The 56,962-nt window shown below is 64.1% G+C and carries 52 protein-coding genes (2 of these 52 only partly in view); 37 read left to right on the forward strand and 15 right to left on the reverse strand.

All coding sequences use genetic code 11. The annotated features are described in order from the left end of the window. Both BC1002_RS25315 and tdh read left to right on the forward strand, forming a co-directional pair. Positions 1–1,014, forward strand: partial view of a glycine C-acetyltransferase gene (locus tag BC1002_RS25315; RefSeq protein WP_013092847.1) — the 3' portion only. The gene continues 192 nt to the left of window position 1, outside the view; the window shows 1,014 of its 1,206 coding nt (coding positions 193–1,206); its start codon lies off the left edge, out of view; the stop codon is at positions 1,012–1,014. Between the two features lie 28 nt (positions 1,015–1,042). Beyond that, entirely contained in the window at positions 1,043–2,074 is a 1,032-nt protein-coding gene (gene tdh / locus BC1002_RS25320; RefSeq protein ID WP_013092848.1) for an L-threonine 3-dehydrogenase, read from the forward strand. A gap of 41 nt (positions 2,075–2,115) precedes the next feature. Here tdh and BC1002_RS25325 read toward each other — a convergent pair whose 3' ends face one another. Beyond that, positions 2,116–2,766 (reverse strand): YceI family protein, encoded by a 651-nt coding sequence (locus BC1002_RS25325; protein WP_013092849.1) that lies wholly within the window; start codon positions 2,764–2,766, stop codon positions 2,116–2,118. Between the two features lie 122 nt (positions 2,767–2,888). Here BC1002_RS25325 and BC1002_RS25330 point away from each other — a divergent pair, with 122 nt between their 5' ends. The 6 genes from BC1002_RS25330 to BC1002_RS25355 all read left to right on the forward strand — a co-directional run bounded on the left by BC1002_RS25330 (position 2,889) and on the right by BC1002_RS25355 (position 9,344). Then, complete coding sequence (locus BC1002_RS25330) at positions 2,889–3,560, forward strand: TetR/AcrR family transcriptional regulator (RefSeq protein ID WP_013092850.1); 672 nt, start codon at positions 2,889–2,891, stop codon at positions 3,558–3,560. A gap of 9 nt (positions 3,561–3,569) precedes the next feature. After that, a complete protein-coding gene (locus tag BC1002_RS25335; RefSeq protein WP_013092851.1) occupies positions 3,570–4,049 on the forward strand; it encodes a nuclear transport factor 2 family protein in 480 nt (159 codons plus the stop codon). Between the two features lie 249 nt (positions 4,050–4,298). Continuing rightward, positions 4,299–4,814, forward strand: coding sequence for a hypothetical protein (locus tag BC1002_RS25340; protein WP_013092852.1), 516 nt, complete (start codon positions 4,299–4,301; stop codon positions 4,812–4,814). A 656-nt stretch (positions 4,815–5,470) separates the two neighbouring features. Then, positions 5,471–6,778, forward strand: coding sequence for an MFS transporter (locus BC1002_RS25345; RefSeq protein WP_013092853.1), 1,308 nt, complete (start codon positions 5,471–5,473; stop codon positions 6,776–6,778). Positions 6,779–6,870: 92 nt separating this feature from the next. Next, on the forward strand, positions 6,871–8,304 hold the full coding sequence (locus tag BC1002_RS25350; RefSeq protein WP_013092854.1) for a spinster family MFS transporter: 1,434 nt from the start codon (positions 6,871–6,873) through the stop codon (positions 8,302–8,304). Between the two features lie 71 nt (positions 8,305–8,375). Continuing rightward, a complete protein-coding gene (locus BC1002_RS25355; protein WP_013092855.1) occupies positions 8,376–9,344 on the forward strand; it encodes a PDR/VanB family oxidoreductase in 969 nt (322 codons plus the stop codon). 15 nt (positions 9,345–9,359) lie between these two features. Here BC1002_RS25355 and BC1002_RS25360 read toward each other — a convergent pair whose 3' ends face one another. Continuing rightward, the gene (locus BC1002_RS25360) at positions 9,360–10,280 is read right to left on the reverse strand and encodes a LysR family transcriptional regulator (RefSeq protein ID WP_013092856.1); all 921 of its coding nucleotides are present in this window, start codon (positions 10,278–10,280) and stop codon (positions 9,360–9,362) included. 146 nt (positions 10,281–10,426) lie between these two features. Here BC1002_RS25360 and BC1002_RS25365 point away from each other — a divergent pair, with 146 nt between their 5' ends. Genes BC1002_RS25365 through BC1002_RS25375 form a run of 3 tightly spaced genes read left to right on the forward strand, consistent with a single transcriptional unit; the run spans position 10,427 to position 12,408 of the window. After that, positions 10,427–11,710, forward strand: coding sequence for an aromatic ring-hydroxylating oxygenase subunit alpha (locus BC1002_RS25365; protein ID WP_013092857.1), 1,284 nt, complete (start codon positions 10,427–10,429; stop codon positions 11,708–11,710). Then, entirely contained in the window at positions 11,707–12,207 is a 501-nt protein-coding gene (locus BC1002_RS25370) for an aromatic-ring-hydroxylating dioxygenase subunit beta (RefSeq protein WP_013092858.1), read from the forward strand. Before BC1002_RS25365 ends, BC1002_RS25370 begins: the two co-directional genes overlap by 4 nt. A gap of 9 nt (positions 12,208–12,216) precedes the next feature. Next, the gene (locus BC1002_RS25375) at positions 12,217–12,408 is read left to right on the forward strand and encodes a tautomerase family protein (protein WP_013092859.1); all 192 of its coding nucleotides are present in this window, start codon (positions 12,217–12,219) and stop codon (positions 12,406–12,408) included. 13 nt (positions 12,409–12,421) lie between these two features. Here BC1002_RS25375 and BC1002_RS25380 read toward each other — a convergent pair whose 3' ends face one another. Beyond that, entirely contained in the window at positions 12,422–13,897 is a 1,476-nt protein-coding gene (locus tag BC1002_RS25380) for a PAS domain-containing sensor histidine kinase (RefSeq protein WP_013092860.1), read from the reverse strand. 265 nt (positions 13,898–14,162) lie between these two features. Here BC1002_RS25380 and BC1002_RS25385 point away from each other — a divergent pair, with 265 nt between their 5' ends. Genes BC1002_RS25385 through BC1002_RS25405 form a run of 5 tightly spaced genes read left to right on the forward strand, consistent with a single transcriptional unit; the run spans position 14,163 to position 18,137 of the window. Further along, positions 14,163–15,284, forward strand: a complete 1,122-nt coding sequence (locus tag BC1002_RS25385) for an acyl-CoA dehydrogenase family protein (RefSeq protein WP_238538024.1) — start codon at positions 14,163–14,165, stop codon at positions 15,282–15,284. A gap of 35 nt (positions 15,285–15,319) precedes the next feature. Next, on the forward strand, positions 15,320–15,697 hold the full coding sequence (locus BC1002_RS25390; RefSeq protein ID WP_013092862.1) for a hypothetical protein: 378 nt from the start codon (positions 15,320–15,322) through the stop codon (positions 15,695–15,697). Between the two features lie 4 nt (positions 15,698–15,701). Next, positions 15,702–16,232 (forward strand): nuclear transport factor 2 family protein, encoded by a 531-nt coding sequence (locus BC1002_RS25395; protein ID WP_041735414.1) that lies wholly within the window; start codon positions 15,702–15,704, stop codon positions 16,230–16,232. Next, the gene (locus tag BC1002_RS25400) at positions 16,229–17,371 is read left to right on the forward strand and encodes an amidase (protein WP_013092864.1); all 1,143 of its coding nucleotides are present in this window, start codon (positions 16,229–16,231) and stop codon (positions 17,369–17,371) included. Before BC1002_RS25395 ends, BC1002_RS25400 begins: the two co-directional genes overlap by 4 nt. Before the next feature lie 22 nt (positions 17,372–17,393). Then, on the forward strand, positions 17,394–18,137 hold the full coding sequence (locus BC1002_RS25405) for an SDR family NAD(P)-dependent oxidoreductase (protein ID WP_013092865.1): 744 nt from the start codon (positions 17,394–17,396) through the stop codon (positions 18,135–18,137). 28 nt (positions 18,138–18,165) lie between these two features. Here the strand turns inward: BC1002_RS25405 and BC1002_RS25410 are convergent, their stop codons facing one another. Continuing rightward, complete coding sequence (locus tag BC1002_RS25410) at positions 18,166–18,822, reverse strand: response regulator transcription factor (protein ID WP_013092866.1); 657 nt, start codon at positions 18,820–18,822, stop codon at positions 18,166–18,168. 150 nt (positions 18,823–18,972) lie between these two features. Between BC1002_RS25410 and hpaC the strand changes: the two genes are divergently transcribed. Further along, entirely contained in the window at positions 18,973–19,509 is a 537-nt protein-coding gene (gene hpaC, locus BC1002_RS25415; RefSeq protein WP_013092867.1) for a 4-hydroxyphenylacetate 3-monooxygenase, reductase component, read from the forward strand. A 119-nt stretch (positions 19,510–19,628) separates the two neighbouring features. On the opposite strand, the gene BC1002_RS25420 is transcribed toward hpaC, so the two are convergent. The 5 genes from BC1002_RS25420 to BC1002_RS25435 form a co-directional block, all read right to left on the reverse strand. Continuing rightward, positions 19,629–21,275 (reverse strand): NRAMP family divalent metal transporter, encoded by a 1,647-nt coding sequence (locus tag BC1002_RS25420; protein ID WP_013092868.1) that lies wholly within the window; start codon positions 21,273–21,275, stop codon positions 19,629–19,631. Positions 21,276–21,321: 46 nt separating this feature from the next. Beyond that, complete coding sequence (locus tag BC1002_RS38505; RefSeq protein ID WP_013092869.1) at positions 21,322–21,462, reverse strand: hypothetical protein; 141 nt, start codon at positions 21,460–21,462, stop codon at positions 21,322–21,324. A gap of 718 nt (positions 21,463–22,180) precedes the next feature. Next, a complete protein-coding gene (locus tag BC1002_RS25425; protein ID WP_013092870.1) occupies positions 22,181–22,561 on the reverse strand; it encodes a BON domain-containing protein in 381 nt (126 codons plus the stop codon). 910 nt (positions 22,562–23,471) lie between these two features. Further along, on the reverse strand, positions 23,472–24,230 hold the full coding sequence (locus BC1002_RS25430) for an SDR family oxidoreductase (RefSeq protein WP_013092872.1): 759 nt from the start codon (positions 24,228–24,230) through the stop codon (positions 23,472–23,474). A gap of 54 nt (positions 24,231–24,284) precedes the next feature. Beyond that, positions 24,285–25,247, reverse strand: a complete 963-nt coding sequence (locus tag BC1002_RS25435) for a GlxA family transcriptional regulator (RefSeq protein ID WP_013092873.1) — start codon at positions 25,245–25,247, stop codon at positions 24,285–24,287. Between the two features lie 256 nt (positions 25,248–25,503). Here BC1002_RS25435 and BC1002_RS25440 point away from each other — a divergent pair, with 256 nt between their 5' ends. From BC1002_RS25440 to BC1002_RS25460, 5 genes are all read left to right on the forward strand, one after another. Continuing rightward, positions 25,504–26,145, forward strand: a complete 642-nt coding sequence (locus BC1002_RS25440; RefSeq protein ID WP_013092874.1) for an HD domain-containing protein — start codon at positions 25,504–25,506, stop codon at positions 26,143–26,145. 89 nt (positions 26,146–26,234) lie between these two features. Continuing rightward, positions 26,235–27,224: a LysR family transcriptional regulator gene (locus tag BC1002_RS25445; protein WP_013092875.1), complete on the forward strand. Its 990-nt coding sequence runs from the start codon at positions 26,235–26,237 to the stop codon at positions 27,222–27,224. 103 nt (positions 27,225–27,327) lie between these two features. After that, a complete protein-coding gene (locus BC1002_RS25450; RefSeq protein WP_013092876.1) occupies positions 27,328–28,521 on the forward strand; it encodes a CaiB/BaiF CoA transferase family protein in 1,194 nt (397 codons plus the stop codon). Then, positions 28,518–29,483 (forward strand): hydroxymethylglutaryl-CoA lyase, encoded by a 966-nt coding sequence (locus BC1002_RS25455; protein WP_013092877.1) that lies wholly within the window; start codon positions 28,518–28,520, stop codon positions 29,481–29,483. The genes BC1002_RS25450 and BC1002_RS25455 overlap by 4 nt, the downstream gene beginning before the upstream one ends. Before the next feature lie 75 nt (positions 29,484–29,558). Further along, complete coding sequence (locus BC1002_RS25460; protein ID WP_013092878.1) at positions 29,559–30,890, forward strand: MFS transporter; 1,332 nt, start codon at positions 29,559–29,561, stop codon at positions 30,888–30,890. Between the two features lie 327 nt (positions 30,891–31,217). Here the strand turns inward: BC1002_RS25460 and BC1002_RS25465 are convergent, their stop codons facing one another. Continuing rightward, positions 31,218–31,967, reverse strand: coding sequence for a GntR family transcriptional regulator (locus BC1002_RS25465; protein ID WP_013092879.1), 750 nt, complete (start codon positions 31,965–31,967; stop codon positions 31,218–31,220). Between the two features lie 170 nt (positions 31,968–32,137). Between BC1002_RS25465 and BC1002_RS25470 the strand changes: the two genes are divergently transcribed. From BC1002_RS25470 to BC1002_RS25485, 4 genes are all read left to right on the forward strand, one after another. After that, entirely contained in the window at positions 32,138–33,358 is a 1,221-nt protein-coding gene (locus tag BC1002_RS25470) for a pyridoxal-phosphate-dependent aminotransferase family protein (RefSeq protein WP_013092880.1), read from the forward strand. A gap of 174 nt (positions 33,359–33,532) precedes the next feature. Beyond that, positions 33,533–34,819, forward strand: coding sequence for an MFS transporter (locus BC1002_RS25475; RefSeq protein WP_013092881.1), 1,287 nt, complete (start codon positions 33,533–33,535; stop codon positions 34,817–34,819). Between the two features lie 3 nt (positions 34,820–34,822). Beyond that, the gene (locus BC1002_RS25480; protein WP_013092882.1) at positions 34,823–35,572 is read left to right on the forward strand and encodes a 2-keto-4-pentenoate hydratase; all 750 of its coding nucleotides are present in this window, start codon (positions 34,823–34,825) and stop codon (positions 35,570–35,572) included. A gap of 47 nt (positions 35,573–35,619) precedes the next feature. Continuing rightward, positions 35,620–38,652, forward strand: coding sequence for an FAD-binding and (Fe-S)-binding domain-containing protein (locus BC1002_RS25485; RefSeq protein WP_013092883.1), 3,033 nt, complete (start codon positions 35,620–35,622; stop codon positions 38,650–38,652). 7 nt (positions 38,653–38,659) lie between these two features. Here the strand turns inward: BC1002_RS25485 and BC1002_RS25490 are convergent, their stop codons facing one another. Then, a complete protein-coding gene (locus tag BC1002_RS25490) occupies positions 38,660–39,595 on the reverse strand; it encodes a helix-turn-helix domain-containing protein (protein ID WP_013092884.1) in 936 nt (311 codons plus the stop codon). A 192-nt stretch (positions 39,596–39,787) separates the two neighbouring features. Here BC1002_RS25490 and BC1002_RS25495 point away from each other — a divergent pair, with 192 nt between their 5' ends. The 4 genes from BC1002_RS25495 to BC1002_RS25510 all read left to right on the forward strand — a co-directional run bounded on the left by BC1002_RS25495 (position 39,788) and on the right by BC1002_RS25510 (position 44,200). Next, positions 39,788–40,684, forward strand: coding sequence for a DMT family transporter (locus tag BC1002_RS25495; protein ID WP_013092885.1), 897 nt, complete (start codon positions 39,788–39,790; stop codon positions 40,682–40,684). 269 nt (positions 40,685–40,953) lie between these two features. Further along, positions 40,954–43,137, forward strand: a complete 2,184-nt coding sequence (locus tag BC1002_RS25500; protein ID WP_013092886.1) for an NHL repeat-containing protein — start codon at positions 40,954–40,956, stop codon at positions 43,135–43,137. A gap of 94 nt (positions 43,138–43,231) precedes the next feature. Continuing rightward, positions 43,232–43,489 carry a hypothetical protein gene (locus tag BC1002_RS25505; RefSeq protein ID WP_013092887.1) on the forward strand — a complete coding sequence of 86 codons (258 nt, stop codon included), beginning with the start codon at positions 43,232–43,234 and terminating at the stop codon, positions 43,487–43,489. Positions 43,490–43,600: 111 nt separating this feature from the next. Beyond that, positions 43,601–44,200, forward strand: a complete 600-nt coding sequence (locus BC1002_RS25510; protein WP_013092888.1) for a LysE family translocator — start codon at positions 43,601–43,603, stop codon at positions 44,198–44,200. A gap of 30 nt (positions 44,201–44,230) precedes the next feature. On the opposite strand, the gene BC1002_RS25515 is transcribed toward BC1002_RS25510, so the two are convergent. The 4 genes from BC1002_RS25515 to BC1002_RS25530 form a co-directional block, all read right to left on the reverse strand. Next, positions 44,231–45,961 (reverse strand): FAD-dependent oxidoreductase, encoded by a 1,731-nt coding sequence (locus BC1002_RS25515; RefSeq protein ID WP_013092889.1) that lies wholly within the window; start codon positions 45,959–45,961, stop codon positions 44,231–44,233. A 118-nt stretch (positions 45,962–46,079) separates the two neighbouring features. Beyond that, the gene (locus tag BC1002_RS25520) at positions 46,080–47,072 is read right to left on the reverse strand and encodes a DedA family protein/thiosulfate sulfurtransferase GlpE (RefSeq protein ID WP_013092890.1); all 993 of its coding nucleotides are present in this window, start codon (positions 47,070–47,072) and stop codon (positions 46,080–46,082) included. 409 nt (positions 47,073–47,481) lie between these two features. Next, entirely contained in the window at positions 47,482–47,733 is a 252-nt protein-coding gene (locus BC1002_RS25525; RefSeq protein ID WP_008921056.1) for a hypothetical protein, read from the reverse strand. 521 nt (positions 47,734–48,254) lie between these two features. After that, entirely contained in the window at positions 48,255–49,655 is a 1,401-nt protein-coding gene (locus BC1002_RS25530) for a GntP family permease (protein ID WP_013092891.1), read from the reverse strand. Positions 49,656–49,982: 327 nt separating this feature from the next. Here BC1002_RS25530 and BC1002_RS25535 point away from each other — a divergent pair, with 327 nt between their 5' ends. The 7 genes from BC1002_RS25535 to BC1002_RS25570 all read left to right on the forward strand — a co-directional run. After that, positions 49,983–51,449 (forward strand): sigma-54 interaction domain-containing protein, encoded by a 1,467-nt coding sequence (locus tag BC1002_RS25535; protein WP_013092892.1) that lies wholly within the window; start codon positions 49,983–49,985, stop codon positions 51,447–51,449. A 99-nt stretch (positions 51,450–51,548) separates the two neighbouring features. Continuing rightward, positions 51,549–51,812: a hypothetical protein gene (locus BC1002_RS25540; protein WP_013092893.1), complete on the forward strand. Its 264-nt coding sequence runs from the start codon at positions 51,549–51,551 to the stop codon at positions 51,810–51,812. A gap of 520 nt (positions 51,813–52,332) precedes the next feature. Continuing rightward, positions 52,333–52,536 (forward strand): hypothetical protein, encoded by a 204-nt coding sequence (locus tag BC1002_RS25545; RefSeq protein ID WP_013092894.1) that lies wholly within the window; start codon positions 52,333–52,335, stop codon positions 52,534–52,536. A 143-nt stretch (positions 52,537–52,679) separates the two neighbouring features. Then, positions 52,680–53,879: a serine hydrolase domain-containing protein gene (locus BC1002_RS25550; protein ID WP_013092895.1), complete on the forward strand. Its 1,200-nt coding sequence runs from the start codon at positions 52,680–52,682 to the stop codon at positions 53,877–53,879. 124 nt (positions 53,880–54,003) lie between these two features. Then, positions 54,004–54,303, forward strand: a complete 300-nt coding sequence (locus tag BC1002_RS25555) for an H-NS histone family protein (RefSeq protein ID WP_013092896.1) — start codon at positions 54,004–54,006, stop codon at positions 54,301–54,303. A gap of 755 nt (positions 54,304–55,058) precedes the next feature. Next, a complete protein-coding gene (locus BC1002_RS25565; RefSeq protein ID WP_013092897.1) occupies positions 55,059–56,660 on the forward strand; it encodes a peptide chain release factor 3 in 1,602 nt (533 codons plus the stop codon). Positions 56,661–56,830: 170 nt separating this feature from the next. Further along, positions 56,831–56,962: the 5' portion of a bifunctional acetate--CoA ligase family protein/GNAT family N-acetyltransferase gene (locus BC1002_RS25570; RefSeq protein ID WP_013092898.1), read on the forward strand. 2,334 nt of this gene lie beyond the right edge of the window; the window shows 132 of its 2,466 coding nt (coding positions 1–132); it begins with the start codon at positions 56,831–56,833; its stop codon lies beyond the right edge, outside the window.

The following is a 56,962-nucleotide window of genomic DNA, read 5'->3' on the forward strand; positions in this document are numbered from 1 at the left end:
GCCAAGCAGGGCCTCGATAACGACGGTTTCGGCATGGCGTCGGTGCGCTTCATCTGCGGCACGCAAACCGTGCACAAGCAACTCGAGGCGGCGCTCGCCGCGTTCCTGCAAACCGATGACTGCATTCTCTACTCGAGCTGCTTCGACGCGAACGGCGGCCTGTTCGAAACGCTGCTCGATGAAAACGACGCGATCATCAGCGACGAACTGAATCACGCGAGCATCATCGACGGCGTGCGGCTGTCGAAGGCGAAGCGCTTTCGCTACAAGAACAACGACCTCGCCGATCTCGAAGCGCGTCTGCAGGAAGCCGATGCGGCTGGCGCGCGCTTCAAACTGATCGCGACTGACGGCGTGTTCTCGATGGACGGCATCATCGCGAACCTCGCCGGCATCTGCGACCTGGCCGACCGGTACGGCGCACTGGTGATGGTCGACGATTCGCACGCGGTCGGCTTCATCGGCGAACACGGCCGCGGCACGCCCGAGCATTGCGGGGTGCTGGCGCGCATCGACATCATTACCGGCACGCTCGGCAAGGCGCTCGGCGGCGCATCGGGCGGCTATGTCGCAGCGCGCAAGGAGATCGTCGAGCTGTTGCGTCAGCGCTCGCGCCCATACCTGTTTTCTAACACGCTGACGCCGAGCATCGCCGCTGCGTCACTCAAGGTACTCGAATTGCTCGCCAGTGATGAAGGCGCGCAGCTGCGCGCACGCGTGCGCGAAAACGGCGCGCATTTCCGCCGTGCGATGAGCGCGCTCGGCTTCACGCTCGTGCCGGGCGAACATCCGATCATTCCGGTGATGCTAGGCGATGCGCAACTCGCGGGAAAAATGGCCGATGCGCTGCTCAAGCAAGGCGTCTACGTGATCGGTTTTTCGTTTCCGGTGGTGCCGCGAGGCCGCGCGCGCATCCGCACGCAGATGAGCGCCGCGCATACGCCGGAGCAGATCGATCGCGCCGTCGACGCATTCGCGCGCGTCGGCCGCGAACTCGGCGTGATCCAGGCATAGTCGCCGCGTGATTGGAACGGAGAAGCAGATGAAAGCATTGGCAAAACTCGAACGGGGGCCGGGTCTCACGCTGACCGACGTGAAGAAGCCGGAAGTCGGCCATAACGACGTGATGATCCGCATCACGCGCACCGCGATCTGCGGCACCGACATTCATATCTGGAAGTGGGACGACTGGGCGCAAAAGACGATTCCGGTGCCGATGCATGTGGGCCATGAATACGTCGGCGAAATCGTCGAGATGGGGCAGGAAGTGCGCGGCTTTGCGATCGGCGATCGCGTGTCGGGCGAAGGACACATCACCTGCGGCTTCTGCCGCAACTGCCGCGCGGGCCGCCGGCATTTGTGCCGCAATACGATCGGCGTCGGGGTGAATCGCGAGGGCGCGTTCGCCGAATACCTGGTGATTCCGGCCTTCAACGCGTTCAAGATTCCGCCCGAAATCTCCGACGATCTGGCCGCGATCTTCGATCCGTTCGGCAACGCGACGCATACGGCGCTGTCGTTCAACCTCGTCGGCGAGGACGTGCTGATTACGGGCGCGGGGCCGATCGGCATCATGGCGGTCGCGATCGCGAAGCACGTCGGCGCGCGCAACGTCGTGATCACCGACGTCAACGACTATCGCCTCGACCTCGCGCGCAAGATGGGCGCGACGCGCGCGGTGAATGTGTCGCGCGATTCGTTGCGCGACGTGATGCACGATCTGCACATGGCAGAGGGCTTCGACGTCGGCCTCGAAATGTCGGGCGTGCCGAGCGCGTTTACCGGCATGCTAGAAGCGATGAACCACGGTGGCAAGATTGCGCTGCTCGGCATTCCGCCCGCGCAGACCGCGATCGACTGGACTCAGGTGATCTTCAAGGGGCTCGAAATCAAGGGCATTTATGGGCGCGAGATGTTCGAGACCTGGTACAAGATGGTCGCAATGTTGCAAAGCGGCCTCGATCTGTCGCCGATCCTCACGCACCATTTCAAGGTCGGCGACTATCAGGAAGCCTTCGCGACGATGCTCTCCGGCGAGAGCGGCAAGGTGATTCTCGACTGGACCGCTGCCTGAGTCGGCAGCTCACCGTCTGAACGCCGACGCCCGCAGCGCGCTTACGCGCCTGCGGGCGTTTTCACGAACTCGGCCTGGATGCGCACGTGGATATCGTCGCCGACGGCCGGATACCAGGTCGTCAGACCGAACTTCGCGCGGCTGAAATGACCATCGGCGGAAAAACCGAGCGTGTCTTTCTTCGTCAGCGGATCTGGCGCAAAGCCGTTGAACGTGACGTCGAGCGTGACAGGCTGCGTGACGCCGCGGATCGTCAGCTCGCCGCTCAGCGTGCCGCGCGCTTCGCCGGTGCGCTCGAAACGCGTGCTCGCGAAGCGGATCTGCGGATAACGCGCGACATCGAGCATGCTGTCGCTTTTCACCATCTTGTCGAGCAGCGGCACGTTCGTGTCGATGCTCGCCGCGTCGATCGCGACTGACGCCGTACTGCGGTCGAGGCCGCCGTCGTTCCAGTCGAGTTCCCCCTGCTTGCGATTGAAACGCATCGTAAAGCGCGTGTATTTGAAGTGATCGATATCGAACGTGATGCTCGTATGGTCCTGATCGATGTCGTAGCGCCCGGGCGGCACGCGCGCCTCGTTCTGACTGACCGAATGCGTGAGCACCTGGATCGGCGTGCAAGCCATCGCGCCCAGCAGCGCTGCGCCGAGCAGCACGCGTAGCCATGCAGTGCGAACGGAAGATGATTTCATCGAAGCGATTCCGGTTGAGCGGTGGTCAAGCGATCTCCATCAAGATAGCAGCAAGCGCACCCATCGCGCGGAAGCTCGAAGAAAAACTTGACGAGGGAGAATGATCGTTCTACCTTTTGTCGATGACACGCGATACGAATCCGACCGCGCAAAACGACGCGGCCCAGCCCGGCACGGCTCGCGAGCGGCTGCTCGATGCCGCCGAGGCGCTGATTTACGCCGGCGGCATCCATGCAACCGGCGTCGATGCGATCGTGCGGCAGTCCGGCACCGCGCGCAAAAGCTTCTACACGCATTTCGAATCGAAAGACGCGCTGATCGCGGCCGCGCTCGAACGGCGCGACGAGCGCTGGATGAACTGGTTTATCGCCGGCACGCAACGGCGCGGCAAGGGTGCGCGCAAACGCCTGCTCGGCATGTTCGACGTGCTGCGCGAGTGGTTCGCATCGGCTGACTTTCATGGCTGCGCGTTTCTGAACGCGGCCGGCGAAATCGAATCCGCCGACGATCCGATCCGCGTCGTCGCGCGCAAACACAAGGAACGTCTGCTCGATTTCGTGCGCGCCGAATGCGAAGAGTTCGCGGCGCAAGCGCAAATCGATGCGCGTCGCGCGGCGCCGCTCGCGCGGCAATGGCTCGTGCTGCTCGACGGCGCGATCGCGGTGGCGCTCGTCAGCGGCGAAGCCGCTGCGGCGCTCGACGCGCAGACGGTCGGCAGGACCTTGCTCGATGGGGCGGCGAAACCCGCCGCCATCAAACGGCCGCCATCCCGGCGCACCGCACAACCTGACTGAGGAACCATCATGGCTGATACGATCGAAACCCGCCCGCCGCTGCCGCCATTCACGCGCGAAACCGCGATCCAGAAAGTGCGCGCCGCGGAAGACGCGTGGAACACGCGCGAACCCGAGCGTGTCTCGCTCGCGTACACGACGGATAGCGTGTGGCGCAACCGCGCCGAATTCGTGCATGGACGCGCGGAGATCGTCGCCTTTCTGCGCCGCAAGTGGGCGAAGGAACTCGACTATCGGCTGATCAAGGAGCTGTGGGCGTTCACCGACAACCGCATCGCGGTGCGCTTCGCGTACGAATGGCACGACGATTCGAACAACTGGTTCCGCTCGCACGGCAACGAGAACTGGGAGTTCAACGAGCATGGTCTGATGGCGCGTCGTCACGCAAGCATCAATGACCTGCCGATCCGCGAAGCCGACCGCTTGTATCGCTGGCCGCTCGGCCGGCGGCCCGACGATCATCCCAGCCTGTCCGATCTCGGTCTGTAGACGGTCCCACCACGTTCATCGCCGCCGGCGCGCCCGCTGCGCGCCGCGAACTTCTTCACGCTTGTTCATCAGGACGCCATCGGTTCTCCGTTATCCTGGCGGTTCGCGCTGCGGGGGCACGTCGCGTGCCCGGCCAGGCCGAGCGAGTCCTCAACATCGCCCGCGCGGCTTCAGGTACAGTGCGCGTCGGGCGGCACGCGGATCGCCAGAACACCATGACACCGGCGCTCGACCGGTGACGGAGAAGAAATGCACTTCAGGCAGATGAACAAGAATATCCGGCGCGCCGCGGTGGCGCTTTTCGCAAGCTTCGCGGCGGTCTCCTCGGCACACGCGAGCTGGTGTGACGGCGGTGTATGGGTCGACGCGATGCTCGGCTCGTATCACATCAATCCCGATCCCGATACGCACTTCGAGCAGTTCAACCCCGGGCTTGGCGTCGAATGCTGGTTGAACAACCAGTGGGCGCTGACGGCCGGCGGCTTTCGCAACTCGCTGCGTCGGCCGTCCTACTATGGCGGCGCCGTGTGGGCGCCGGAGTTCGCGCATTGGGGCATCGTGCGGATCGCGGCGATCGGCGGGATCATCTCCGGCTATAACTACGGCAATTGGGGGCTCGGCAGCAATCACACGATCGGCCCGGTGGTCGCGCCGATCGTGATGCTCGAATACAAGCGCGTCGGCGCGAACTTCATCGTCGTTCCGCCGATTCCCTCGGATAATCTGCCCTTTACGATTGGTTTTCAGGTGAAGGTGAAGTTCTGACGGAGTCAGAAGAAATGAGGGCGATGGCCATAAGGTGAGGTTTTTCGGGAGCCCAAGGCTCCCGTTTCACCCGGATAGAGCAATTGCCGCGAGCATGAAGCCTCGAATGCGGGGTCGATCTCCTGGAATTCCTCACCTTTGCGGACCCGCGTCGTTCTCCTGACTCCTGGAAATCCTCACCATCCTGGAAGATCTCACCTTCACAGGATCGCTTCGACTTTTAGCCCTGCATTCCAGCGCACTTTTCTCGAACCGGACACCGACGCGCTCCGTGCTAGCTGCTCCGAACGGCGTTATTGACCACGACGTTGAAACCAGCGAAGCACGTCGTGCGCGCTTCGACGCGCCTCCTCCCCATCGCCGTTCCGACGCACACCGCGTGAGCTGTCGCACATCCCGCCGCCGCTCCCGTAAATCCTCACCGTAGCGCCACCTCCTGGAATTCCTCACCGTTCGCGCGACCGCATTTATTGCCGCTCGAATCGTGCAGCCATATCGTCCGGTCGTGATGCCGGGTACGCCGAGCATATTAGCTGCACTGATACCTGCCCTGCTTTTCGGCTAATTTGACGCGACTATCTGCCGCCTTGACACTGCATATCGTGCGAAGCCTTTTCCGAAAGGCCGCAATCCCCCAAATTCAGATGCGAGCAGACATGTCTTCCGTTCAATCCCCGATCGCGGCCGGGCGCGCCATGGCAGAGTCGGATCGCGCACTCAGGAAAATCATCATTGCGTCGGTGGCCGGCAACGCGATGGAGTGGTACGACTTTTTCGTGTACGGCACCGCGGCCGCGCTCGTACTCGGGCAACTGTTCTTTCCCGCCCACGCGGACCCGCTGATCGGCACGATCGGCGCGTTTGCCGCGTTTGCGATCGGCTTCGTCGCGCGTCCGCTGGGCGGTATCGTGTTCGGGCATATCGGCGACCGCTATGGACGCCGCGCGTCGCTGGTCTGGACGCTGCTGATCATGGGCTTTGCGACCTTCGGCATCGGGCTGCTGCCGACCTATGAGCACATCGGTCTGGCCGCCCCAGCGGCGCTCGCGGGATTGCGCTTGCTGCAAGGCATTGCATCGGGTGGCGAATGGGGCGGCGGGGTGCTGATGATCAGCGAGAATGCTCCGCCCGAAAAACGCGGCTATTTCGCGGCGTGGAGCCAACTCGGCGTGGGCGGCGGCTTCGTGATGTCGGCGGGCGCGTTCCTCGCGGCGCAAGCGCTGCCGCACGATCAGTTCATGTCGTGGGGATGGCGTCTGCCGTTTCTCGCGAGCATCGTGATCTTCGCGCTCGGCGTGTACATCCGCCACAACCTGCCGGAGAGCCGCGACTTCGAGAATGCGGAGAAAGCCGGCAAGACCGCGCATATGCCGGTGCTCGAAGCGATCAAGCGTCATCCGAAAGAGATCCTGATGGCGATGGGTCTGCGGGTCGCCGAGAACGGGGGTGCCTATATCTTTCTCGCGTTCTCGCTGGTGTACGGCAAGTTCGTCGGCATTTCGAATTCGGTGATGCTGACGGGCGTGATGCTCGCGATGGTCGTCGAAATGGGCGCGATGCTCGCATGGGGCAAGCTGTCGGACCGCCTCGGGCGCAAGCCGGTGTACATGATCGGCGCGGTATCGCTCGCGGTGATGGCGTTTCCGTTCTTCTGGCTGCTCAACACGCAGTCCACGCCGCTGATCTGGCTCGCGCTGGTGCTCGGCACGGCGGTCTGCCACGGCGCGATGATCGGCACGCTGCCGGCGCTCGTAGGCGAACTGTTCAGCACCGAAGTCCGCTATTCCGGCGTGGCGCTCGGTCACGAAGTCGCGTCGATCTTCGCGGGCGGCCTGTCGCCGCTGATCGCGACGGCGCTGCTTGCGCACTATCAGGCCTACTGGCCGGTTGCCGTGTTCCTGATCGTGCTCGGCCTCATCACTGTCGTGGCGCTGAAGTTCACGCACGAAACGCGTCAACGGTAACCGCAACGCGTTTTTCCCCCGCTATACCCAAAAGCATTCGCGCAGCGCGCGCTCGCGCGAATGCTTTCCTACGCCCTGACCGGAGACACGCGATGACCGCGCCGAGCATCAATCCAACACGAAATAAGCGCTATACCTATGAATGGTATGTCGTCGTAATCTGCATGCTCGCTTACATTTTTTCGTTTGTCGATCGACAGGTGATTGCGCTGATGATCGAACCGATCAAGCGCGATCTGCATCTGACCGATACGCAGTTCAGCCTGCTGCAAGGCTTCGCTTTTTCGCTGTTTTATGCGGTGATGGGCATGCCGCTCGCGTATCTTGCAGACCGCTTTCCGCGGCCGCGCATCATCGCCGGCGGCATCGCGTTGTGGAGCGTTGCGACAGCCGCGTGCGGGGCAAGCCAGAATTTCATGCAGATGTTTTTTGCGCGGATGAGCGTCGGCGTCGGCGAAGCGGCGCTGTCGCCCGGAACCTATTCGATGCTCGCCGACCTGTTTCCGAAGTCGCGGCTGGGCCGCGCGGTAGGCGTCTATTCGATGGGCTCGTTCATCGGCGGCGGTGTGGCGTTTCTGCTGGGCGGTTATGTGATCGCACTGCTCAAGCATGCGAGCGTATTCACATTGCCCGTCATCGGCGATGTGCGCGCGTGGCAGATCACGTTTCTGATCGTCGGCCTGCCGGGTCTGCTGATCGCGCTGCTGTTCCGGCTGACGGTACGCGACCCCGCGCGCAAAGGTCTCGCGCAGGATCGCAGCGGCCACGTCAAACGCGTGTCGATGGCGGATTCGCTGCGCTTCGTCGGCGCGCATCGCAAGACGTTCTTCTGCCACTACATCGGCTTCTCGTTCTACGCGATGACGCTGTACTGCCTGATGAGCTGGAGTCCCGCGTTCTATATGCGTCACTTCGGGCTGTCGCCGGTCGAAGCCGGCTACACGCTCGGAGCGGTGCTGCTCGTCGCCAATACGGCGGGGGTCTTCGGCGGCGGCTGGCTGAGCGACTGGCTGCTGCATCGCGGCCATGCCGATGGGCCGTTGCGTGCCGCGTGCATTGGCGCGGCATGCATGTTCGTGCCGGCGGTCGCGTTCGCGCACAGCACGAGCCTCGGTTTATCTCTTGCGTGGCTCGTCGTCGCGATGTTTTTTGCGTCGTTCCCGCTTGCGACGTCCGCGGCCGCGATGCAGTCGCTCGCGCCGAATCAGATGCGCGCGCAGATTTCCGCGATGTTTCTGCTCGTGTCGAACCTGATCGGGCTGGGCCTGGGCACGACCTTGGTCGCGCTGATCACGGACAAAGTGTTCGGCTCGCCGCTCGCCGTCGGTCATTCGATGACCGTCGTCAATGCGATCGCAACCGTGCTGACGGTGGCGCTGCTGTTCGTCGGCTGCAGGCACTATCGCGCGAGCCTCGAGCGCGAGGCGCTGCAGACGCGTATGAACGGGCAAACGCAAGCAACGGCGGAAGCCGCAACGCCGCTCGCCGGTAATATCAATTCAATTGATGCGAGAAAGGCTTTTTAATCTATTTTGCTTATTCGATGGGCGACGCTAATCTCGGCATATCGTCCCCAGCACCACATCGGAAGGCAATCATGCAAGCTTCAACCCTGAAAGTCCGCGTCGACGCTTTGCGCGAAGAAGCGCACGGCGTCCGCTCGTTCAGCATTTCGCGGCTCGATGGGCTGCCGTTCGAACGTTACGAACCCGGCGCCCATATCGACGTCACGAGTCCTTCGGGCGTCACGCGGCAATATTCGCTATGCGGCGATCCGGAGCGTCTCGACTCGCAAATTTTTGCGGTGAAGAAGGAAGAGCAATCGCGCGGCGGCTCGCGTTCACTTCACGAAGAAGTGAGCGTCGGCACCGAGCTATCGGTCGGCGCGCCGCGCAACCTTTTTCGCCTCGAAGAAAACGCGGACGAGCACATTCTGATCGGCGCGGGCATCGGCATTACGCCGTTGCTGTCGATGGCTTATCGGCTCGCCGCGCGGCAGGCGCGCTTCACGCTGCACTACTTCGCCCGCAGCGAAGCGCACGCGGCGTTCATGACGCTGCTCACGCGCGAGCCGTTCGCACAGCACGTGAAGCTGCATTTCGGCGTAGAGTCCGACGAACTGAAACCTGCGCTCGATGCTTGTCTGCGCGATGCAGGCGCGAACGCGCATGTCTACACCTGCGGTCCATCGCCGTTCATGGATCTGGTCGTCGCCAGCGCTCAGCAATGCTTGCCCGCGGACGCGATTCATCTCGAACGCTTCAAGGCGGAGCCGGCGCCCGCGGTCGAAGCGTCGCTCGACAGCTTCGACGTGCAGCTTGCGAGCAGCGGTCAGACGGTGCGCGTCGATGCGAACACGTCGATCGTCGACGCGCTCGCGTCGATCGGTATCGAAGTGGACACGTCGTGCGGCGAAGGCGTATGCGGTACCTGCATGGTCGATGTGGTCAGCGGCGAGCCCGAGCATCGCGATCACTGCCTGAGCAAGGCCGAGCGCGCGAGCAATAGCGTGATCTGCTGCTGCGTATCGCGCTCGCGAACCCCGGTGCTCGTGCTTGACCTCTGATTCACCTGAGCGCAATCACATCTTCTCGAAGCCAGCGAGGATTTCGGTGATCAGGCCACGCATCCACGCGATGCCTTCGTCTTCGTGGAAGTGCTCGTGCCAGTGCATCGTCACGGCGGCCTTCGGCAGCGGCACGGGCAGCGCGTAGATCCGGAACGCGTCGCCGCGGTTGAGGATATGCGCGAGCCTCTCGGGCAGCGTCGCGAACAGATCCGTCGCGGCCAGCACGCCAGGCACCGCGACGAAGTGCGGCAACGCGAACGCGATATTGCGGCCGACGCCTTGCGCGCGCAGCGCATCGTCGAGCGCATGGTGGCTATGTTCGAGCGAGCGCACCTGGATGTGCGACGCGGCGAGAAACCGGTCGAGCTTCAGCGTGTCGCCGCTCGGCAGGTCTCGGCGTTTGCGCGTCATGCACACATACGATTCCTCGAACAACAGGCTATGCCGCGTGCGCGGCAGCAGCGACGGCAGATTGCCTATCGCGAAGTCGAGCCGGCTCGAACGCAGCGCCTCCTCGATTTCTTCCACCGGCAACGGCTCGACGACCAGCTTCACGCGCGGCGCGGATTTCTGCAGCGCCGCGCACAGCGCGGGCAGATAGGCCATTTCCCCCGCATCCGATAGCGACAGACGAAACGTGCGCGTGCTCGTCGTCGGATCGAACCGTTCCGCGTAACGCAGCGCCTGACGCACGGTGTCGAGCGCGTGGCCGACGATTTCCGCGAGTTCGAGCGCGACGGGGGTTGGCTGCATGCCCGCGCGCGTGCGGATGAAGAGCGGGTCGTCGAACATCGTGCGCAGACGGCCGAGCGAGTAGCTGACCGCGGGCTGCGATAGCGCGAGGCGTTCGCCCGCTTTCGTCAGACTGCGCTCTTCGACGATCGCCTGAAACACTCTCAGCAGATTGAGATCGACGTGGTCGATGGATGTCATGTGGGCTCTTGTGATATCAGCTGGATTTATCCGACAACCTGTTTTTAATCGATTTGACGCATGATCGTCGCAAAGGGAGACTGATGTCAACGAGAGGATGCGCTGATGTGCGTCTTCATTCCACCACGCCACTGTCCCCGCATACGATGAGTACGCCGACCTATCAAACCATCGACACCAGCGCTTTAGCCAAGCGCGCCGAGGCCGATCGCATCGCGCCTTCGCTCTACTACGATCCCGATCTGTTCGAAGTCGAACTCGAGCGCATTTTCTACAAGACGTGGATCTGGGTCGCGCATGACAGCGAGTTGCCGAAGCCCGGCGATTTCATCACGACGACGATCGGCCGTCAGCCGGTCATCGTCGTGCGCGACAAGAGCGGCGCGGTCAACGTGCTGCAAAACCGCTGCCGTCATCGCGGCGCGACCGTGTGCGAAGAGCACAAGGGCAATGCGAAGGGCTTCACGTGCCCGTATCACAGCTGGTCCTATGCGCTCGACGGCACGCTGCGCGCGCTGCCGTACGGCGACGGTTACGAAGGCGTATGCGAGAAGGGTGACCTGCCGCTGAAGAAGCTGCGCGTGGGCGTCTATCAAGGCCTGATCTTCGCGAGCTTCAACGAAACGATCGAACCGCTCGAAGACTTCCTCGGTGGCGCGAAGCCGTGGATCGATCTGTTCATGAAGCAGGGCGCGGGCTATCCGATCAAGGCGAACGGTGAGCACAAGTTCAAGTTCAAGGGCAACTGGAAGATCCAGCTCGAGAACACGACGGACCTGTACCACTTCCCGGTCGTGCACAAGTCGTGGATGAAGTCGATCGACGACGAGACCGCCGCCGCGATCACCAGCTTCATGACGAGCGACCAGGCGTTCTGCCGCTCGCTCGGCAACGGTCACAGCCTCGCGGTGCTGATGCCCGAGATCGTCGATCTCGACAAGGACGATGGCGCGCCGCTGCCCGAGCGGTTTAGCGAGCTCGCCGCGCAGCTCGCGCAAAAACATACGCCGGAAGAGGTGCGCCGCATCGTGCGCTCGCTGATGGGTGTCGGCTTCAACCTGAACCTGTTCCCGAATCTCGCGCTGTCGATGGCGTTCTTCCGCGTACTGCGGCCGATTTCCGCCGAGGAAACGGAGATTCGCCACGTCGCGCTCGCGATGGACGGCGGTCCCGAAGAAGCGAACCGTGTGCGCCTGCGTATTCACGAGCACTTCCAGGGCCCGTTCGGCTTCGGCAGCCCCGACGACGCCGAAGCGTGGGAGCGCGTGCAGCGCGGCTCGCATGCGGGACCGGATGTACCGATCCTCGTCAATCGCGGCCTGAATCGCGAAACGACCGCCGCGAACGGCGAAAAGACCGCACACGCAACCGATGAAACCGGCATGCGCGAAGCCTATAAGCAGTGGCGCGCAATGATGGAGCAGGCATGATGGACGATAGAAACGCACTCTTTTCCCACCAGACCTTTGCACGCGCGATCGAATTCATCTGGCGCGAAGCCGAATTGCTCGATCGGCGCGACTACCGCGAGTGGCTCGAACTGTGGGACCCGGCCGGCTACTACGTGGTGCCGATCGATCCGAACACGACCGACTACGCAGCCACACTGAACTACGCGTACGACGATCAGCACATGCGCGAACTGCGCGTGCAGCGTATGACGTCCGGCTATTCGGCGTCCGCATCGGATGCGGCGCGCACGGTGCGCACCGTGTCGCGCTTCACGCTCGCGAGCGACGCCGCGGACGTGGTCGAAGTGAAGTCGTCGCAGATCATCATCGCGTACAAGCGCGGCACGCCGACGATCTTCGCGGCCGATCTCACGCACAAGATCAGCATGGCGAGCGGCGAGCCGCGTCTCGTCGAGAAGGTGATCCGCCTGATCGATTCGACCGATGCGCTGAGCGCGATCGGCTTCCTGCTCTGACGGGTCATCATGCCGACACTCGAAGTCTATCTGTCGCAAGGCTATGCCGATGAACGCAAGGCGAGACTGATCGAGGGCTTGACCGATGCGACCGTTCAGGCGATCGGGGCGCCCGCGGAGTCGGTGCGTATTCTGTTGCCGGAATTGGCGGCGGCGAACACCGGTCTCGGCGGCAAGACCGCGCGGTCGCTGGGCCGCTAGCTTCACGATGCGCTCAGGCTTGCGACAGCAGCGGCAACGCAAAGCGGCAGTCGAGGCCGCCCGTTGCCGCGCGCTGCGCCCAGATGCGCCCGTCATGGCGGGAAACGATGTTCTTGCACAAGGACAAGCCGATGCCGTTGCCGGCCGCTTTGGACGAAGCAAAGCCTTCGAACAGGCGGGCGAGCACGTCGTCGGACACGCCTGGGCCGTTGTCGATCACGTGAAGCTCGGCCATGTCGTGGCTTCGCGACGTGGCCAGCGTGATCACACGGCCGGCCTGTTTCGTTTCCGTCAGCGCTTCCACCGCATTGAACGCCAGATTCAGAATCACTTGCCCGATCAGCACGCGTTCGCAACGGATCGGCAGCGGCTGCGCCGATTGTTCGAGGTTGACGCTCACCCCTTCAACGCGCGCGCGCAGTTGAATGAAGTACGCGACGTCCGCGAGCACGTCGCGCAGATCCACTTCGGTCGCAACCGGGTCGCGCTTGCCGACGAATTCACGCACGCTTTTGATGATCAGCGCCGCATGCTCCGCTTGCCGGTCCGCGGCGCGCAGTCCCCACACCGCGCTGTCGATCGCATCCGGTTGATTCAGACGCTGGATCGCGCCTTCGATGAAATTGCGCACCGCCGCGAGCGGTTGACTCAGCTCGTGCGCGATCGCGGTCGCCATTTCGCCCATTGCGTTATAGCGCCCCGCGTATTCGAGCATGCGCGCTTCGGTGCGGCGCGTTTCTTCAAGCGCTATTTCTTCGCTGACGTCGCGAAAGTGTACGAGCACGCCGTTGAGTTCACCGTCGATATCGACGCGCCGGCACGTGATGCGCAGCCAGCGTTCGGCTCCATCTCGCCGCTTGATCCGGTAACGCTGCGCGCCAGTCGAATGCTGACGCGGCGCGTCGCGCAACTGGCTCGCGAGGCGGTCGCGGTCTTCGCGCGTGCAATAGTCGAGCGCGACACCGAGCGGCGCATCGGGCGCCACGCCGAGCACCCGCCGTCCGGACTCGCTCAGATAAGCGACCTTGCCGCGCGGTGTCATCAGCGCAACGCCTTCGTCGAGATCCTGCATGTACTCGCGCAAACGCGTTTCGTAGCTGCGCAGCTTCTGACGCATCGCCTCTTCTTCGCTGATGTCGCGAAACTGCACCATGACGACCGGCCGTCCGCTCAGCGGCACATACGTCGCGATTGCTTCGGACAACATGTCGACACCCGTGCGCGACCGATAGCACCACTCATATGCTTGCGGCCCCTGTGCGACCGAGCGGTCCATCGCATCGACGGCGATTTGGCGCCGATAGCGCGCGTCGTTGCGCGTCATGTCGTGCGCCTTAAGCGGCAGCAGTTCTTCGAGCGTAAAGCCGAGCGCGACGCAGGCGGCGCGATTCGCCCACACGATCGCTTTGGTCTCGGCGTCGTGCAGCAGCACGCACTGGTTGAGCGCATCGAGCAGCACGCGGAAATCATGTTCGGTAGGCGAGGTCATGGGAAGCCGTTCAATGCGGAAATGCCGACGGCGTCAACCATACCACCGGTTTTACGACGCATCGCTAAAGAAATCCTTAGCTGCATCGGGAGATTTGCCTAAGCCGCGTCATCTCTTCCCAATTGTTCGTGTTTTTTTGCGTTTCTAGACTGGCTTCACCGTGTGCAAGCGGCACACGTCCACTCACTAATCGATGTCACAGGATACGGAGACGTCCATGTCGCTCGCCGCCACTGTCAACATGCAGGACTACCTCGCCCCATCCATGGAACAGGCACTGGATGACGCGATCGCCGCAATCGCGAAGAGACGCGAAGAGTTCGAACGCCTGTCGCACGTGCCGCGCGATGTGATCGACATGCTCAAGCGCGCGGGCATCTATCGGGCGGCCACGCCGAAGCGCTTCGGCGGCGATGCGCGCGCGCCCGGAGAGTTTCTCGCGCTGATCGAACGCATCGCGACGGTGGACGGTTCGGCGGCGTGGGTCGCGAGCTTCGGCTCGGCCAACCTGTATCTCGCGGCATTGCCGCTCGCGACGCAGGCTGAGATTTACGCAAGCGGTCCCGACCAGGTGTTCGCGGGCGGTCTCTTTCCGGTGCAAAACGCGACGCCCGAGCCGAACGGCTTTCGCGTCAACGGTACGTGGAAATTCGCGAGCGGCTGCAAGGGCGCGGACTGGCTCGGCGTCGGCATTGGCACGGGCAAGGCGGGCGAGGCGCCGGGCAAGCCACGCACGGCAGTCTTCCGGCCCGAGCAGGTCGAGATCGTCGAGAACTGGAACGTGGTCGGCATGCAAGGCACCGGCAGTCACGACCTGCGCGTGACCGACCGGTTCGTCACGGAAGACTGGACGTTCGTGCGCGGCGGCACGCCGACGGTCGATGAGCCGCTGTATCGCTATCCGACCATCGCGTACGCGGCGCAAGTGCTGGCGGTCGTCAATCTTGGTCTCGCGCGCGCCGCGCTCGATGTCGCCAACACGATGTCCGGCGGCCGCAAGACGACGACCGGCGCGCCGCAACTCGCGGACCGTGCGTACTACCGCATCGAACTCGCGAAAGCCGAGGCGCAACTGCGTTCGGCGCGCGCGTTCTTCTACGAAGCGACCGACAGCGTCTGGCAGTCGATCCTCGCGGGCAACGACGTGGCGCCCGATCAGGTCAGTCTGTTGCGCCTGTCGGCCACGCAGATCGCGCACCAGGGCGCCGACGTCGTGAACCGGGCGTATCGGCTGGGCGGCACGATGGCGATCTATCGCAACCATCCGCTGCAACGTCTCGCGCGCGACGCGATGGTCGTCACCCAACACGCGTTCCTCGGCGAAGGCAATTACGACGGAGCCGGCGCCGTGTTCGTCGGCGTGCAGCCGATTCCCGGCTATCTGTGAGCTCTCTTCAATCAATCGAACCAAGGAACGTACCCATGAGCGACAACCGAAACCTGCCTTTGCGCGTGCTGTTCTGCTGCGGCGTCTCACAGAACTTCTTCGACTTGCCGCGCGAACAGATCGGCGAAGTGTGGCAAGCGTACGGCAAGATGCTGAACGCGATCGAAGCGATGGAAGACGTGCGCGTGCTCGGCGTGATGGACGACGACCGGCTCGTGGTCGGCAATGCCGATGGCGCGCCGTGGACGTTCTACATCATGGCCGACGTCGCCGACTTCGACACCGCAGTGGCCGTGTGCAATCTGTATCGGACGACGCCCGTCGGCGACTACAACCTGTGGCGCTACGGCAAGATCGAGGCGCGGGTCGGCCGTGCGCTGACGGTGCCGCCGGCGGCCGCAAACAATGCGTGACGCGATGACAGATGCGATAAGCGCAGCGGCTATCGACGCGCTGCTCGCGCGCGTCAAAGCGCTCGAAGCGCAGAACGCGGTGCGCAAGACGATCGCGCGCTATATGGCGTTGTGCGATGTGCCGGTGCACGCGCTCGAAGGCGAGGCGCTCGCCGCGCTGTTCGCCGAAGACGCGATCTGGGAAGGCATCGGCCCGCAATACGCGAACAAGTTCGGGCGTCTGGAGGGGCCCGCGCAGATCGTCGCGATGCTGCAGCGTTATCTGCCGCCTACGCCGCACTTCGCGACCAACGTGCACTTTCTGACTGCGGAACACATCGAGGTGAGCGGCGACACGGCGAAGGGTCGCTGGATCATGTTGCAGGCTTCGGGTTATGTCGATGCGAAAGCCGAACTGATCGCGGCGCGCCTCGAAGTCGACTTCGTGCCCGCCGATGACGATGCGGGCGCGACATGGCTGATCCGCCATTTCCGTACCGAGCGTCTTTTCGATGCACCGTGGCAAGTCAACCCGGTCCAGGGAGTTTCGGTATGAGCGCATTTCTGCAGACATTCAATCTGAGTGCGACGGACAACGCCGACGCGCCGACGATCGCGATCAAGGACAGCATCGACATCGCCGGCTACGCGACGACGGCGGCAAGCCGCGCGCTTGCCGACGCACCGCCTGCAGCGGAGCATGCGGCGGTCGTGCAGCGTTTGCTCGACGCAGGCTGGCGCATCGTCGGCAAAACCAACATGCACGAGCTCGCGTTCGGCATGACCGGCATCAACGATTTTTCCGGCACGCCGGTCAATCCGCAGGACGCGACACGCATTCCGGGCGGATCGTCGAGCGGGTCGGCGTCGGCGGTTGGACAGAAGCTCGTGGACGCCGCGCTCGGCACCGACACCGGCGGCTCGGTCCGCGGTCCGGCCGCATGCTGCGGCGTGATCGGCCTGAAGCCGACGTTCGGCCGGGTTTCGCGGCACGGCGTGGCGCCGCGCGTCACGACACTCGACTGCGTAGGCCCATTCACGCGCGAGATGGACACGCTGGTTCGCGTGATGACGGCGATCGATCCGTCGTTTCGCACGGACGATGCGCGTCGCGACGTTTCGCAGCTGCGTGTCGGCGTCGTCGCAGTCGATGCTGATGACGACATCACCAAAGCAATCGCCGCAGCTGTCGCGCAAGCCGGACTCGCCTCGCAACCGGTCGAACTCGCGTCGTTCAAAGACGCATTCACGGCCGGCCTCGCTGTAATCAACGCAGAGACGGCACGCGCATTCGGCCATCTGGTGGAAAGCGGCAAACTCGGCGCCGACATCGACGCGCGTCTGCGTGCGGCCGCGACGACGAGCGCCGCCGATCTCGACGCGGCCGAACGCGTGCGGCAAGTGTTCACCGACGAAGTGGACCGCGCGCTCGATCACGTCGACGTACTCGTGCTGCCGACGATGCCCTCGTTGCCGATCACGCTCGAAGCAGCACGCGCCGGCACGTCGGTGATCGGCATGTCGTCGCTGATCCGGCCGTTCAACCTGAGCGGGCATCCGGCGTTGACGCTGCCCGTGCCGATCGAACGCTCGACGCTGAACGCAGGCTTGCAGATCATCGGTCGCAAGAACGACGACGAAACGGTGTGCGCGGTCGCCGCATATATCGAAGCGCGCGTCGCGCAATCCGCCTGAACGCAATCAAGGAGTCAGCAACATGTCGAACAGAATCGCGCTCGTGACGGGCGCCGCGCGCGGACTTGGCGCCGTTGTCGCGCGTCGTTTTCACGAGGCAGGCTACAAGGTCGCGCTCGCCGATATCGCGATCGAACCCGCGCAAGCGCTCGCGCATGAACTGAGCAGCGACGGCTCGAGCGCCTTCGCAATCCGGCTTGACGTCACACGCAAGGCGGACTTCGAGGCGGCGCGCGACGCGCTGCTCGAACGGTGGGGCGGGGTCGATGCGCTCGTCAACAATGCAGGCGCCTCGAAGGTCGTGCCCGTGATGGACATCACCGCCGAGCAGTTCGATCAGGTGATCAACGTGAATCTGCGCAGCGTGCTGTTCGGCTGCCAGGTATTCGGCCAGTATTTCGCGCAGCGCGGCGTGGGGCGCATCGTCAACATCGCGTCGCTGGCGGGGCAGAACGGCGGCTCGGCCACGGGCGCGCACTATGCCGCCGCGAAGGGCGGCGTGCTGACGCTGACCAAGGTCTTCGCGCGCGATCTCGCCGCGCGCGGCGTGACGGTCAACGCGATCTCGCCGGGGCCGCTCGATTTGCCGATCGTTCACGAGAGCGTGCCGGCGGACAAGCTGGCGAAAGTGATCGCGGGGATACCGGTCGGCAAGCTAGGAGCGGCGTCGTATGTCGCCGATGTCGCGGTGATGCTCGCTTCCGGCGAGGCCTATTTCGCCAATGGCGCGTGCTGGGACGTCAACGGAGGCCTGTACATGCGCTGATGTGTGTGGATAGGCCGCGGCGGCTGTGTCATTCCGGCCGCTCGTCCGACGGGCTCCACACTTCGAGCACGCCGCGCACGAGCGTCGGAATCGACGAAGCGCCGAGCTTTTCCTTGATGCTCGCGCGATGCACGTCGACGGTTTTCACGCTGATCGACAGGTCCGAGGCAATCACTTTGCTCGGCTTGCCCTCGATCAAACCGTGCAGCACTTCCTTCTCGCGCGACGTGAGCGAGTTGATCCGCTCCCGCAGTTCGAACTGGCGCATGTGTTTCGCGTGACGCTGCGACGCGAGTTTCATCGCGCGCTGGATGCGTTCGAGCATCTGCTGGGAGTTATACGGCTTCTCGACGAAGTCGATCGCGCCGTGCTGCAACGCGCGCACCGACATCGGGATATCGCCGTGGCCGCTGACGAAAATGATCGGTAAGGTGGCGCCGCGACGGTTCAGTTCTTCCTGCACGTCGAAGCCGCTCGCCTCCGGCATGCGGACGTCGAGCACGAGACAGGCGGGCACGTTGATGTCGAACGCGCGCAGGAACTCCGCCGCGCTGACGAAGCCCTGCGACTGGATGCCGACCGATTCGAGCAGCCACGCGAGCGACGTGCGCATGCCGTTGTCGTCGTCGACGATATAGACGGTGGGGGCGGCATCGGTGACGGGAGGGCGGTCGCTTCGCGGCATTGGAATGGGCAGACGCGTGCGTGGAAATCGCACGCGGGAATGATCGTCAGAGGGCTTTCATGATAGCGGGCCGACAAGCGGCCGCAAAGCCTCGCTAACACTACCGGCTTATCTTGCGATGACCGGCAATCGAATACAGGAGACTTCAACATGTCGAGCCAAGCAATACAGGCTGATGCCGGGATCGATGAAAACCGCCAACAGTTCAGACAGGCGATGGCCCATCTAGGCGCGGCAGTCAACGTGATCACCACGGCGGGTCCGCACGGCTGCTGCGGCATCACGGCGAGCGCGGTCTGCTCGGTCACCGATACGCCGCCGACGCTGCTGATCTGCCTGAACCGGTCGAGCGCGATGCACGCGGTGTTCGTCGGAAACCGTGATGTGTGTATCAACGTGCTGCCCGCGAGCCTCGAAAGTATCGCGCGTCACTTTGCGGGCATGACCAGTCTTTCGATGGAGGAGCGCTTCAAGCTGCCCGTGTGGGATCAGGGTGAAAGCGACGTGCCGGTGCTGCGCGGCGCGCTCGCGAGCTTGCAGGGGAAGATCGTGGAAGCGAAGGAAGTCGGTTCGCACTCGGTCATGTTCGTGGAGACCACGCAGATTCGCGTGCGCGCCGACGGCGACAGTCTGATTTACTTCGACCGGAATTTTCACCGGGTGCCGAGGGCGTGGAAGGGGCAATGAGTTATTCGAAGCGCTGCCGGCCATGTCAGGCTCCGGCAGCGCTTGCGTTGTCGATCCGGACATGGCTCCCGTAAATCCTCACCATTGCCCGGACCTCCTGGAACTACTCACCTTTCGCACTACTTCAGCAGCGCCATCTGCACGACCTTGACGATCACGAGCGCGATCGCGAGCAGCAGATAGCCGCGCAGCACGCCCATCCATACGCGTTTGGCGAGCGTCAGACGCGGCGGCGGCAGTTCGTCGAGCGGCGGCATGCGCCACGTGTTGCGCGATTCTTTCGTATAGAGCGGAGCCGGTTCGGCTGCGGACTCGCCGCGCAGCCTGCGAAGCCCGGTGCTCGCCACGTAGCCGACGACCGCGAGCAACGTGCCGCCCGCCAGTACTTCGATGATCGTTTCCGCCGCGATGTCCGGATAGATCACCGACGCGGTCAGGATGATCGACAGCATCACGAGGACCCAGATCACCGCGCCGGTAAACAGATTGAGCTTCTTCGAATTGGCCCACGGACCAAGCACTGCACGGTCGTTGCACAGCAGCAGCAGGAACACGGTCGCGCTCGGCAGCAGCACGCCGGCGAGCGTTTGCACCGCTTCGGTCAGGAGACCGAGCGGGCTGCCCGGAATCAGCACCAACGCCGCGGCGGCCGCGACGATCGCGAAGTACACGACGTAGAAGCCCTTCGCATCCGACACGCTACGGTGCAGCGAATGGCGAATCTTGAACACGTCGCCGATCGCATAGGCGGTCGACAGCGACACGGCCGCCGCGCCGATCACGCACGCATCGAACAACGCGATCGCGAACAGCACGGCCGAGGTGCGTCCCGCGTATCTCTCGAGACCGGCGATCACACCGCCCGCGTCCGTGAAGTTGCCGAAGCCCGACCGGCCGTCGAACAGCGCCGCGCTGAACGAGATCATCGCGACCGCGCCGATCAGCACGAACACGATGCCGATCCACAGGTCGGCTTTTTCGTAGTTAATGAAGCGGGGCGTGATGCGCTTATCGACCACGTAGCTCTGCTGGAAGAACAACTGCCACGGAGCGACCGTCGTGCCGACGATGCCGATCACGAGCAGCATCACGTCGGACAGCTTCGAATGCGCGGGCCAGTTCGGAATGAAGAAGTCGCGCGCGATCTGGCCGACCGGCGGATGGATCGACACGAGCACCGGTACGAGCAACAGGCTCAGCACGCACAGCGCCACCGCGAAGCGCTCGAAACGGCGGAAGTCGCCGGTGCTGACGGCGGCCATCGTCAGCGCAGCGGCGATGCATACGCCCGCGATCTTCGAGACGCCGAAGAAGTCGAGCACGAACGTGATGCCGATGAATTCCGTCACGATGGTCAGCGCGTTCAGCAGGAATAGATCGACGACGCTGAACGCGCCCCAGAACTTGCCGAAGCGCTCGAAAATGAGCCGTGCGTGGCCCACACCCGTGACAGCGCCGAGCCGCAGCACCATCTCCTGATTGACGAACAACACCGGCACCAGCAACAGCATGGTCCACAACAAGGTGGTGCCGTAGTTCTGGCCGGCCTGCGTGTAGATGCCGAATGCGCCCGCGTCGTTGTCGCCGACCATCACGATCAGACCAGGGCCGAGGATCGCGAGCAGCGTGCGCACGCGCGCCCACCAGCTGGTGCGCGGTGCGATGTCATGGTGAGCGATCGTGCCGAGCGCGCCCTTGATATCGCCTACGTGTGCCGAATCGAGCACGGCGCTGCGCGCGGAGGAAATGTTCGTCGGAGTAGACATGTCGTTCTCTCCTGGTTGTAGTTGTCGGAGGTCGGGTCGCGAAACGCTATGCCAGGCGCGACATCACGCGACGGCAGAAGGCGATGAACGGGCGCGATTCGCGCGGGTGCAGCACCAGCAGAGCGTCGTAAAACGCGCGCGATTCCTGTACGCGCGGGAACTTCGAAAGAAGGAGGCCGAATTGCATTGGGTATCTCCGTGCGTCGGTTTCGACGCGCTGGTGGAAAGCCAGCAGACACGGAGGCCGCGTATGTCCGGGCGCGGCGATGGAGGTCTACTCGCTTTCCTCGGTTAATAGAACAGGGAAGCGGCATAAGGGATAACTGTCACTGTCAGGCATGACGGCTCCTTGTTGGTGGGTAGCGGTCACTGCGTACAAGCGTTTGATGCGTTCGCTACGCACGTTCGCGACGCACGTGCTTATCCACGCGTTCGCGCGCATTGCGTTGAACTGGCTGCGTTGATCGACAACGCGCGCGCAAACGCGACCGCAAGCGCGAGGCTCGCAGTGCGACGCCGTATCAGGGCAGGGACGCGTTTGAACGCGGCGTTCCTGTCATGCGGATACGACGTTACGTTAGGTGCACGGGAATAGACTGCGGCGCGCACCGTCTGCCTGCTGGCAAGACGGCGGCTGATGAAGAGAGCGCGGACGTCCTGCCGGTCAGGCAGCGAAACTGTTCGAAAGTCGGCTACTGCAGGTGTCCAAGGCGTGAGCCCCATTGGTGATGATTCTTGAATTCTAGGGTTCGCTTTCCGCCGAGGTCAACCTGTTTCTTAAGCAGAGCGGAGAAACTGTGCGGCGCGCAACGCTTCGCACTGTGAACGACGTGCGGGTCGAGGCTGATAGAGAGGGAAGTCGAACAGGCGGCATCGATCCATCCGGCCGATGCCACCACGCCTGCTTACTGATTGGCGCGCCGTCGCACGGTCAGCCGGTTATGCACGCTTCTGACGCCGCGAACCGATCGCGCGGCGTTGCCGGCTTGCGCGATTTGCGATTGCCGCGGCACCGTGCCGCTCAGCGTAACGATGCCGTGGCGCGATTCGACACGGATGTTCGCCGAATTGAGGTTGGTGGTGCGCGTGAAAGCGCGGCGGACGTCGCGGACAATCGCGCTGTCGGACCGGTTGGCGTTCCGGTTCGAAGCCGCTGGTGCCGGCTGGCTTTGCATCGACGCGTCGTTCGGCATCTCGCGCGTCTGTGCGTTGGCATAGGTCGCGCAAGTCGCGATGGCTACCGCGAACATTGTGCCGACGATTCTTCTCGCGCCGTTTGTTTTCATTCTTCCTCCTTTGCCGGTTTGTCAGGAACTGCCGTTCGAGCCGCGTGCTGCCAGCGGGGAAGAGGCGGCGCAACGCACTGCCACCTCGCGACGAGTAATCGACCGTCGGCTCCGATTATATTCTGCGGCGCACGCGTCGATATCGATAGGTGAGAAGATTCGGGAGCCGCAGAGGTGAGAATATGCGCACCTGTACGCGCACTTCAAAACCGAAGGTGAGGGTATTCGGGAGTGGCGTCGACGGTGCGACAAGTTGCGAATGGTTTCTTGGGAAGCATGGTTCCGGTCAGAAGCGCAACGCGGTGAGGCCGTCTCGCAGGAAGCCGGCGGGGGCGCACGTCGGTTACTGGTTGCGCCTGATCGAATTATCGCAGCGCGTGCGGCACGCGAAAGGTGAGAACTTTCGGGAGTTGCGCGCGGGCTGGCTCTTTCGCAACTAACCGGCCGTCCCAGAAGCGAAATAAACCGTGCGGCAAGCGGCGAGCGGCCATGCACGCATTTGCGGGTCAGCGATAGGTGAGGATTTTCGGGACCCGTCGATGCCGTATCGGTAGGCCGCACGCGTTGTCGACGTGAAAAACAGGCTTCATGCAGTCGCCGTTCATTGCATCCAGCGCGTTGACCGCTCGGCGGCTGTGTAACGTAAGTCGTTGAATGTCCAGGCGATCTGCCGCTTACAAGGCCGGCATCGGCGACGTGAGCCGACTGCGTTCGATCAAAGGTGAGGATTTTCGGGAGCGATGTGTCAGAGCCACATCGCGCTCGCTGAAATGCCCCTGGAGCCCTCTTTTCACCGCAAACGTGAGGCTTTTCGGGAGCAATGGCGACCCTAGCTGACGCCGATTCACCGCCGCTCCGTGCCAAAGGTGAGGCTTTTCGGGAGCGGCAGCAATCGGCAGCGATCGCTCGTTCAAGCCGATTTCGGGATCTCGCGAATGTCCGCGACCGGCGTCTGCCCGAAAGCATCGCTAAGCGCGTAGTCGATCAGCCGCGCCGCGGATTGCTCGGGCGTCGACAGTTGGCCGTTGCGCTTCAGATCTTCGAAGCGCTGGCGCATCGGGAATTGCTCTTCGCCGCTACCCCGAATTTGCGCCTGCATATCCGTATCGATCACGCCCGGCGCGAGACTGCAAATGCGCAGCGCGCGAGTCGCGTCGAGCGCGACGGCGCGCGCGTGATGATCGAGCGCGGCCTTGGTCGCGCAGTAGATGCTCCAGCCCGGATACGCGTTGCGCGCCGCGCCGCTCGAAATGTGCACGATGCGCCGGTCGGTTGCGTCGATGGCTGCGGCGGCGAGCGCGCTCGCGAGCATCAGCGGCGTCGCGACGTTCAGGCTCACCGCGTCCGCGACGTTCGCCACGTCCTGACCTTCGATGGGCCCAATCGGTTCCACCGTGCCCGCATTGTTGATCAGCAGCACCGTCTGCGCGCCGCGCACGAAGTTGCTCAGCGCGTCGGTGGCGATCCATTGCGCGACGCGTGCAGGCTCGGCGAGCGGCAGCTCGATTTCTTCGAGCTGCGCGGCAAAGCGCGCCTTCAGCGCCGCATTGCGCGAGCGCGACAGACCCAGCACCGTGACGTTGCGCGCGAGCAGTTGTTCGGCGAGCGCCGCGCCCAGGCCGCGCGTATGGCCGGTGACGATCGCGCGGATCGGAGAAGAGGATGGCATGTCGTTTCCTTGTGATCGTTGTCTTGCAGAATCGACGATTTTCTCACGCCGTATTCAGGCCGACCGAAAGCGCTCGCGATACTGCATCGGCGTTACGCCGAGCCGCTTCGTAAACACGATGCGCATGCGGTCGGCGGTGCCGAAGCCGCAATCGTAGGCGATCGTCTTCAGCGCCGCGGCGCTGCTTTCGAGCAGCTTGCGCGCCGCATCCACGCGTGCGCGTTCGACGAATTCATGCGGCGTCACGCCGGTTTCCTGCACGAACACGCGCGCGAAGTTACGCGCGCTCATGCCGGCGACGTCGGCGAGTTGCTTGACGGTGAAGCTGTCATGGAGACGCGCCATCACGTGTGCCTGCACTTTCGCGGCGGGCGAGGTGTCGCCGGCGGGCGCGGTCAAATACGGGCTGAATTGCGACTGACCGCCTTGCCGCTGCGCGAACACGACGAGCCGTTTGGCGACCGCGAGCGCGGTATGCGGGCCGTGATCCTCGGCCACCAGCGCGAGCGACAGATCGATGCCGGCCGTCACGCCCGCCGACGTGACCAGCGGCCCGTCGCGCAGATAGATGCGATCGAAGTCGACCCGCGCGTGCGGAAACTGCGCGGCGAGTTGCGCCGCGTGCTGCCAGTGCGTGGTCACATGCCGCCCATCGAGCAGGCCCGCGTGACCGAGCGCGAATGCGCCGGTGCAGATCGATCCGTAGCGGGCGCAGCGTGTCGCGACGTTAGCGAGCCAGTCGAGCAGGCGCGCGTCGGGCACTTCGTTGTGTGGCAGAGCGGGGCCGCCGGCGATGAGCGCGAGATCGAACGGTTCGCGGGCCTGCTCGAAGGTCGCATCCGCCACCAGCGTCATGCCGTTCGACGCGCGCAACGGTGCCGGGTCTGTGGCCAGCAACTTGACCTCGTAGTGCTGCGCGGGCGCGATGAAGCCGTTCGCTTCGGAAAACACGTCGACGGGACCGGCGACGTCGAGTGCCTGCACACCTGGGAAGATCGCGATCGCGACGGTGGGCATCGAATGACTTCCTTTGACGGTGGAATTTGAAGGACATGCCGCGGCAGTCAACGCTGTGCGTTTGGCAGTGTTCAACGGCTCGCGGCGATTGTTCGCAGCGCCGCGCTAGCCAATACTGGCTTGGTCGGACGCGCGGTCACACACAGGCGACAGGCATCCACATCACGGCGAGGCCCAGCATACCAAAGCGCGCTTTGAAGCCGCGGCACGCGTCCTGTTGGTCACATTCACTTTCGCATTCGAAGGAGTACGTCGCATGACTACGACGATCGCAGGTATTCGGATTCCAGACAGCATGATGGCGCGCGAAGCCACCGAACTCGTGCGCGACACTGAAACGGAGCTTCTCTATCACCATTCGCGGCGCGTGTTTCTGTTCGGCGCACTGGCCGGGCAGCGCAAGCAGCTGAAGTACGACCCTGAGCTGCTGTACATCGGCGCGATGTTCCACGACATGGGGCTCGTCGCGCCGTACAACAGCGAGCACGAGCGTTTCGAGGTGGACGGCGCGAACGCCGCACGCGAATTTCTGCGGCGGCATCGGATCGGGGAGGATCAGATTGAGCAGGTATGGACCGCAATCGCGCTGCACACGACCCCGGGCATTCCGCAGCATATGAAGCCGGTGATCGCGCTCGTCACCGCGGGAGTCGAAATGGATGTGCTCGGCCTCGCCTACGACGAATTCAGCGAGCAGCAGCGCGAGGAAGTTACGCACGCGCATCCGCGCGGCTCGCACTTCAAGGAAGGCATCATCGATGCGTTCGCGCATGGCACGATCCACAAGCCGCATACGACGTTCGGCAACGTGAAGGCCGACGTGCTCGCACTGAAAGATCCGCATTATCATCGCGAGAATTTCTGCACGATGATTCTGGGTTCGGCGTGGAAGTCGTGAGCGACCGATTGGCCAACTGAGCGGGCGCGGCCCCCGATTCGCGCGACTCGCGTCAAAATAGGCGCATCGCACTTCTGCGTCGCCGCCCCATGGTCATCAAAAACCTTCTCCGCAAACTCGACCTCACCACGCTGCAACTCTTTCTCGCCGTCTTCGAAGAGGGCACGCTCACGCGTGCCGCCGAGCGCGAGGCAATCGCCGTGTCCGCCGCCAGCAAGCGGCTGGTCGAACTCGAACAGGCGGTCGGCGCGTCGCTATTCCAGCGCAACGCGCGCGGCATGACGCTGACGCCGGCCGGCGAAACGCTGCTGCATCACGCGCGCCGGGTGCTGCGCGATATCGAGAGCATCGGCATCGAGCTGGCCGGCCATGCCAGCGGCGTGCTCGGCTATGTGCGGATGATGGCGAATCTGTCGGCGATCGTCGAATTTCTGCCCGAAGATCTGCGCGCGTTCCAGTCGTTGCATGAACGCGTGAAGGTCGATCTCGAGGAGCGGCCGAGCGGCGGCGTCGTCAAGGCCGTCGACGAAAGCCTCGCCGATCTCGGCATCTGTTCCGGTGACGCCGACACGCGTGAGCTGCACGTCGAACACTACCGGCGCGATTCGCTCATGATCGTGATGCGCGACGATCATCCGCTCGCGGCACGCACCAGCATCGCGTTCGCCGAAACGCTCGATGGCGATCACGTCGGCCTGCATTCGGCGAGCTCGATCAACGCGCGCACGCATCTCGCGGCGCGCCAGGCCGGCAAGCCACTGCGGCTGCGCATCCACGTGCCGGGCTTCGATGCGGTTTGCCGGATGGTGCAGGCCGGCATGGGCGTCGGCGTGCTGCCGAAGAAGGTATATCAGCTGATGGGCCGCCCACTCGGCCTCGTCGGCACGCCGCTCGATGACGAATGGGCCGAGCGCAGCCTCGTGCTCGTCGTGCGTGACGTCGATGCGTTGTCACCGGTGAGCCGGCTGCTGTTCGACCATCTGCGCACGGTCGAGGCACGGGAAGCTGCAGCAGAGGTGCAGACCGAACCCGCTCCGACCGCGACCCAACCTGCGCGCCGAGTCCGCAGCCGCCGCTGAGCGTTCGCCGTTCGCGAACGGTCGTTGGCGAATTGCGGTTGGACCCGCCACCGCGCCGCTTCTAAGCTGTCTCCCAATACGAAACGAGTTCGGAGACAGCAACATGGGTGGACCACTGCAGGGTATTCGCGTCGTCGAGATCGGCACCCTCATCGCCGCGCCGTTCGCCGCGCGCCTGATGGCCGAGTTCGGCGCCGACGTGATCAAGATCGAAGCGCCCGAAACCGGCGACCCCCTTCGCAAATGGCGCAAGCTGCATGAAGGCACGTCGCTGTGGTGGTATCTGCAGTCGCGCAACAAGAAGTCCGTCTGCGTGAATCTGAAATCGGCCGATGGCGTCGAGGTCGTCAAGCGCCTCGCCGCCGATGCCGACGTCGTCATCGAAAATCTGCGTCCCGGTGCGCTCGAAAAGCTCGGCCTCGGCTGGGACGTGCTGCACGCGCTGAACCCGAAACTGACGATGGTGCGCATTTCCGGCTACGGCCAGTCCGGCCCGTATCGCGACCGGCCGGGCTTCGGCGCGATCGGCGAGGCGATGGGCGGCATCCGCTACACGACCGGCGAAGTGGACGGCGCGCCGGCGCGCGTCGGCGTGAGTCTCGGCGATTCGCTCGCGTCGCTGCACGGCGTGATCGGCGCGCTGATGTCGCTGCTGCGCGTGAAGACCGGGCAGGGCGAAGGCCAGGTGGTCGACGTGTCGCTGGTCGAGAGCGTGTTCAATCTGATGGAAAGCCTCGTGCCCGAATACGACCTGCTCGGCCATGTGCGCGAGCGCAGCGGCGGCGCGCTGCCGGGCATCGCGCCGTCGAACACCTATCGCACCGAGGACGACGGCTATGTCGTGATCGCGGGCAACAGCGATCCGATCTTCAAGCGGCTGATGCATCTGATCGGCCGCCCTGATCTCGCCGACGATCCCGCGCTCGCGCACAACGACGGCCGCGTGAAGCAGGTCGCGATGCTCGATCAGGCGATCACCGGGTGGACCTCGCATCACGCGACCGAAGACGTGCTGGCCGCGCTGGAACGCGCCGAAGTGCCGGCGGGGCGCATCTATTCGGTGGCCGACATCGTCGCCGATCCGCACTACCAGGCGCGCGACATGTTGCTGCAGGCGCAATTGCCGGGCGGCGCGTCGGTGAAGATGCCGGGCATCGTGCCGAAGCTGTCGGACACGCCGGGCGAAGTGCGCTGGCAAGGACCGACGCTCGGTGAACACACCGGCAGCGTGCTCAGCGAACTTGGATTCGCGAGCGAAGACATCGAGCGGCTTCGTCGCGAGGGAGCGGTGCAATGAATTCCACGATCTTTTCCACGCGCGAGGCCGCGCCATTCGACCAACTGATCGTGCAGGAAGTAGCCCCGCGCGATGGCCTGCAGATCGAACCTACCTGGGTCGAAACCGCCGACAAGATCGCGCTGATCAACGGGCTATCCACATGCGGATTCACGCGTATCGAAGCGGGCTCGTTCGTGTCGCCGAAAGCGATTCCGGCATTGCGCGACGGCGAAGCCGTGTTCCAGCAGATCGAGCGCCAAGCCGGCGTGATCTATGTCGCGCTGGTGCCGAACCTGAAGGGCGCCGAGCGCGCGTTGTCCGCGCGCGCCGACGAACTGAACCTCGTGATGTCCGCGAGCCAGACACATAACCGCGCGAACATGCGCATGAGCTGCGAGTCGTCGCTCGCGGCGTTCGACGACATCGTGCGTCGCGCGTTGGCCGCGGGCGTGCGGCTCAACGCGACCGTGGCGACCGCGTTCGGCTGTCCGTTCGAAGGCCGCATCGACGAAGACCGCGTGATCGGCATCGTCGACGCGTATCGCGAGATGGGCATCGAAGGCATCACGCTCGCCGACACGACCGGCATGGCGAATCCGCGTCAGGTCGCGCGGCTCGTCGCACGCGTGCTCGAAACCCTGCCGGCCGCGGCGCTCACGCTGCACTTCCATAACACGCGCGGCCTCGGTCTCGCCAACGTGCTCGCCGCGTATGAATCCGGCGCGCGCCGCTTCGATGCGGCGCTCGGCGGCCTCGGCGGCTGCCCGTTCGCGCCGGGCGCGTCGGGCAACATCTGCACCGAAGACCTCGTGAACCTGTGCGACGAAATGGGCATCCCGACCGGGATCGACCTGCCGAAGCTGCTCGCGCTGTCGCGCGGCTTGCCTGCATTGCTCGGCCACGACGTGCCGGGGCAAGTCGCCAAGGCAGGCCGCAATTGCGATTTGCATCCGGTGCCCGACTACGTGCGGCAGATCTGAACCGCACCCCGACAAACAACCCTCAACCGATCAAACGACCGGACGGCACCGCCGAATCCGGCATTGGAGACAAGCATGAGTGACCTGGGCGTAGTGGCGGGCAGTACCCGCGAACATGGCGCGGACGATCTCGCGGCGATCGTCCGCAAAGTCGCGTGGCGGCTGATGCCGCTGATCATGATCTGCTATCTGTTCGCGTTCTTCGACCGCATCAATATCAGCTTCGCGAAGTTCCAGCTGCAAAGTGATCTGGGCTTGTCCGATACCGCGTACGGTCTCGGCGCGAGTTTGTTCGTGATCGGCTACGTGCTGTTCGAGGTGCCCAGCAATCTGTTCCTGTACAAGGTCGGCGCTCGACGCTGGATCGCGCGGATCATGATTTCGTGGGGACTCGCGACCGCGGCGATGGTGTTCGTCAACAACGAATGGCAGTTCTACGGCCTGCGCTTCGTGATCGGCGCAATGGAAGCGGGCTTCGCGCCCGGCGTGCTGTACTACCTGACGCTGTGGTTTCCGACCGAATATCGCGGCCGCATCACGTCGATGCTGTTTCTCGCGTCGGCGTTTTCGGGGCTGGTCGGTGCGCCGCTCGCGGGGCTCGTGATCGGTCATATGGACGGCGTGGCCGGCATGCCGGGCTGGCACTGGCTGTTCCTGCTCGGCGGCTTGCCGTGTGTGGCGCTCGGTCTGCTGGTGCTGAAGGTGCTGAAGGATCGCATCGACGATGCGGGGTGGCTGTCGTCGGCGGAGAAGAGCTTGCTCGCCGGGCAGATCGCGCAGCAAAGCCGCCCGGCACCGACCGGCCATTCGCTGTTGGGCGCGCTGAAGACGCCGGGCTTCCTGACGCTCGGGCTCGTGTACTTCCTGATTCAGATCGCGTCCTACGGTCTGAATTTCTGGGCACCGCATCTGATTCACGTGGCGGGCACGAAGAATCCCACCGTGGTCGGGCTGCTGACGGCGGTGCCGTATGTGTGCGGCGCGATCTGCATGGTGGTGGTCGGGCGCCTGTCCGACGCGAGCGGCGAGCGGCGCAAGTTCGTGTTCGGGCTGCTGTTGATGTCGGCGCTCGGCTTCTTCGCCGCGGGCTACTTCGACAAACAGACCGCGTTGCCGGTGGTCGCGCTTGCGGTGATGGGCGCGGGCGTGGTCGCATCGATTCCGGCATTCTGGGCGCTGCCGCCCAAGCTGCTGACGGGCGCGGGCGCCGCGGGCGGGATCGCGTTGATCAACACGCTCGGGCAACTCGGCGGGATCGTGAGCCCGGTGATGGTGGGGCGTGTGAAGGATCTGACCGGCAGCACGACGCCGGCGCTGTATGTGATCGGCGCGATGAGCGTGTTGTGCGCGCTGATCGTGCTGTATGGGTTGCCGGAGTCGCTGCGCAGTCGTGAAACGGCGCGGTGAAATAGAGGTGGACGGCGCGGTCGTTCGCTTGCATCCCACGACGTGCCGCGCCGCTGCCCGCTAGCGCATCCGCGAGCGATAGGCCTGCCGCATCAATCACTTGGCAGGCCTGTGCGCAGGTTGTCCACAAGCTTGTTCCCAAATTATGTGGACAACTGGACTTCGAGGTGGGTCCGACTGATATGGCGTCCTTGCCAAGCCCGCTCGCCGGTAGCACGCACTCCGTAGCGACGCTCGCTGCCTACGCGTGCACCGCGCGCGGATAGTTCTCACGCTTCAAGCACTTAAGCTGGCTGTGCGAAGGTTGTCCACAGGCTTGCCAACAATTTAGGTGGACAAGTTTTGTTTGCCGACAGGGTACCGTGCCGAAGCGACCACTTCCTCCTGCACTTGCACCTGCAAAACCGCATCCCGTTTATCGAGCAAATGCTGCCGCAAAATCGCGCTGAGCTTCTTGCCGTCGCGAGCCTCGAGCGCCTTCAGCATTTCATCGTGATCGTGAATCGCGCGGTCCCATTTCGGCGTCTGATAGTTCGAGCGAAAGCGCAGCGCCTGCAGCCGCCGGTTGACCGACACATACGTCTGCCGCAGCGCTGAATTTCTCGCGGCCTCGTTGATCTTGTCGTGAATCGCCTGGTTGCGGCTGTAGTAGCCCGGCAGATCGTTCTGCGCGCGGCACGCGAGCATCGCGTAATGCAGTGCTTTGATCTCGGCGAGTTCGGCCGCCGTGATGCGCTCGGCCGCGAGTTCGCCCGAGAACGCTTCGAGGCCGCTCATCAATTCGAAGGTTTCTCGCACTTCCGCCTCCGACATTTTCGACACCGACGCGCCCCGGTTCGGCGAAATCTCGATCAAACCTTCGGCCGCCAGCACCTTCAGCGCCTCGCGCAGCGGCGTGCGCGAAATGCCGAGCGTTTCGCACAACTCGCGCTCGTTCAGTTTCTTGCCGGGCTCCAGCACCCCCTCGACGATAAAGCGGCGGATGTGCTCCACCACCGTGTCATGCAGGCGCTGACGCTCGACCTTCGGCATCAGCGGGGCAGCGGTCACACCCGCGTCGACATGCGAATTTTGCATACAAAAACCCTCGGCTTCACATGATGTGGGATTTTATCGGAACCATATCGATTAGTTATCAGCGCGCAAACGCGGGTAAACACGGTGCTCAACGAGCATATTTCGTCTTGGGAACGTCACGATTCTTCTGATACAGTTTTTTGAATGCAAAATTCAATTGGAGGAGTCCGATGCTGAAGCTAGATTTTCATCCCGCTGGCCGTCACTTCCTGCAGATTCCGGGGCCGAGTCCGGTGCCCGATCGCATCCTCCGCGCGATGAGCTATCCGACCATCGACCACCGCGGTCCCGAGTTCGGCGAACTGGGTCTCAAGGTGCTCGACGGCATCAAGAAGATCTTCAAGACGCAGCAGCCGGTCGTCATCTATCCGGCGTCCGGCACGGGCGCATGGGAAGCAGCGTTGTCGAATACGCTGAGCCCCGGCGATCACGTGCTGATGTTCGAGACCGGCCACTTCGCGACGCTTTGGAAAAAGATGGCCGAGAAGCTCGGCCTGAAGCCGGAGTTCCTGGGTTTGCCAGGCATCGACGGCTGGCGGCGCGGCGTGCAGCCGCAGATGATCGAAGAGCGTCTGCGCGCCGACACGCAGCATGCGATCAAGGCGGTCTGCGTCGTGCACAACGAAACCTCGACCGGCGTCACGTCCGACATCGCCGCCGTGCGTCGCGCGATCGACGCCGCCGGCCATCCGGCGCTGCTGCTCGTCGACACGATCTCCGGTCTCGCGTGCGCTGACTACCGTCACGACGAATGGGGTGTCGACGTGACCGTGTCGGGCTCGCAAAAGGGCTTGATGCTGCCGCCGGGCATCAGCTTCAACGCGATCTCGCCGAAGGCGATGGCCGCCAACCAGCGCGCAAAGCTGCCGCGCAGCTTCTGGGACTGGTCGGAAATCGTCGAAATGAACAAGACCGGCTACTGGCCGTACACGCCGAACACGAACCTGCTGTATGGCCTGCACGAAGCGATTGAGATGATTCTCGGCGAAGGGCTCGACAATGTGTTCGCGCGTCACGAGCGGCTCGCCGAAGCGACGCGCCGCGCGGTGCGCGCGTGGGGGCTCGAAATCCAGTGCGCCGATCCCGCCGTGTATAGCCCGGTGCTGACGGGCGTGATGATGCCCGACGGCGTCGATGCCGACGCGGTGCGTAAGCTGATCTATGAGCGCTTCGATATGTCGCTCGGCACGGGCCTCGGCAAGATGAAAGGCCGCATGTTCCGTATCGGTCATCTCGGCGATTGCAACGACCTGACGCTGCTCGCGACCCTGGCCGGCTGCGAAATGGGTCTGCGGCTTGCTGGCGTGCCCCTTAAGGAAAGCGGCATGCCTGCCGCTATGGAGTGGTTGAGCCACGCACCGAAGACGCCGGGTTTCAAGGCTGCGGCATAAGCGCCAACAACAGGAAACAAGCCGTAACACCAAGGAGCGCATTTCTCATCGAGCCGCGCGCAGAACGCGGCCATCACAACATGCAATGCGTCCATAACGGCTGTCGCGGCCGACGGGCGACGACGCAGCGCGCCACTTCAGGCGCGCCGTCGACACATGCCACGGAGAGAGAGGATGAAACGGTTTCGTTTGACCAGTGCGACCAGTATCGTTCTAGTGATGCTCTGCATCATGTACTTCATCACGTACCTCGATCGCGTGAACGTCAGCACCGCGGCCGCGGGTTTCGGCAAGGAATTCAATCTCACGCATACGCAGGTCGGCCTCGTGTTCTCGGCCTTCGCGTATCCGTATCTGCTGTTTCAGGTGATCGGCGGCTGGGTCAGCGATCGCTTCGGCGCCCGACGCACGCTGTTGTTCTGCGGCGCGATCTGGGGTCTCGCGACGGTGTTTACGGGCCTCGCGGGCGGACTCGCTTCGTTGCTCGCCGCGCGGCTCGTGCTCGGTTTCGGTGAAGGCGCGACCTTCCCGGCGGCAACATCGGCGATGTCGCGCTGGGTCGCGAAAGAAAAACGCGGCTTCGCGCAGGGCATCACGCACGCGGCGTCACGAGTCGGTAATGCGGTCGCGCCGGCCCTCATCGTGCTGGTGATGACCACCTGGGGCTGGCGCGAATCGTTCTATATCTGCGGCGCGCTAAGCCTGGTGTGGGTCGGCCTGTGGGCGATCACGTTCACCGAGCATCCGAAAGATCATCCGCGCATCACGCCCGAGGAACTCGCGGTGCTGCCCGCGGTGAAGCCGAAAGTCGCAGGCCTGCCGTGGGGCAAGCTGTTTCGCCGCATGACGCCGGTCACGATCGTCTACTTCTGCTACGGCTGGACGCTGTGGCTGTTCCTGAGCTGGATTCCGCTGTACTTCCTGCACAACCATCATCTGCAATTGCAGAAGTCGGCGATCTTCGCGTCGGTCGTGTTCTTTGCCGGCGTGATCGGCGATACGCTCGGCGGCCTCGTCACCGATGCGATCTTCAAGCGCACCGGCAGCCTCAAGCGCGCGCGCAGCTGGATGGTGTCGGTGTGCATGCTGTTTTGCCTGCTGTCGCTGATTCCGTTGATGTTCACGCATGACCTGACGCTGTCGATCGCCTGTCTCGCGTCGGGCTTCTTCTTCGCCGAAATGACGATCGGCCCGATGTGGGCGATCCCGATGGACATCGCGCCGGAATTCTCCGGCACCGCGAGCGGCATGATGAACACGGGCTCGGCGCTGGCCGCGATCATCTCGCCGGTGATGGGCGGCTTTCTGATCGACCACTTCGGCAACTGGGATCTGCCGTTCGTCGGCAGCATGTTGCTGATGGGCCTCGGCGTCGTGCTCGCGTTCCGCATGCAGCCGGAGAGCCGCTTCGAAGCTGGCGCGTCGGAGAAGGCGCAGGCTTCCAGCCGGGTGGGCGTGTAAAACATGACTTCATCACTGAGCCAGCTTCTTGCCGATGCGCGCCGCAGTCGTACGATGCTCGATACGTTGCCGCCGGAACAGCTTCCTTCTGCTGCCGACGCCGCCTACGCAATTCAGCACGAAATCCTGAGCGCGTGCGGCGCGCGAATCGGCGGCTGGAAGATCGGCGCGAAATCGGCGAGCGGACCGATTCAAGGCGCTCCATTGCCCGACACGGATCTGCACGCCGATGGCGCGCGTCTGTCGCGCGAAGGTCTCGCGCCGCTCGGGCTCGAACTCGAAGTCGCGTTTCGTTTCGGCCGGCGTTTCGAGCCTTCCGCGACGCCGTACGGCGAAGATGAAGTGCTCGCGGGCATCGGCTCGATCGGCGCGACCATCGAGATCGTCGCGAGCCGCTATGCCGCGTGGCCCGCCATCGACAAACTCGCGCAGCTCGCGGACCTGCAGAATCACGGCGCGCTGATCGTCGGTGAATTCACGCGGTATCGCGAGGATTTTCCCTACGTCGCGCCGTCGCTGCGTTTCGAGTTCAACGGACGCAATGTCGTCGCAACGACGCCCGCGAATCCTGCCGGCGATCCGCGACGGCTGTTGACGTGGCTCGTCAATCACGCGAGTGCGCGCGGCATTGCGGTGACCCCGGAGATCGTGATCACCGCCGGTTCATACACCGGCATGTTCTTTCCGCGCGAGGCGGGCAACGTGAGCGGGCATATCGAAGGACTCGCGCCGGTGCATCTGACGCTGTACTAGGTAATTCGAGCCGCGCGGCTCAGGCGCGCTCCTCACAGGCCGACGAAATGACGAATCCCACTGCGGGCTTGCTCGTCAAGCCGATTCATCTGGTCCCCTCCGCCGCGCGCGCAAAGAGTCCGCTCGCGCAGCATCTGCGCAAAGCGCTGCGCGGCGACGTGCTGTTCGATCTTGCGAGCCGCGGCCGCTACTCGACCGATGCGTCGATCTATCAGATCACGCCGGTCGGCGTCGTGGTGCCGCGCGATCAGGATGATCTGCGCATCGCGCTCGAGATCGCGCGCAGCGAGAAGGTACCGCTGCTCGCGCGCGGCGCGGGCACGAGCCAGTGCGGGCAGACGGTCGGCGAAGCGCTGGTGATCGATACGAGCAAGTGGTTGAACAACATCGTCGTGTTCGATGCCGATGCGCGCACCGTCACGGTCGAGCCCGGCGTCGTGCTCGATCATCTGAATGCGTGGCTGAAGCCGCATGGACTGTGGTTCCCGGTCGATGTTTCGACGGCCGCGCAGTGCACGATCGGCGGCATGGCCGGCAACAACTCGTGCGGCTCGCGCTCGATCGAATACGGCAACATGGTTCACAACGTCGACGCGATCGACGCGATTCTCGCCGACGGCAGCGAAGCGCACTTCGCGTCGCTGCGCGAGGCGCCGCAAGGCGAGCGCTTGCAGCAGATCGTCGCTGGTGTCACGCGGATCGCGCAGCGTGAGCGTGATGAAATCGTCGCGCGCGTGCCGAGGGTGCTGCGCCGCGTGGCGGGCTACAACATCGATCTGTTCGACTGCCAGAATCCGCGCGCCTATACCGATGACGGCAGCGCGAACCTCGCGCATCTGCTGGTCGGCTCGGAAGGCACGCTCGCATTCAGCCGGCAGATCACGCTGAGGCTCGCGCCGCTGCCCGCTCATAAAACGCTTGGCGTGGTCAACTTTCCCACCTTCCGGCAGTCGATGGCGATCACGCAGCACATCGTCAAGCTGAAGCCGGTCGCGGTCGAACTCGTCGATCGCACGATGATCGATCTCGCGTTGAGCAATCCCGCATTTCGTCCGGTGATCGAGAAGGCGCTGGTCGGCGAGCCCGAGGCCATTCTGCTCGTCGAGTTCGCGGGCGAGGATCGCGACGCGCAGCTTGCGTCGCTGAAGCAGTTGACCGAATTGATGGGCGAACTGGGCTTGCCCGATGCGGTCGTCGAGATGCCGGACGCGAATGCGCAAAAAGCACTGTGGGAAGTGCGCAAGGCCGGGCTCAACATCATGATGAGCATGAAGGGCGACGGCAAGCCCGTGTCTTTCATCGAAGATTGCGCGGTGCCGCTCGAACATCTGGCCGACTACACGAGCCGGCTGACCGAAGTGTTTCATCGTCACGGCACCGAGGGCACCTGGTACGCGCATGCGAGCGTCGGCACGCTGCACGTGCGGCCCATTCTCGACATGCGCCGCGACGGCGCAACGAAGATGCGCGCGATCGCCGAAGAAGCGGCCGCGCTGGTGCGCGAGTACAAGGGCGCGTATTCCGGCGAGCATGGCGACGGTCTGTGCCGCGGCGAATGGGTCGCGTGGCAATACGGGCCGCGGCTTAACGAAGCGTTCAGCGAGATCAAGGCGCTGTTCGATCCGGACAATCGCTTCAATCCCGACAAGATCGTGCGTCCGCCTAAGATGGACGACACGCGTAATTTCCGCTTCGCGCCGGGCTATCGCGAACAACGCATCGAAACGGTGCTCGACTGGTCGACGTGGAACGTGAAGCGCGATCCGCTGACGGGAGAAGAAAGCGCGCCCGGCAGCGGCGACGATCTGAGCGGCGGCCTCGCGAAGGCGGTCGAGATGTGCAACAACAACGGCCACTGTCGCAAGTTCGACGCGGGCACGATGTGCCCGAGCTATCGCGTGACGAAGGACGAGCAGCATCTGACGCGCGGGCGGGCCAACACGTTGCGGCTCGCGATTTCAGGCCAGCTCGGCGAAAGCGGGCTCGCGAGCGATGACGTGAAGGAAACGCTCGACCTGTGCGTATCGTGCAAGGGCTGCAAGCGCGATTGCCCGACCGGCGTCGATATGGCGAAGTTCAAGATCGAGGCGCGGGCGGCGCGGGTGAAGACGCATGGAGTGCGGCTGCGCGACAGGCTCGTCGCGTTCATGCCGCGCTATGCGGGCGCGGCGAGCCGCATGCCGGGACTGGTGGCGCTCGCGGACAATGTGCCGGTGCTGTCGACGTGGTTCAAGCGTTCTATCGGGTTCGCTGCCGAGCGGAGTCTGCCTCGGTTCAAGAAGGCGTTTCTGGCCGATGCGGTGTCCACGAAGCCTGCACGCCATGCTGCGCAGCCGTCCGCGCTGAAAGAAGTGCTGCTGTTCGTCGATACCTTCAATAACCACCTGGAGCCAGACAACGCGCGTGCCGCGCAACAGGTGCTCGAAGCGGCGGGATATACGGTCCACTTCAACGCACGGCCGGAAGAGCGCCCCGTGTGTTGCGGCCGCACGTTTCTTGCGGCGGGTCTTGTCGATGAAGCGAAACATGAAGCGCGGCGCATGCTCGATCTGTTCGGGCCGTTCGTCGAACGCGGCGTGCCGGTGGTGGGGCTGGAGCCATCGTGTCTGCTATCGTTGCGCGACGAATTCCTGCAGTACGGTTTCGGCGACGAAGCGCGGCGCCTCGCGCAGCACGCGTTTCTATTCGAGGAATTCCTCGTGCGCGAACAAAAGGCCGGACGTTTACAGCTCAAATTGAAACCGCTGCCGATGCAACAGGCGCTCGTGCACGGCCATTGCCATCAGAAAGCGTTCGATGCGTTCACGCCGGTGCAGACCGTGCTGAAGTGGATTCCCGAATTGAAGGTATCGACGATCGAATCGTCGTGCTGCGGCATGGCCGGCAGCTTCGGCTATGAAGCGGAGCACTACGCGACGTCGCAGGCGATGGCGGAGCTATCGCTGCTACCCGCGGTGCGCAAACTCGACGCCGCCACCGTGATGGTCGCCGATGGCACCAGCTGCCGGCATCAGATTCACGATGGGGCGGGCGTCGACGCGATCCACGTCGCGCGCGTGCTGGCGATGGCGCTGCAATGACGCGAAGCTAACCGGAAAGCGAAACTGAAACCCCGATAGCCTGCCGAAACCCACTCGGCGTCACCCCGACAGCCTCGCGAAACCGGTGGCTAAAGTGACTCGCGTTCGCATAGCCGCATTGCCCGGCGATCTGCGCGAGCGGCAACGTGGTCGTGCGCAGCAGCGTACGCGCGCGGTCGAGCCGTTGCCGCGCGATCCACGCGGCCGGCGGCAGCCCGAACGACTCGCGAAACATCCGCGCAAGATGAAACTCCGATAGCGCCGCGACACCCGACAACTCACCGAGCGTCAACGGCTGCGCGAGATGACTGTCGATATAGTCGCGCAGCCGGCGCCGCGTCGCGGCCGAGAGCCCGCCCTTCAGCGCCACGTTCGCGCGCCGCACGCCTTGTCCGCGCAACAGCAGGCTCAGCACTTCGTGCGCGGTCTCGTTGGTGCGCAGCAGACCGTCGGGACTTTCCCACTCCTCGTTGACGAGCGACTGGCACAGACTCGCAATGCGCGGGTCCTCGAAGTAGGTGCGATCGGCGAGCGTCAATTCGCGTGGCTCGCGGTCGAGCTCCTGTACCGCGCGTCGCGTGAAGTGCTCGGGCAGAAAGTACAGGTGCATGAAGTGCATATGGCCGCGCACCCACCAGCGCGATTCGTGATCGCCGGGCAGTGCGCACAGCCGCGACGGCGCGCCGTAGTGGCCCGGCATTTTCTGGCGCTCGGTGCGATAGCCGCCGTCCAGATAGCACGACAGCGTGTGATGGCCGGGCCGCTCGTAGACGGTCTCGGCTTCCTTCGTGTCGCGGGTCCATAGCGCGATCGCGAGTCCGTCGCCGAGCCACGCGAAGCGGTCCAGATGCGCGTTCGCACTGGCGAGCGTGTGACAGACCGACTGCAGGCCAAAAGGCAAGCCTGCGGTGGATGGCACGGGGACGGACGGGCTGGCGGTCACGGCGGCGAGCGGTGGTTTTCCGGTGATGAGTAGAGTTGAGCGGCCAGTATACGGCGCGGCCCCGCCGGCCGCTCGTTGCCACGAAAAAGTGCGCAATTCTGGACAATTGCGGGCGGCGGCGCGGTTCCATAGTCGAGCTATCGTCAATGCTGCGCGTGATGGCAGCCTGTCATTGCATTCCGAGGCCCGACCATGAATCTTTTGCTTTATGCCGTCACCGTGCTGATCTGGGGCACCACGTGGATCGCGATCAAGTGGCAACTCGGCGCGGTGCCGCCGCCGGTATCGATTGCGTGGCGTTTCTGGATCGCTGCGCTGCTGCTGTTCGCGCTGCTGCGCATCATGCGCCGGCCGATCTGGCCGCCGCGCGGCGCCTGGCGCTACCTCGCCGCGCAGGGTCTCGCGCTGTTCTGCCTGAATTTCCTGTGCTTCTACTACGCCGAACAGATCGTGCCGAGCGGGCTCGTCGCGGTGGTGTTCTCGACCGCGCCGCTGCTGAACTCGATCAATGGGCGGCTGTTCATGGGCCGGCCGCTGCAGCCGAGCGCGATTGCGGGCGCCTTGCTCGGGCTCGTCGGCATCGTCTGTCTGTTCGTGCAGCAGATGGCCGGGCATCTCGGCGATCACACCGCGTGGCTCGGTCTCGGCATCGCGTTTCTCGGCACGTTGTGCTTCTCGGCCGGCAACCTGCTGTCGAGCCGCATGCAGTCGATGGGCCTGCACCCGTTCGCGACCAATAGCTGGGCGATGCTGATCGGCGCGGCCGTCCTGACGCTCGGTAGTCTGTTCGCCGGCTATTCGTTCGCGGTGGAACCGTCGATGCGCTATCTCGGCGCGCTCGCGTATCTCGCGGTGTTCGGCTCGGTGATCGGCTTCACGGCGTACCTGATGCTGGTCGGCCGTATGGGCCCGGAGCGCGCCGCCTACTGCACGGTGCTGTTCCCGATCGTCGCGCTCGCGGCGTCGACGCTGTTCGAGGGTTACCGGTGGTCCGCGCTCGCGGTGGTCGGTCTGCTGCTCGTCCTGGCCGGCAATCTGGTCGCGTTCGATCTGACGCGACGGATTTTCGTACGTCGCCGACCGGCTTGAACCTGATGCGCATAGCGCTCAAGGTGAGGATTTACAGGAGCAGAAAAAGCGCCCTGAATCTCCGACCGGTGAGGTTTTACGGGAACCGGTTTTTACCGGGTTCATGAAGGGAGGATTTTGTTGGAAACGTAAATCGATGCAAATGGAATGAATTAGGTGGGTCGGCATTCAATTATCATTTTTTTATCAATAAGTTTACTATTTTTATATGAGAGCATAAAAACACCAACTTTTGATGTACGCGTATCGCCTAGCAAGGAACGACCGCCATGAAGCTTTTTCCCCGCCTTGGCTTGGCCGTGGTTCTAATCTATAGCCTGATCTCGCCGAATGTCTCCGCGCAATCCCAATTGAATTACACGACCTCATGGATCGGTAATAGTTTCGGATTTGGCGACGGTAAATGGATGCAGCAGGATATTCAGGCCATTAGCGTCGATGCCAATGGCACCGTTTATACGAATGCGCCGTGGGACGAAAGCGGCAGCGAAATCGCCGCCTATCGCGCGGGCGACAAACTCGCGATCGCCGGTTCGACGCACGGCTGGGGCGCGGCCGGCGGCGACGCGGTGGCGGTGAATCACACGTACCTGTACGCGGCGATGTCGATCGGCAACGAGAACAATGCGCTGGTCGGCGCCGACTATCCGCCGGCCAATCAGACCTGGTACGGCATCACGCGACGCACGCTCGCGAATCTAGCAACCGGTGCGCCGTTTTCCGGCGGCATCGGCAATAGCGCGAACGCGACGAAGAACAGTTTCGTCGCGGTACAAACGGTGAAGACCGGCATCGACGCGGGCATTCGCGGCCTCGCCGCGACCGACAGCGAGCTCTATGTGGCCGACACGTACGGCAACCGGATCGTCGTGCACGACGCGCAATCCATGCAGCCGCTGCGTTCGTGGAGCGTCGCATCGCCCGCGCGCATCGCGATCGACACCGACTCGACGCTGTGGATCATCAGCGGCTTCGGCACAGGCAGCCTGAGCATCCTGCATTACCGTGCAGACGGCACCGCGCTCGCCGGTCCATTGACTCTACCCGCGGGCACCGTGCCGACCGACCTCACGGTCACGCCATCCGGCCAGCTGCTGGTCGCCGACAACGGCGTTTCGCAGCAGATTCTCGTGTTCAACAAAGGCGCGGGCGGCCAGATGCAGGCCGGCACGTCGATCGGCACGCGCAACGGCACTTTCCATCCGGTGCGCGGCGTGCCGGGTGATACGCGTTTCAACGGCATCACTGGCATCGGCGTCGATGCGGCCGGCAATCTGTACGTCGCGCAAAACGGCGAAGGACCGCGTGCGCCGGGCTCGGCATCGGTAGGGCAGGGCGCGGTGCTGGAGAGCTACGTGTACGGCACGCGCGTGCTCAACTGGCGGCTCTACGGCCTGACCTTCGTCGATAGCGGCGCGTTCGATCCGGCCACGCCCGCTTCGATCTACACGGGCTCGAAGCGCTTCACGCTCGATTACAGGCAGCCGGCCGGTCACGAATGGTCATACGCGGCGTTCACGCTCGATCGCTTCGATTACCCCGACGACCCCGCGTTTCACCAGCCGCGCGGCGTGCGCGGCGAACCGATGGTGCGCAGATTCAATGGCCAGCGTTTTCTCTATACGCTCGATCCGGGCGCGCACTATCTGAACGTCTATCGCTTCGATGCCGCGCATGGCGAGATCGCGATTCCGTCGGGAATGCTCGCGCAGAATCCGCTGCCGGGCACCTGGCCCGCCGCGCAACCGACGTACGGCGAATGGCTGTGGCGCGACAGCAATGGCAATGGCACCGTCGACGCAAGCGAGATCAGCGGCAATCCGTCGACCGGCGGCACGGTCGGCAACGGCTTCTGGTGGGTCGACGAACCCGGCAACGTATGGCTCGCCACGCCATTGAGCGGCGTGCGCGAGATGCCGCTGCAAGGTGTCGACTCCGCCGGCAATCCGATCTACACGTACGCGAGTTCGAGGATGTTCGCGATGCCCGCGCCGTTCACGCGGCTAGCGCGGCTCGTCTACGTCGCAGCGACCGACACGATGTATCTGTCCGGTTTCACCAGCGCGATTCCGTGGGACCCGACGCACTGGAAGGAAGCGGGCCCGGTGCTTGCGCGCTACGACAACTGGAGCAGCGGCACGCCGACCCTGACTTATACGATCTCGCTGCCGTGGAACACGCAGAGCGATCCGCAGACCACCACGGTCGGCGTCGCGGTGGCGGGCAACTATATCTTCGTCGCCGAGTTGTACACCGATCGCATCGACGTCTACGACGCGCGCAACGGCACGGCAGTCGGTTATATGACGCCGGGCGCGAGCGTCGGCGGTACGAGCGGCTGGGTCGACGTCTATCTCGGCATCAGCGCGGCGCAGCGCGAAAACGGCGAGTACGTGGTGCTGGTCGAAGACGACGCGCGCGCGAAGCTGCTGATGTATCGCTGGACACCTTGACGTGCGTCGCTGTCGCGCCGAACACGAATAGACGGCGGCGCACGATCGGTATATAACAACTTTACCGATGCACCTAAAGGAGCGATGTTCGATCATGACGCAAGACGTTTCTCCCAAGCCGCCCTCCGACGATCGTCCCGAAATCGAGCAGCTCGACGCGGCGCTCAGTCACGTCGATCAGCAGATGTCGTCGGGTGGCATTGCGTCGGGCGCGGCGAAAGGCATTGTGTACAGTCTGATCGAAACGCTCGGCGCGCTGGTTGGTGATCCCGATCTGCCGGAGCACGCGCGTTCGGGGTACGAAGGGCTGCTGGAGGCCGCACGCGAGTTACGCGCGAAGCTGGAGCGCTGAGCGATGCGCTGAGTGGAACAGCTGAACCCGCGGGTCCTGTCCGCTTCGGCGTAGCCATCGTGCTGTCTGTGCTACAAAAGCGCACTGTGTAACTCACCGTGCGCTTTTTTTATGCTCTCTGCGACCGAGATCGCGTTGCTGGCCACCGGCATCATCGTGGTACTGGTGACGCCCGGACCCACCAACACGCTACTGGCGGCGGCCGGTTTGCGCGCCGGATTGCGCCGCGCGCTGCCGCTGATCGCTGCGGAACTGACGGGCTATCTGGTGTCGATCTCCGCGTGGGGACGCTTCTTCGCGCACGCGGCGCAAGCGTGGCCGTGGCTGCCGTCGCTGCTGCGCGTGGCCGCGAGTGTATATATCGCGTGGCTTGCGCTCGAGATGTGGCGCGCGGCGGTGGCACTGCCCGGCTCGACGCAACGCGCTGGCAACGTGCGCGCGCTGTTCGTCGCGACCTTGCTCAATCCGAAAGGGCTGCTGTTCGGCGGCACGATCTTTCCGGCCGCCGCGTTCATGCATTTGCCCGCTTATCTGCTCGCGATGGGGATGTTCGCGTGCCTCGCCGCGCCGATCGCGCTCGCGTGGATCGGGTTCGGCGCCGCACTCGGCAGCGGACGGCTCGGCTGGCTCGAACCGGCGAAGGTGCAGCGCGGCGCGTCGATCGTGCTCGGCGTGTTTTCGGTGTCGCTCGCGTGGGCCGCGTTGCACTGAAGACGGATGCGTTAGAGACCGCACCGAGACTCACGCACCGAGCGCCATCTCTTCCCCGTTCATCTGCGCCAGCAACTGGTGAATCTGCGCGACGACGGCCGCGCCTTCGCCGACCGCCGCGGCCACGCGTTTCGTCGACCCGGCGCGCGCATCGCCGATCGCATAGACCCCTTCGACCGTAGTCCCGAGATCGCATGCGGTGGCCGAGCCGTCCGCGCTGATGCCGGTCAGCACGAAGCCTTTCGCGTCGAGTTGCACGCCGCAGGTGCGCAGCCATTCGGTGTTCGGGTCCGCGCCTGTGAAGAGGAACAGATGACGCGTGTCGAAGTGATCGACGCCGTCGGGCAGTGGTCGCTTCAGCGCTACCGATACAAGCCCGTCCTCATCGCCGTCGAGCCGGCCGACTTCCGAACCCGGATGCACGAACACGTTCGGCAGCGAGCGGATGCGGTCGATCAGATAGCGCGACATCGTCGCCTCGAAACCGCTGCGGCGGATCAGCACGTGAACCTTGGCCGCGTGCGTCGCCAGATAGACGATCGCCTGACCGGCCGAATTGCCGCCGCCCACCAGCACGACCTCCTGGCGCTTGCACAGCTTCGCCTCGACAGGCGACGCCCAGTAGTAGACGCCACGTCCGTCGAAGCGCTCGAGCCCGTCGAGCGCCGGGCGCCGGTACACGGCTCCGCTCGCGATCACGATCGCCCGCGCGCTGATGTGGCCGCCGCATTTCAGCTCCAGCCGATACGGCGACTCCCCGCAATGCAGCGCCTTCACGTTGACCGGAATCGCGACGTGCGCGCCGAACTTCTGCGCCTGCACGAACGCGCGGCCGGCAAGCGCCTGGCCCGAGATGCCGGTCGGAAAGCCGAGGTAGTTTTCGATGCGTGAGCTTGCGCCTGCCTGGCCGCCCGGCGCGCGGCTGTCGAGCACGATCACCGACAGGCCTTCGGAGGCCGCGTACACGGCCGCGGCAAGTCCCGCCGGCCCCGCGCCGACGATCGCGACGTCGTACACGTACGCGTCGTCGAGATCGGGCAGCAGGCCTAAGCGAGTGGCAAGCTCCGGCATGCTCGGATGACGCAGGACCGAGCCGTCCGGGCAGATCACGAGCGGCATGTCCTCGCGCTGCGCGGCGAACTGCTCGATCAGCCGCAGCGCATCTTCGTCTCGTTCGTCGAGCACTGAATGCGGATGGCCGTTGCGCGACAGGAATCCCTGCAGCATCACGAGCCGCGCGTCATTGCTGTTGCCGACCAGGATCGGACCGCCCGCGCCCTTTTCGATCAGCGACACGCGCCGCAGAATCAGAGCGCGCATGATGCGCTCGCCGAGTTCCGCTTCGGCAACGATCAGCGCGCGCAGGCGATCGGGCGGAATCAGCAGCGCTTCGACGTCGCTGGTCGCGAGGCCGTTCACTAGCGAGGGCTTGCCCGACAGCTGCCCGACCTCGGCCAGGAAATGTCCGGCGCCGCGCTCGCTGATCACATGCTCGCGGCCGATGCCGTCACGCTGATAAACCTTCACGCGCCCTTCGAGCAGCACGAACATGCCGGGGCCGGTGTGGCCGGTCTCGAACAGCAACTCGCCGGACTTCCAGCGACCAATTTCACCGAAGCGGCGCAGCCGGTCGATCTCGGCGCCAGTGAGTTCCGGAAACATCTGATGCATCCGTGTCGACAGCGACGAAAACGGCGCGTCGGCAACGACTCCCTGCTGTCCTGCTACCTCTTGAGTCGAAACGTCTTGAGTCGAAAGCATTGAACCGCTCCTTCGATGTTCATCGCACGATTGAACGCAAGGCAACGCAATGCGCGCTCGCACGCCGGGACGAGCTGTGCCGCGCGCGTGAGGGGGACGATGCCGCCGCTAATTTCTACTAGACGGCTTTGGGCGCGATATCGTCGACCGTGACTTCCGGCGGCGGCATTTCGGGCAGCGAGTCGACCGGCTTGCCCGAGTCGCGCCAGGCTTCCATGCCGCCGCGCAGCGGCAGCACGTCGGAGAAACCGGCTTCGGTGAGCTGCTTGGCCATCCATGCCGCGGAAATCTCGTTCGGGCAGGAGCAGTAGATCACGAGCTTCTGATCGCGTGGATAGGAGGCGACGATGCCGTCGAGTTGCCGTTCGTCGGCGAATTGCGCGCCTGGAATTACGAACGGATCGAGCTTGCGCTTCTCCTGCGAACGGATGTCGAACACGACCGGTGCCTGACCAGCCTTGAACAGCGTCGCGAGTTCGTCGACTTCGATGCGCGCGGACGCGAGCTTCGCAATCAACTGACGGCGGCGGACCCACCGGTACGCCGCGTACAGCGCCAGTAACGCGACGACGACCACCGCCGCCGTGCGCCCGAGCCGCCCGGCGATTGCGAACAGCATGTCGATCTGCCGCGCGAACAGCGCGCCGATGATCAGGCCGGTGCCGGACCACAGCGCGGCGCCGACGCCATCGTAGGTGAGGAAGGTGCGGTAGCGCGTGCCCATCGCGCCGGCCATCGGGATCGACACGATCGACAGCCCCGGCACGAACTTCGCGACCGCGAGCACGCGCACGCCCCAGCGGCCGAAGAAGCGCTCGGTCTTTTTCACGCAGGTGTCGCGCGACAGCGACAGCCGGCAGATCGTCTTCAGCGTATTGCCGCCGTAGATGCGGCCCGCAACGTACCAGGCGCTGTCGCCGATCAGCGTCGCGAAGATCGACAGCACGAGGACCGGCAGCAACTGCGAGCCGACCGAGCCGGGGTGCATTGCGGCCATCGCGCCGAACAGCACGAGCGACGGCATGGCGGGCACCGGCAGCCCGAGCGCGGCGGCTAGCACGTTCGCGAAGACGAGCGCTGGTCCATATTGCGCGACGAGGTCATGTAGCATCGGTTTAACATCCGCGGCCCTTGCGGGCGCAGCGCGGTAAGGAACGCAAAGGGGAATGCAAGGATTATGGACGTATTTTCAAGACGTGCAACCGACCCGGAAGCCGGCAGGTCTTCTGGCTGCGATCAGGTCCGCATATATGGCCGCATGCCCCGATACACAAGCGTGACGACCGCTTGTGACAAGTGGTTGAAGGCCGGGTAAGGATGCTCGACGAGGCGCGCGCAAGCGTTTGCAGAAACCCGTAGGAAAGCGGGGATTGGCGGTTCGAGCGGAACAGATGGAGGCATGGCGACGCGCGCGGGCGCGCCCAATGCGAATCATCCCGCGCTGACGCGTAAAGGCGCGACGCAACCGGCGCGCGAGGCTGACGAGTCACGCGACGACGATGATACGCCGCGCCCCTGCTTCACTGACGATGATTGTGCTGTTCGCCCGGCAACTCGGCGCCATGCGCGCGGATCGCGGCGATCAGTTCCGCAGGCGTGATTTCGTAGCGCACTTCACGATGTATGCCCGGCTTGCGCTCATCGACCTCGATCAGCAGGATGCCTTTGCCGTCTTCGGTCGATTCGAGGCGCAGCGAGCGAAGTTCGCGCGCCGTTGCGTCGTCGTATTCGGTGAGCAGGGCCATTGACCCGGAAGACCCGGTAATGCGCATCGAAGTTGTCCTTGTTGCGTTGGTGATGGAAACATTGTACGGGGCGGATGGCTTGCCGTCTGCCGCGTCGTCGTGCCGTGTTGCGTCTGCCTCCGTCTCTATCTCGCCCGGGTTTTAGTCGAGTGTGATCGCGCCGCTAGCGCATTCGCGGTTGCGGAGCGAGCAACCAGTTTAACGCGACTCCTCGGTGCGACGGATGCATTTTTCATGCCCCTCGGCGGCGACTTGCGTTCCGGTTTTGTCATCCGGGTGACGCGGGCGCGGGCTAGGCAGCGTCCGGCGACAATCTCGCCGTTGTTGGCGTCGCTCCCGGATTCCCTCACCTTTCGCGCACGAATCGCGCGCTGAAAAAAATAGCCCGTCCGGATGAGGACGGGCCGTTAAACGCCGTTGTTACTCGGGTCAGCCTGCCCTTGCAACATTGGGCGCTGACGACTCCATCCTCGTGCTTCGTAGGCGGACTGTCGAGGTGGGACTAATGCGGATCTATCAGATCAAAGTGCTGCTTTCCGGTTCGACGTTCACACGAGGCCGGTCGTGTAATAGACCAGGATCACGAAGAAGACGGCGAGCGTCTTGATCACCGTGACCGCGAAGATGTCGCGATACGACTGCCGGTGCGTGAGACCCGTCACCGCTAGCAGCGTGATCACCGCGCCGTTGTGCGGCAGCGTATCCATGCCGCCGCTCGCCATCGCGACCACGCGATGCAGGACTTCGAGCGGAATGTTCGCGGCCTGCGCGCCCTTGATGAACGTATCGGACATCGCGGCGAGCGCAATGCTCATACCGCCCGATGCCGAACCCGTGATACCCGCCAGCGTGCTCACCGACACCGCGGCGTTGACCAGCGGATTCGGAATGCTTTTCAGCGCATTGCTGACAACGAGAAAGCCCGGCAGCGCGGCGATCACACCGCCGAAGCCGTATTCCGACGCGGTATTGAGCGACGCCAGCAGCGCGCCCGCCACCGCTGCCTTCGTGCCGACCGCGAAGCGGTGGCTGACGCGGCGGAACGCCGTCAAGATGACCATGATGATGCCGAGCAGCAGCGCGCCCAGCACGGCCCAGATCCCAACGAGGGCTTTGACGCTCGTTTCGACCGGCGCATGCAGGCCCGGCAGGATCTCCGGCGTGACCGTGAAGGACGGGCCGTACCAGGTCGGAATCCAGCGCGTCAGCATGAAGTTCGCGACGCCGACCACGATGAGCGGCGCGATCGCCAGCAGCGGATGCGGCAGCTCTTTGGATTCGACGCGCTCCGGCTCGTTGACGAGTTCGGTGCCGTAACCCTCGCCGGTCGCCATCGCGCTGCGGCGCCGCCATTCCAGATATGTCAGACCCACCACAATGATGAACAGCGAGCCGAGCACGCCGAGCGTCGGCGCGGCCCACGAGGTGGTCTTGAAGAACGTCGTCGGGATGATGTTCTGGATCTGCGGCGTGCCGGGCAGCGAGTCCATCGTGAACGAGAACGCGCCGAGGGCGATCGCGCCGGGCATCAGCCGCTTCGGAATGTTGCTCTGGCGATACAGTTCGGCCGCGAACGGATAGACCGCGAACACGACGACGAACAGCGACACGCCGCCGTAGGTGAGCAGCGCGCACACCGCGACGATCACCGCGTTCGCGCGCGAGCGGCCGATATAGCGGATCGCGGCCGCGACGATCGACTCGGAGAAGCCCGACAGCTCGATCACCTTGCCGAACACGGCGCCGAGTAGAAACACGGGGAAGTACAGCTTCACGAAGCCGACCATCTTGTCCATGAAGATGCTCGTGAAGACCGGCGCGACGGCGGCGGGCTCGGTGAGCAGGACGGCGGCGAGCGCCGCGATCGGCGCGAACAGGATTACGCTGTAGCCGCGATACGCGGCCAACATCAGAAACGCCAGCGCGGCGATAACGATGAGAAAGGTCATTGAGTCTCCATAGCCTGGTTGTTCTACCTTTTTGCCGTCCTGATCAAGCGACGGCGCGGCGCGGTCGAAATGCAGATTCCATGCCATGCCCGGCGTTTTGTCGCTGAAGCGCTGAGGCGCCTGGCGCGGGCGTGCAGCGGTGGCCCGAGGCATCGTTGGCGGATTGTACCCAGGTGTCTCCAAAACGGGACTTCAATGCGGTGAAGATCGCCGAAACCAGGGTAAGTCATAATGCATAAGGGCTGTCGCCTGTCTCTATTTGGAGATAAATTCGTCTAGAAATTGAGATTGATTAGAAACAAAACGGTAAGCGGAGACAGCGACAGCATGATGACCGACTGGACGGGCCTGCCCGCCACCTATGACGACGTGCTTCGTCGGGCGATGGAATCGCTGTTTCGCACGTTCGAAAACTTCAGTGAAGGCACCTTCATCGTAGACGGGCAAGCGCGCGTTGTCTGGATCAATAAGCGGTATGCGGCACGCTTCGGCTTTTCGGACCCGCAACAGGCGATCGGCCGCGATTGCGAAGCGGTGATCCCGAACAGTCTGATGCGCGAGGTCGTCAACACCGGCAAGCCGATCCTGCTCGACATCATGGAGACCGATCGCGAGCCGCTGGTCGTCACGCGCCTGCCGCTGAAGGACGATGCCGGCGCGACGATCGGCGCGGTCGGCTTCGCGCTGTTCGACGAGCTGAAAGCGCTGTCGCCGCTGTTTTCGCAGTACTCGCGGCTGCAGCAGGAGCTGATCGCGACGCGCCAGTCGCTCGCGCAGGCGCGCCGCGCGCGCTATACGTTCGGCAGCTTCGTCGGCACGAGCGCGGCATCGCTCGAAGTGAAGCGCCAGGCGCGGCGCGCGGCGCAACTCGAAGCGCCGGTGCTGCTGCTCGGCGAAACCGGCACTGGCAAGGAGCTGCTCGCGCATGCGATTCACGGCGGCTCGGCGCGCGCGCATAAGCCGCTCGTCAGCGTCAACGTCGCGGCGATTCCCGACACGCTGCTCGAAGTCGAATTCTTCGGCGCCGCACCCGGCGCGTACACCGGCGCCGATCGCAAGGGGCGGGTCGGCAAGTTCGAGCTCGCCAACGGCGGCACGCTGTTTCTCGACGAAATCGGCGACATGCCGCTGCCATTGCAGGGCAAGCTGCTGCGCGTACTGCAGGACAAGGAGTTCGAGCCGCTCGGCTCGAACCGCGTCGTGCGTGCGGATGTGCGGATCATCTCGGCGACCTCGGCCGATCTGCCCGCGCTCGTCGCGGCCGGGCGTTTTCGCGCGGACCTGTTCTACCGGCTCAACGTGCTGACGATCCTTGCGCCCGCGTTGCGCGAGCGTCCGTCCGACATCGAGGCGCTCGCCTACGCGATGCTCGAAGATCTGGCCGCGCAGGCCGGCGGCGGCAGCCACTTCGAATTGCACGACGACGCGTTGCGGCTGCTGTGCGCATACGACTGGCCCGGCAATGTGCGCGAACTGCGCAACACGTTGGAGCGCGCAGTGATGCTGTCCGACAGCGAACGCATCGATGCGCGCATGCTCGCGCCGTTCATCGGCTCGGGGCAGGGCGGTGCGGTGCCGCCGACGCGGACCCCGTCTGCCGCGGCCGCCGGCGTGGACGTTGCGGCAACCGCCGAAGCCACTTCGTGGAGCGACGCGATGGCCTCGTTCGAAAAGCGCTTTCTGTGCGACGCGTTGCGCGCGAACGGCGGCCGCGTGATCGACACTGCGAAACAGATCGGCATGGGCCGCGCGACGCTGTACAAGAAGATCGCCGCGCACGGCATCGACGTTTGACGCGCCGCACCCGCCCGGCCGCGCCGCGCGAACTGACGCAGCACGAGGGCAGCGTGGCACAATCGCGAGATCGAAAAACAAGACGTGACCGGGGTCTCCATGAAACGCCTTTCCTTCTTCGCGCGCCACTCGAGGGTCATGCTGGCCGCCGGCGCGATCGTCGTGCTTGGCGGTTGCAGCAGCAGTGCGCCGCTGTTCCTGCTGGACGGCCGCTCAACCACGCTCGTGCAATGCCCGGTCGGTTCCGACTCGTGCTCGCAACAGGCGGCCGCCAGTTGCAATGGCGCGTTCGACGTCGTGCGCCAGTCGAGCCAGGGCAGTACGTTGAGCCTGATCTACGCCTGCCGCGCGACCGCGAAGTAAGCACCTGGGAGCCGCGCCGGTGCAACACCGGCGCACGCGCCTGACCGATTCTTAAGCCGCATTGGTTTTTTTCATCTGTTCCCAGGCATTCCCTGTCAATTCCCGATACGCTCGCGGTTACCACATGGCTGTCATAAATTCATGCGCCTAATGTGTGTCCGATCCACGATTAGCATGCGAATTGGGTTAAGTAAGCCGCGCGCGGCATTTTTACAACGTTGAGTCGCCGCACAGCGATTATCCTTTGCGCCCCGACAACGATTTATCTTTACCTTCGGGGTGTCGAACGAAGTTCAGTGCGGCAGGCAACGGAACGTGAAATTTGACAGCAGTATTCTATTTAAACCGTTGGGAATTTAACTCCGGCGAGAAGAAACTGCCGGTTTTTTCCGGCACAGAAAAAGAAGAGGAAGATTTTCCCGCCACTGGCGGACATTAGTTCGGGCCGCGCGGGCCAACGCGGCTTCATGCTTTCGATTTTTTTGCTTCAACACTAATTCAATAGAATCCGGGGAAAGCAATGAATCATCAGCAACTCGAAAAAGACATCGAGCATCTCGAACAGATAATTTCCCATATTTCGGCAGAAGACCGTATTCCGTTGTCTTACTGGCGAAACCGCCTCCAGCTCGTTTCCGGCGCGGTTATCGTGCCGGCGCAGGCAACTCGCGTCAGACGTCTCGATGCCGCGCTTTGCGCATTGGAAAAACGGCAGAAAGCCTGAATGTCGTCACTGAGTCCGCCAACCGGAATTCGCAATCAGGAAAGCCGTCGTGTGCGCTCTCGCGGGACCAGTTATATCTTGCGGTTTGATTGCCAAAGCGACATGAGCTCGCGCACGCATTCTGTCACCGACACGGGACGAACATGCAGATAGCAGGACTTGCCGCGACCCGGCTCGCGATGCTGACCACCGCGATGCAGGGCTACGTGGAGCGCGGCGAAGTGGCGGGGGTGGTGTCGCTCGTATGGCGGCGCGGCGAAATCGGCTACTTCGAACCGATAGGTCTACGCGACGAAGCCGCGCAATTGCCGATGGAGCGCGACACGCTGTTTCGCATCGCGTCGATGACGAAGCCGGTGACGAGTGCCGCGATCATGATGCTGATCGAGGAAGACCGCCTCGCGCTCGATGCGCCCATTTCGCGGTGGCTGCCCGAGCTTGCGGCGCCGCGCGTGCTGCGTGATCCAAGCGGCCCGCTCCACCAGACCGATCCGATTCGCGCGCCGATCACGGTGCTCGACCTGCTCACGCATCGCGCCGGCTTCGCGTATCACTTCACGGCGACGGGTCCGCTTGCCGAAGCCTACGCCGCGGCTTTCAACGGTTTTGAGGCGAGCGGCGGCAACAGCGCGTGGCTCGCGCGCATCGCCGCACTGCCGCTGATGTTCCAGCCAGGCTCGCGCTGGCACTACGGCGTGGCGACCGACGTGCTCGGCGTGCTGATCGAACGCGTGAGCGGCATGCCGCTCGGCGAGTTTTTCCGCACGCGCATTTTCGAGCCGCTCGGCATGCGCGACACCGCGTTCTGGGTGCCCGACGCGCAACTCGCACGCCTCGCCACCGCGTACAACATCGATCCGGGAACGCGGCGTCGCGTGGTCGAGGATCATCCGGCGGCGAGCCGCTGGGCTAATCCGCGACGCTTTCAGAGTGGCGGCGGCGGGTTGATCTCGACCGCCGAGGACTATCTGCAATTCGCGCAACTGCTGCTCGGGCGCGGCCGCGTCGGCGACACGCGGCTGCTATCGCATCGCTCGGTCGACCTGATGCGCAGCAATTTCCTGAGCCGCGACCAGCGCCGCCTGCCTGCGTTCGGTCACGTGATCTGGGCGGGGCAGGGATTCGGCCTCGGCCTGTCGATCGTCGATGATCCGGCGCAGCAATTGCCGCTCGGCTATCGCTCGCTCGGCTCGTTCGGTTGGCCCGGCGCGTATGGCACGAGCTGGTTCGCCGATCCGGTCGAGAACATGATCGGCCTGATGCTGATCCAGCGCCGCTCGATCGACCCGTTCCCGATGGCCATCGACTTCGAACGCCGCGTCTACGATGCGATCGACGATTGAGCGCGGCCGCCGCGCCTGCGCTCGGCCGCCCGATTCACTATCCTGTGGTTTATTCGTCTGATAGTGTCCGCCAAACATTCATCGCGATTCATCGCAGTGCGTCTAATCGAGGGGGAACACCGGCATGGCCTCTTACAAACAGTTGACTGCGCAACTCGAAAAACTCCATAAGGAAGTCGCAGCAGCGCGCGACAAAGAAGTCGCGCAAGCTATCGCCGATATCAAGCAGAAGATTGCCGAATACGACCTGACCGCCGAAGAACTCGGCTTCACGAGCGCCGCAGCGAAGCCGCGCCGCAAGTCGTCGGCGTCGGCGGTCGCCAAGTACCGCAATCCGAAGACCGGCGAAACCTGGAGCGGCCGTGGGCGGTCGCCGGCCTGGCTGGTCGGGAAAAATCGCGAACGGTTTCTGATCGAAGGTTGACCTCCGCCGTGGATGCCAATGCGTCCTTGTTCTCTGAAGTGATGCGTCGTTTGATTCGTTCCGCACCGTTGCGAAGGTCCCGAAAACGCTCACCTTTGCGTGACGCCTGAACGGGTACAGCGAGATTCACCGACGTATTCGGACTTCGCGGCTTGCTTCGGTGAGCCAGGCTTTGCCGGGCAACGCACCGCGGCGGGTGCGAATCGTCATCCTGTCGCGTCGCCGCGCACCGCTCGCCGAACACCCACGCCAGCCTTTGCTGGCGGGCCTTTCCAGGCGTCGAGCCGGAGCCTGTTCGTAGCGTTGCGACGCTTTACCGCAGTTTTCCCGCATATCGCGATGGTGGTGCGTGCGCCGCAGCAGGTGCGCGCGTGCGCTTCCCGATCCTCACCTTTGACCGCGAATCGGTATCCGTCGCCGCAAGTCCCGAAAACGCTCACCTTTGCCCGCGAGCATGCGCGGCGCGCGCACGCTCGCGCCGTCGCCCCGCCCAGGGCCGCAGCCCTTTCCCCCGGCCGTCGCGCCAGACGTGTATCATTCGCACCTTGCGCCGTTTTTGCGCCAGCGATTCCCGCATGGTCGAACGCTGGGTCGTGACGCGTTCGCCACCCGTTTTCGGACGCGGTGCCAGCATCGGCCGACTCCGGCCCGCGCCCGACTCCCGCAACTCGACGCCGCCGCGCCACGCGCGGCATACCGGCCCGCCCAAAGCCGCCGGGAACCGCCCGAACCCCTTTCCGTGACCGCCAGACCCGATGTCAGTCTCCGAACTTAAACGCCGCCGCACGTTCGCGGTCATTTCCCACCCGGACGCGGGTAAAACCACGCTGACCGAAAAGCTGCTGCTGTTTTCGGGCGCGATCCAGATCGCCGGTACGGTGAAGGGCCGCAAGAGCAACCGCTACGCGACGTCAGACTGGATGGAAATCGAAAAGCAACGCGGCATTTCGGTCGCGAGCTCGGTGATGCAGTTCGAGTACGGCGATTGCGTGATCAACCTGCTCGACACGCCGGGCCACGAGGACTTCTCCGAGGACACCTACCGCGTGCTGACCGCGGTCGACGCCGCCGTGATGGTGATCGACGGCGCGAACGGCGTCGAAGCGCAGACGCTGAAGCTGCTCGAAGTCTGCCGCAGCCGCAAGACGCCGATCGTCACGTTCATCAACAAGCTCGACCGCGAAGTGCGCGAGCCGCTCGAACTGCTCGACGAAATCGAGCAGCACCTCGGCGTGGCGGCGGTGCCGTTCACGTGGCCGATCGGCATGGGCAAGGATTTTCAAGGCGTCTACGACGTCCAGCGCGATCAGGTGCGCGTATTCCGCGCCGGTCAGGACACGGCCGGCGGCGCGGTCGAAACGCTGCAGGCACTGAGCAACGAGGAAGGCGAGCGCCGTTTCGGCCACGCGTGGGTGCGTGCGAAGGAAGAAATCGATCTGATCAGCGGCGCGACGCCCGAATTCGACCGTGAGCAGTTCCTCGCCGGCCAGCAGTCGCCGGTGCTGTTCGGCTCGGCGATCAATAACTTCGGCGTGAAGGAGATTCTCGACGCGCTGGTTGACCTCGCGCCGCCGCCGTCGATGCGCATGACCGTGCAACGTCCGGTACAGCCGGAAGAGTCGAAGTTCACCGGCGTCGTGTTCAAGGTGCAGGCGAACATGGACCTCGCGCACCGCGACCGCGTCGCGTTCATCCGCGTGTGCTCGGGACGTTTCGAGCGCGGCATGGCGGTGAAGGTCACGCGCTCGAACAAGACGTTCCGTGCGAACAACGTGGTCACGTTCCTGTCGCAGCGTCGCGAGACGGTGAGCGAGGCGTATCCGGGCGACATCATCGGTATTCCGAATCACGGCACGCTGAGTCTCGGCGATACGCTGACCGAAGGCGAGCAGCTTCAGTTCGTCGGCCTGCCGTTCTTCGCGCCGGAAATTTTCCAGACCGTCGAAGTGGTCGATCCGATGCGCGCGAAGCAGCTCGGCGAAGCGCTGAAGCAGCTTGGCGAGGAAGGCGCGATCCAGGTGTTCCGTCCTGAAGCGGGCGGTCTGATGATTCTCGGCGCGGTCGGGCAGCTGCAGTTCGAAGTGGTGTCGCACCGTCTGTCGACTGAATACAAGGTCGACGTGCGGATGGCGCCGGCGCGTTACCGGCTGTCACGCTGGGTGACCTGCGACGATGCCGCCGAGTTGCGCCGCTTCACCGATTCGTACTCGGCGCGCATCGCGCTCGATGCGTCCGATGCGCCGACCTATCTGGCCTCGCACGTGTCGGAGATCGAGGTCGCGCAGAAGGCATGGCCGAAGATCGTGTTCAACGAGTTGCGCGAGCACTCGGGGGCGCCGTTCAGGAAGGCGATGTAAAGCCGCGAGTTCGCTGGCTTCGAAGCTAAAAAGCCGCGTCGTTCGACGCGGCTTTTTCTTTTCCGTCGCAACAACGTTCCGCGCCGGCGCGCGACTTCGCCTATGCTGACGGAACCACCCGCCCCGCCGCGAAGCCGGCTCCAATTCCTGTCCAACCGCATGGAGCGCCCGTGACCGTTCGCAATCTCGACGCGTTGTTTCGCCCGAAATCCGTCGCCGTGATCGGCGCGTCCGAGCGGCCGGGCAGCATCGGCGCGATGGTCTGGGCGCGTGTGCTCGAAGGCCGCTTCGACGGGCCGCTG

The sequence above is a fragment of the Paraburkholderia atlantica genome (genome assembly GCF_000092885.1).
Taxonomy (GTDB): domain Bacteria; phylum Pseudomonadota; class Gammaproteobacteria; order Burkholderiales; family Burkholderiaceae; genus Paraburkholderia; species Paraburkholderia atlantica.

Coding starts and splice junctions, on each gene's coding strand:
- BC1002_RS25410 (WP_013092866.1), bottom strand. CDS start 18,822: ATGCCGCGAAGCGACCGCCCTCCCGTCACCGATGCCGCCCCCACCGTC.
- BC1002_RS25455 (WP_013092877.1), top strand. CDS start 28,518: ATGAATTCCACGATCTTTTCCACGCGCGAGGCCGCGCCATTCGACCAA.
- BC1002_RS25355 (WP_013092855.1), top strand. CDS start 8,376: ATGCAAGCTTCAACCCTGAAAGTCCGCGTCGACGCTTTGCGCGAAGAA.
- BC1002_RS25465 (WP_013092879.1), bottom strand. CDS start 31,967: ATGCAAAATTCGCATGTCGACGCGGGTGTGACCGCTGCCCCGCTGATG.
- BC1002_RS25530 (WP_013092891.1), bottom strand. CDS start 49,655: ATGACCTTTCTCATCGTTATCGCCGCGCTGGCGTTTCTGATGTTGGCC.
- BC1002_RS25550 (WP_013092895.1), top strand. CDS start 52,680: ATGCAGATAGCAGGACTTGCCGCGACCCGGCTCGCGATGCTGACCACC.
- BC1002_RS25335 (WP_013092851.1), top strand. CDS start 3,570: ATGGCTGATACGATCGAAACCCGCCCGCCGCTGCCGCCATTCACGCGC.
- BC1002_RS25325 (WP_013092849.1), bottom strand. CDS start 2,766: ATGAAATCATCTTCCGTTCGCACTGCATGGCTACGCGTGCTGCTCGGC.
- BC1002_RS25365 (WP_013092857.1), top strand. CDS start 10,427: ATGAGTACGCCGACCTATCAAACCATCGACACCAGCGCTTTAGCCAAG.
- BC1002_RS25540 (WP_013092893.1), top strand. CDS start 51,549: ATGAAACGCCTTTCCTTCTTCGCGCGCCACTCGAGGGTCATGCTGGCC.
- BC1002_RS25370 (WP_013092858.1), top strand. CDS start 11,707: ATGATGGACGATAGAAACGCACTCTTTTCCCACCAGACCTTTGCACGC.
- BC1002_RS25480 (WP_013092882.1), top strand. CDS start 34,823: ATGACTTCATCACTGAGCCAGCTTCTTGCCGATGCGCGCCGCAGTCGT.
- BC1002_RS25445 (WP_013092875.1), top strand. CDS start 26,235: ATGGTCATCAAAAACCTTCTCCGCAAACTCGACCTCACCACGCTGCAA.
- BC1002_RS25345 (WP_013092853.1), top strand. CDS start 5,471: ATGTCTTCCGTTCAATCCCCGATCGCGGCCGGGCGCGCCATGGCAGAG.
- BC1002_RS25545 (WP_013092894.1), top strand. CDS start 52,333: ATGAATCATCAGCAACTCGAAAAAGACATCGAGCATCTCGAACAGATA.
- BC1002_RS25440 (WP_013092874.1), top strand. CDS start 25,504: ATGACTACGACGATCGCAGGTATTCGGATTCCAGACAGCATGATGGCG.
- BC1002_RS25425 (WP_013092870.1), bottom strand. CDS start 22,561: ATGAAAACAAACGGCGCGAGAAGAATCGTCGGCACAATGTTCGCGGTA.
- BC1002_RS38505 (WP_013092869.1), bottom strand. CDS start 21,462: ATGCAATTCGGCCTCCTTCTTTCGAAGTTCCCGCGCGTACAGGAATCG.
- BC1002_RS25500 (WP_013092886.1), top strand. CDS start 40,954: ATGAAGCTTTTTCCCCGCCTTGGCTTGGCCGTGGTTCTAATCTATAGC.
- BC1002_RS25420 (WP_013092868.1), bottom strand. CDS start 21,275: ATGTCTACTCCGACGAACATTTCCTCCGCGCGCAGCGCCGTGCTCGAT.
- BC1002_RS25485 (WP_013092883.1), top strand. CDS start 35,620: ATGACGAATCCCACTGCGGGCTTGCTCGTCAAGCCGATTCATCTGGTC.
- BC1002_RS25450 (WP_013092876.1), top strand. CDS start 27,328: ATGGGTGGACCACTGCAGGGTATTCGCGTCGTCGAGATCGGCACCCTC.
- BC1002_RS25505 (WP_013092887.1), top strand. CDS start 43,232: ATGACGCAAGACGTTTCTCCCAAGCCGCCCTCCGACGATCGTCCCGAA.
- BC1002_RS25430 (WP_013092872.1), bottom strand. CDS start 24,230: ATGCCATCCTCTTCTCCGATCCGCGCGATCGTCACCGGCCATACGCGC.
- BC1002_RS25375 (WP_013092859.1), top strand. CDS start 12,217: ATGCCGACACTCGAAGTCTATCTGTCGCAAGGCTATGCCGATGAACGC.
- BC1002_RS25535 (WP_013092892.1), top strand. CDS start 49,983: ATGATGACCGACTGGACGGGCCTGCCCGCCACCTATGACGACGTGCTT.
- BC1002_RS25435 (WP_013092873.1), bottom strand. CDS start 25,247: ATGCCCACCGTCGCGATCGCGATCTTCCCAGGTGTGCAGGCACTCGAC.
- BC1002_RS25470 (WP_013092880.1), top strand. CDS start 32,138: ATGCTGAAGCTAGATTTTCATCCCGCTGGCCGTCACTTCCTGCAGATT.
- BC1002_RS25380 (WP_013092860.1), bottom strand. CDS start 13,897: ATGACCTCGCCTACCGAACATGATTTCCGCGTGCTGCTCGATGCGCTC.
- BC1002_RS25520 (WP_013092890.1), bottom strand. CDS start 47,072: ATGCTACATGACCTCGTCGCGCAATATGGACCAGCGCTCGTCTTCGCG.
- BC1002_RS25385 (WP_238538024.1), top strand. CDS start 14,163: ATGGAACAGGCACTGGATGACGCGATCGCCGCAATCGCGAAGAGACGC.
- hpaC (WP_013092867.1), top strand. CDS start 18,973: ATGTCGAGCCAAGCAATACAGGCTGATGCCGGGATCGATGAAAACCGC.
- BC1002_RS25350 (WP_013092854.1), top strand. CDS start 6,871: ATGACCGCGCCGAGCATCAATCCAACACGAAATAAGCGCTATACCTAT.
- tdh (WP_013092848.1), top strand. CDS start 1,043: ATGAAAGCATTGGCAAAACTCGAACGGGGGCCGGGTCTCACGCTGACC.
- BC1002_RS25565 (WP_013092897.1), top strand. CDS start 55,059: ATGTCAGTCTCCGAACTTAAACGCCGCCGCACGTTCGCGGTCATTTCC.
- BC1002_RS25390 (WP_013092862.1), top strand. CDS start 15,320: ATGAGCGACAACCGAAACCTGCCTTTGCGCGTGCTGTTCTGCTGCGGC.
- BC1002_RS25395 (WP_041735414.1), top strand. CDS start 15,702: ATGACAGATGCGATAAGCGCAGCGGCTATCGACGCGCTGCTCGCGCGC.
- BC1002_RS25475 (WP_013092881.1), top strand. CDS start 33,533: ATGAAACGGTTTCGTTTGACCAGTGCGACCAGTATCGTTCTAGTGATG.
- BC1002_RS25515 (WP_013092889.1), bottom strand. CDS start 45,961: ATGCTTTCGACTCAAGACGTTTCGACTCAAGAGGTAGCAGGACAGCAG.
- BC1002_RS25525 (WP_008921056.1), bottom strand. CDS start 47,733: ATGCGCATTACCGGGTCTTCCGGGTCAATGGCCCTGCTCACCGAATAC.
- BC1002_RS25495 (WP_013092885.1), top strand. CDS start 39,788: ATGAATCTTTTGCTTTATGCCGTCACCGTGCTGATCTGGGGCACCACG.
- BC1002_RS25360 (WP_013092856.1), bottom strand. CDS start 10,280: ATGACATCCATCGACCACGTCGATCTCAATCTGCTGAGAGTGTTTCAG.
- BC1002_RS25405 (WP_013092865.1), top strand. CDS start 17,394: ATGTCGAACAGAATCGCGCTCGTGACGGGCGCCGCGCGCGGACTTGGC.
- BC1002_RS25330 (WP_013092850.1), top strand. CDS start 2,889: ATGACACGCGATACGAATCCGACCGCGCAAAACGACGCGGCCCAGCCC.
- BC1002_RS25555 (WP_013092896.1), top strand. CDS start 54,004: ATGGCCTCTTACAAACAGTTGACTGCGCAACTCGAAAAACTCCATAAG.
- BC1002_RS25460 (WP_013092878.1), top strand. CDS start 29,559: ATGAGTGACCTGGGCGTAGTGGCGGGCAGTACCCGCGAACATGGCGCG.
- BC1002_RS25400 (WP_013092864.1), top strand. CDS start 16,229: ATGAGCGCATTTCTGCAGACATTCAATCTGAGTGCGACGGACAACGCC.
- BC1002_RS25510 (WP_013092888.1), top strand. CDS start 43,601: ATGCTCTCTGCGACCGAGATCGCGTTGCTGGCCACCGGCATCATCGTG.
- BC1002_RS25340 (WP_013092852.1), top strand. CDS start 4,299: ATGCACTTCAGGCAGATGAACAAGAATATCCGGCGCGCCGCGGTGGCG.